Source organism: Candidatus Nitrosotenuis chungbukensis (assembly GCF_000685395.1).
GTDB classification, from domain to species: domain Archaea; phylum Thermoproteota; class Nitrososphaeria; order Nitrososphaerales; family Nitrosopumilaceae; genus Nitrosotenuis; species Nitrosotenuis chungbukensis.
On record NZ_AVSQ01000015.1, the window covers coordinates 56439 to 113147 of the forward strand.

Below are 56709 nucleotides of genomic sequence, written 5' to 3' on the forward strand. Positions count from 1 at the left end.
TTCAAAGCTACAGTAATGATGATTTGATGAGAATATTTCATGTAAAACGTGGTTTGCATTTTGATTGTGATACCTTATATGTAATCGTCCCGTACAAGTATTGAACTTGGCACTTAATACTAAGGTAATTGAAATCATAAAACACAAAAAATTAGAGCCTAATTTTGATCCAAGCATGAAAACTCTGTCACGCATCATGAAAACCATGATAGAAAAAGGCGCTGAAGGCAAGACCCAGTTATCACTTGATGCCAATCTAAATTATGCAAGACTTGCAAAGCATATTGTTTGGCTAGAGAAAAAAGGCCTTGCCGAATCAACAATTGAAAATAACAAAATTAATGTTGCCTTGACTGCAGATGGCAAGAAATTTGCGTCAACAATTTCAAAAATTATCTGATGCGGCCCATAACACTGACAAACTTGTCAGTGATACTAACACATTTGTCAATGAAAATAACTCAAACGTAAGCGCGGCTTAATAGTCTTGCCGGCAATACACTATCGAATGGTGATTATATGCAAACCTTCGTCAGTAACACATCTGAAAATCCGGAACCCTCGGTAATTATTTGGAATACGACTCGACTCTTAAAATGGAGTGATTTCAAAAAAAAACCTGATCTGGAAGATGCGGCATCAGCTAGCTTGGCAATAGGATTTGAATCAAAGCCACTTATTGAGCATGTTGTGACTGGAAACAAATTCAAATTTAAGATTAGAGATATGAAGCTTCGTGCAATTTTTATCCCTGAATTCTCCTGGGTAATGAAAAACATTAGTGATAAAAACCGCATATTGCTTTTAAAACACGAACAAGGACATTTTGATCTGGCAGAAGAAATTACTAGAAAAGCTAGGATCAAAATAATCAAACGTTTTCAGAATAAAGTCTTTACCGTAAAAGGAAAAAATGAAAACGAGGCAAAAAACGATGCAATATTGCAGGTAACTAAAATAAGAAAAGAAATCGAAAGTGAATTACAAAAAGAATTCAAATATCAAGAAGCAAAATACGACGACAAAACCAATCATGGATTAATCCTGAAGTATCAAGAAGAATACAACAAAAGATTCGAAAAGTTAAGGAAATGAATATGTCTTTTAAAGGCCAAACAAATCACCACTAAAATTTCTCAAGGCTATGGTTTGCCGGCTTCTTATGTTGAGATGAGTAACTAGTTCAATTCAAATGGATTCAAATAATGTTGATTTCAAGTTGAACAAGCAAGTCTTTACTTGGCAAAAATCATATCTGTGACTGTGGAAATACAAACAAAATTTCCAAAATTCAAATGGGGCATGTTATCTGAGCAAAATTCTGGGCATACTCCCTCTGAATGGGGCTCAACCGAATAAAGATTAGTTTCTTAAGAAAATAATCTGTTTTTATTATTGAAACAAAGTCTAGCTAAAAAATTCTGTAGCAAGCCTGATTTGCCCCTGGAAATTCTTTAATTCTATGCTTGATGTTCCGTTGTCAGATGTTGTCGAAAATCAGACATTGTTTAATTCTTCAAATATCAAGGGCACCCTTGTCGGTTTTTACTTTCCTGATTATGTGAGAGTGATCAACGTGACAAAATATCGCTTTCACTTTATTGCCGATGACCTGGATTTTGGAGTACACCTAATCGGTATGAGAATTACAAATGGAACTGTCCAAACCTCCAAAATCAACGAAATTCAAATCGTTCAGTGAAACTTGTTTGCTGCCAAATGCGGCCGCTTTAGGCTGAAAAACCCATCTTTCATTCTAATTGGATTGCTGTGTATTGGCATTTTGCAAAACCATTAGGATTGGATTTGATATGTATACGGGAAAATACTGTGCCTTGAAATCATTTTGGATGGCATTGATGTGAAACTTGGATTTGATGAATCTATATACGTGAGATTGAAATCTACGAACAAAAAGCCCAAAACCACTTCGATGTTTTGAGTTCCTTTGATCCTGCCAAGTTACATAATCTGGACAACATTTATTTCAACGATAAAGTCGGATCCAATACATGGCTTTAGTTACGACATCAAAATCTAACGGAATCTGTACTGTAAAGATCAACAGGCCAGACAAGCTAAACGCAATGAACATGGATGTTGCAAAAGAACTAGTCCAAGTCTTTACGCAATTGGACACCGACTCAGAAGTCAAGGTGATAATACTGACCGGTGAAGGTGAAAAAGCATTCTCCGCAGGTGCAGACATTGAATACATGTCAAAGATTACTGCAGACGAGTCAGTCGAATATGCAAAGCTTGGGCAGCTGGTAACTGCAACGGTTGAAAACGTGAGCAAGCCTACGATTGCAGCCGTAAATGGATTTGCGCTTGGAGGTGGATGCGAGCTTGCGATGTCATGCGACATCCGAATTGCTGCAGACACTGCAAAGCTTGGGCAGCCAGAAGTTACTATTGGCATTCCACCTGGATGGGGGGGAACCCAGCGACTGATGAGAATCGTCGGGATTGCAAAAGCAAAGGAGCTTGTGTATACTGGAAAAATGATCAAGGCAGACGAGGCAAAAGAAATCGGACTTGTAAATCACGTAGTTCCGCTTGCATCTCTGATGGAAGAAACAACAAAGATGGCACAGCAAATTGCGGCAAACTCTGTTTCCGGCGTAAGAATGTCAAAAATAGCAATCAACAAAGGACGGAATGCAGACTTGGATACTGGTCTTGGCATCGAGCTTTTGGCTTGGAGAAACTGCTTTACAGATCCTGACAGGGCAGAGCGAATGACTGCTTTTGTAAACAAGTCAAAAAAATAAGCTAAACCTAATTTCTTTTTATTCCTACTTGGTATGGTGTCAAAAGCTTATTATAATTTGGAGCAACACTAGCATCATGGCAACTGAACAAACACAAAAGCTTGTAACTGTCACGCCAAAAGCCGCAGAAAAAATCTTAGAATTCATGAAAGAAGAGGCAGAAAAGCCACAATTCCTAAGAGTCTATGTTCAAGGCGGAGGATGCTCAGGACTCTCGTATGGCATGGGATTTGAAGCCAAGCCAGAAGAGGACGACACCATAATTGAGGAGTCTGGTGTAAAACTTCTAGTAGACAGCTACAGTCAAGAACATCTGCAAGGAGCAAATATTGACTATATTGAAAGCCTGATGGGATCTGGATTTAAAATAAACAATCCAAATGTCACAAAATCATGCTCATGTGGTCACTCTTTTAACACAGAATAAATCTTCAATTTTTATCATTTTTCAATTTTGTTTCTAGCGCACGCTATGGACAACTGATCTGTTGCTACAATGAAAAACTGTCTTAAAAAGTAAATTTTCTTTTACTCTGTGAAAAGTAATGTAGCACCTTTTACTGTCGCGGTTTTCATCACTGGAGTTCTAGCCCTGGCATCGTTCCAAGGCGTAGGTTCTGTGGAGATGGTTGGAAAAGAAAAGCAACCCTCTTGGAATTTCGGCGAAGGCCTCAAACCTGGTGATTATTTTGAATACAAAATATGTGACTCTCTCCTGAGAATTCCCGAATCTCCAGATGTCTGCTATGTGATGGCGCTTGATGTTGTCGCTCTCTTGCCTGGCCCGCAGGGAAACACCTGGATCATGTCTGCACATGCTGATCACCGTACTAGGAGCGTGGATTTTATTTTACAAGTCTCAGATTCATCGTTTGAAATGATCACTGACGGCTCAAGCATTCCATATGCCGATTCTCTTGAGCGAACATTGGAGTGGGCGATGAAATTTGCGCCAAATCACAAGCCCCAGCCACTTGTGATAGGCAAGTCATGGGGCGTGATTGCATCCGATACTGTTCCTGAAACAAAACTAACCGTCATGCAAGCAGATTCTGTGCAAATAGGACAAGAAGTCTTGCCCACATACAAAATTGGATACTCGCTTATCAAAGACAGCTTCTTGCAAATCAAAGATGGCTTCCCAATGCCAATTAAAGCCGTGATCTACAAGCCAGTCTCAGCCTTCAAAGACGTGCCCCTGGCAATGACGTTTGAGCTGATAAGATATGCTAATGGTGTTGAAAATTGCACCCCTCAAATACCGATCACATATGCGTATTCAATCCCTATGTCTCCTGGCAAGTCGCCGGCACCAAACTTGCCGCCAGAAACGGATCTTCTCGTAAATCTTACTGGACTGGATAACGCTGCAAGTAAAGACACCGATCCCTCGGGCAATGAGAAATACCAACTGCTAGATGATCTCACTAATTCTTCCGGTAATTATTCTGGCATTGAAACCGAGTATTTTGACGAAACAAATTTTCGTGACGAATTAAAAAATTCTACGACTGACCAAGTCCTTAAGGATCTTTATGGCAAAGACTACGAGAAAATCATTACAAGTTTTGACAAATTCATAGAATTGCTGACAAACACAACGCACCGTGTAAAAAACCAACTTGACTCCGTGCTGCCTTGATGTGGGGCCCACATCATGAAAAGACGCACAATCAGCCCAGCAATTGCGTCCATAGTTTTGATAGGAGTTGCCATTACTGGGTCTGTCGCCGCCGGCTCTGCAATGCTCAAACAAAACGAAATTGCAAGTATCATAACAAAGGTGGATCTGATTGATGCCACACTTGTTAACATGAATGTTGCAAACAAGGCGTACTTTGCAACCGCCATAAAAAACTCAGGCACAACTAGTCTGAATTTTGTATCTGTTGGATTTCTTGACGATGATGGAAACTCTCAGAGCATGAGCAGCAACGAAGGCCTGAATCCAGGACAACAGTGGAGCAGCTATCTTGTGACTGGCGTTTCTGTCATCCCTGGCAAAAAATATGTTCTGCATGTGGACGCTACTACAAAATCCGGATCCCAGTTTCACTGGGCAGACACGGTTACTGCAAGAGGCTAGCATGGCAAAAAGACGAGCCGTAAGTGAGGTGATAGCGGCAACTCTTCTGATTGCAGTTGTTGCCACGGCATCTTTTTTGGCCATAAGCGGCGCATCAAAGAAAACCGCCGAGACTCAGCATTCGGTGGCAGATGCCTTGGAGTTAAAGGGAAGGCAAGTTCAGGAACTCTTGAGCATAATCTCAAAAAAATCAGCGGGGGACACAATCACAATTGAATTGCTAAACTATGGCCTCAAAGACATAATCATTACTGATGTTTTAGTGGATGGAACAGGCGCACCGTACACACTTGTAGATTCAAGCGGGGTAAATCAGGATGGCAAAATAATTAGAAACAAAATACTTGCGCTGCAACTCCAAAAAGGCGGGCAAACTGTCCAGATAATCACCGATACAAAAAACATACTCAAAATTACAATCTGACCTTTTTAACGAACCCAATTTTTAAGATATGGCAAAAATTCTTGCCTCGGTGTCCGTTTTGATTATGTTTGTAGGACTGGTGATTCCTTTTGAAAAATCAGACGCTGACTCTGACGTTCTTTTCAGCTCATATGCGTCTGCCGGAGGGTCAGGGTCAAGCACTTCGAAAAGCTTCATTGCGTCGTGCAAGGTTTGGATTCATACTGCCATAACTAAGGCATATGCTGCCGGCTCTCAGAGGGTCAATCCTGATAAGACATTTTATCCGGGTGATGGGTTTGGCTACTCGTTTACCTATGGGATAACTGGAAGCTCAGGGTGTCAGGGACCGCTTCCAAAATGCCCCGTCGTTTTTATTCAAATTGCCGGCGTCTCGTCCTGCGGCAAATCATCTGCTTCGGGTAACGCCGAGATCACTCCTGACTGGAACGCATCTGATCATTTGATCAAACTCCAAGTCGATGCCAAACGATGGGAATGCCATCTGGTAAAAGTGAAAAAAGGCACCAAATGGGTATGCGGCTGGCGCACGATTTCTACCGTTGGACAGTTTGCCCCGAGTGTAATAAAACCAAAAATCGACGTAAACATCGCACAAGAATACCTAAATGACGCAGACGGCTACAAGTCTGGCAATTTGGACCGTACCTACTATGTGTGGGACGCAATCAACATAGTTCACAACCCCGTCTATCCTTGGAAAAATGACAGGGTTGGGACACTGTCTGTCAAAGTGACCAAAACACATGATTTGACTTTGGAAAAAGAATACCAGTGTGAATCAAAGTCCTGCGAGAACACTCTGTTCCATAAGGGCTTTGAGCCTTGGTTTCGAGTGTACGAATATGGCAGCGGATCAACAATTTACAATTCTACACAAGATGACATTAGGAGGCATCTGCTGACGTACCAAGTTGAGCTCTTCAATTTAGGCAGGCTAGTGCACAAAGACGAAAACAAAACTCAACTGCTCGTCGTAACATATGATCCCGTTTATGAAAAATATCCGTACCTTGTACTGAAAGACGAATACTGGTGGAGCTGGGGAAACCGGCAGGGCGTTGCCCTGGAATACAAGGGATCAAATGGAGGCGGGCAAGATGATCCTCCAGGCCTGTATGAGACTAGGCGAAGTAAGATTAACCGGTACGACGCGTCTGGCTTTGCACTAAATCCTATTGAAACAAGAAAACTGGACCGGGTCTTTTCTTGGGACTCTGCAAGTCCGATTCGCATTGAACAAGCAAAACAATGCCAAGACGTAACGATAGATCCAAGCTCATTTGAGGCCAAAAAGAACACTGCCATGTTTACCAAGTCCGGATATGGAAAAATTTCATTTGACTGGCCAATCACGGGAACGATGCTGCAAAAAAGATACGTCAATGCAACAATTGATAATGTTTTGCAGTCTGCAAGTTTTGCAGGATTTGTAATCAAAAACCTTACAGAATATCGCTACGTTTACCCAGATGTGAAATTCAACAATCCTGTAAAAATCCTAACATATCATTCCGATGGCTCTGTGACTGACTATCCTGTTTCTGTCAAAATGGCTCCGGATATTTCGCGTGGAGCGGGATATCTGCAGGACTATGTGTGCGAGAAAATAGTTCACGATGGCTACAAAAAAGAGATAGCAAATATTGTCGTAGATGATATGTATGGTAGGAAAAACGAAGGAAATGGAACCGGATTACTCAATTTGAGAACACTGCTCACGTCTGTCTGGTTCCCGCCGTTTTACAGGATGCTAGTTAACGACACGTTGGACCTGCACCTTAACGAAATCTATGCGGCTCTGTCGCCATTTGAAATAACCATGTCTGTCGGGGAAAAAAACAGGACCATAAACAGGCTTGTGAACTTTTTGTTTCCATTCGTACACACCGTAAACCTTGATTCAGATAATGTGTTAAACGTGACTGAATCGCTTGGATTTGTAAGAATTATCCCTGATCCTAAATTTGGAGACATTGTAAAAATTACAGTCAACGGGAATGAACTAAAGCAAGACTGTACTGGTGGCTGCACCACCGCTGTTTTTGCAAACCAAAATCTGCAAATCGAGGCTTGGAATGTCTGGGGCGGTCGTGCCTCAAACCAACTGGAGAAATTCCAAGTAATCCAAAGTGAAGAGATTCACTGGCCAATAATCTACATTGGCATGTTTGTTGCGGCAACTGGCTTTGTGGCTTGGAAATTTAGTGAACAAATCCTAGGCTATGTGGGACTTGGGAACAAAAATCAAATTTCCTAATTGTGTCACTGATTTTCTTGCTTGGAATCTTGCCGTGTTTTACTCTATGCTTTCTCTGCTTTTTTTGAACTGCCTGCCGGTATGGAGATGATGTTTTCCACAACTGCCTTTGTCAGATCATCAATGATTTTGATTTTCTTCTCATCTGTTTCGCCTAGCATTTGCAGTGCCTTTTCTAGCTCTTTTTTCCTTAGCGAGTCAACGCTGGCAAATATGTCTTTGACTAGGGGTTCTGGATCAAGTCGTCTCATTGTTGCCTCGATGATTGGGATTTCTTTGCTGATTAGTTTTTCCACTGCGATAATTTTGTCATCTCTTGCCTTGAGATTTCTTTCATCCATCTCTGTGATTTGATCCCTGAACATCAATTTGATCCCAGGAAGCGTAGATACCGTCTCGTCTACAGTTCTGGGGTCTGATATGTCAAGTATCATGGTTCCCTTCTTTTTGTTTTCCATGACTATTCTTATTTTGTCGTGATTTATTACAAAGTAATCTGCAGTGGTTGCAACAAATATGATGTCGAATTTATCAAATCCTTTTAGAACATCTTCGAATTTTACTGGCTTACCGCCAAGTATTTTTGAAAAACCATTGGCACGCTCAATTATCATGCTGGAAATGTCAAACGCGTAGCCTTTTTTATTGAGAGATTTTGCAACCATGGCTGCTGTTTCACCAGTGCCTATGAGTAGGACGTGCTGCTTTCCGTCCAAACCCGCGTTTTCCTGCGCAATTTTGACGGCAATATCACCAATCGATGTCACCCCTTTGCTGATTTCAGTAGCATTTCTAATGCGAGTTGCAATTCGTATAATACTATCAAATAATTGGTTCAAAATTCTACCTGATGCTTTTGAGGATTTTGCGTTTGCAATTGCAGCTTTTATGTCGTCCATGACGCTTTCATTTCCTACAACTATTGATTCCAGGCCTGACGCCAGTCGTAGCAAATGGAGATAGACATCCTTGCCGTCGTACACTTCGAGAATTTGATCAAAGTGGCCCCTGTCATATTCGTCTAGTTCTGTAAGTGATGCCCAAGTTTCTTTGATTTTGTTAATGGTGAGATTTTTTCCCTCGTCTCTTCTTGCATCTGGAGCTTCTTCTTTCTTTGCGTTGCTCACTGTGAATATCTCAACCCTGCTGGCAGTCTGAACTATTACGCACTCTGAAATGCCGGGGATCTTCTTAAAAGACTCGCTTGCAGCTGCAACATCCTTGAATGAAAATCTTTCCAGCTTGTGAATTGGGATATTTCTGAAAGTGACCCTGATATTGACAATGTTAAAATTATTCTCGCTCATCTGATGTCACCATTTATTCTCGAAGTTTATCTCTTCCACCCTTTGCTGTGCGAAAAACATTCATGCCAAAGTAAAAGTTTTGATACAGTGAATCCAAATACTTGAGATCTTGCTCGGCCTGGACAACGTCCTCTGCATTTGCGTGGGGATCGTTTTTTAATCGGTCTAGTCTTTGTGTGGTCTCTGCTACTAGTTCTGTTATGCCTGACTCATAATTGGACGTCCCGCCAAATTCCGGACTGAGTATGTGTTTTGGCCTGTATGGTGGTACCTGATCTGTTGGGATCTCTACCTTTCTTGAAATTTCTTCTTGCTCCTCCTCTGTTAGTACTGGCCTTGTTGGGACTAGGTCTTTTTTGGTGTGGAAAAACTCCGGCTCGCCCATCTCGCGTCTAAATATTCGCTCTTGTTTGCGGTTGTCTGTAAACGAAGCGCCTGCCTCTGCAGCTATTTTTGCCGCCGCCTTTGCCGCTTCTGCCTCGTACTCTTTTTCTGCCTCTGCCGCCGCCTTTGCCGCCGCCTCTGCAGCCTTTTCATACTCTTTTTCTGCCGCCTCTGCAGCTGCTTTTGATGCAGCTAATCTTGCCGCCGCAGTTCTTGCCGCCGCCTCTGCTAGTTCCGCCGCTTCTGATGCTGTCCATCCTTGTTTGGTTTTGGGCGGATCCTGAGGCTTTTCGTCAGACAACGCAATTACATCATTTAGGGTTAAATTTTAAGTTTTTATGATGTGTTTTGGGATCTAAATCGGATCCCGGGGTTTCACACCGTTCCAACCTCCCGTTTGTCGTTTGTGGTATCCTGACCAAAGTCATCAGAATAAAAAATTTGCAGGCAATCTCAAGACCTTCTGCCGTTGGCGGCGCCCTTTGTTTTCACGATCGGGCGCGCCAAGTTAACAGTGCCAAAATTAATAGCACTTATATCTATGATGTGAAAAAATAAAGCATTGATTATTAGGAGGTCTATTTTCGTTTGCCACCATCAGGAATTGTCAAGTATCACGTTAAGCTATCCTTTGATGTTGATGGACTCGTTGAACGCGCAGACATAATCGGCGCAATTTTCGGGCAGACAGAAGGACTGCTTGGCCCGGAGATGAACCTGAATGAGCTGCAACGAGTATCCAAAGTAGGAAGAATAGAAGTTACTACCAATGCTACGACAAATACCACTTCTGGAGAGGCACTCATACCTATGAGTACTGACATCGATACTGCCTCACTCATATCTGCAGCCATTGAAAGCATTGACAAGGTTGGCCCATTTGACTGTAAATTCAAACTTAATGCAATTGACGACGTACGTGCGACAAAAAAAGACGATATCATAAAGAGAGCCAAAGAAATCAAGCAAAAATGGGCTACTAAGACAATCAGCGAAGGGGAAACAATGCTAAAGGACATCCATGAGGGAACGTCTACTGCAAGCAAACTTACCACCTTTGGGAAGGGAAAGCTCCCTTGCGGCGTTGGAATATTTGACTCGCCTTGGATAATTCTAGTTGAGGGCCGTGCAGATGTGATTAACCTCCTGCGGGCAGGAATTGACAACGCATTATCCATTGACGGTGCAAGAATTGACGAATCAATCAAGGAGTTGTGCGATGCAAAAGACAAGGTGGTTGCATTCTTGGATGGCGACAGGGCAGGCGGATTCATACTAAAAGAACTCAAAAGCTTAGTTGACATCGACGTTGTTCATCGTGCACCAGAGGGAGTAGAAGTAGAAGAATGTACCCCACAACAAATTGCGGACATACTAAAAGACACCATAGAGGAAATGAACAATCCAAAACCAAAGCCTGTGCTTTCGGACCAAAATGACAAACCAATGGCCGAACTTGCAGAAAAAACATTTGCAAACATAAACGAGACACTTGAGGCAATAGGCCTTGATGCGAACAAAAACGAGGTCTTCAAAGTACCGATAAGCGAACTCGTATCAAAACTCTCAACCCAGTCTGGAATCAAATACCTGATACTTGATGGAATAGTGACGCAGAGACTAGTTGACGGAGCAAAGCAGGCAGGAATTGAGTGTGTGATAGGACACCGAATAGCAAACCTGACAAAACGTGACGGTATTACGCTCAAAACATTTACTGATCTTGGCGTAGCATAAACTGCTCAATGTCTGAGCTAAAAATTCAGCACCTCATAACACTAACTGAGCTTCTGTCAAAAGGAGCGAAAAATAATTTTATTTCAATCACTACGTCGTCGCTTGGCAAAAACATCAAGCGCTCACAACAGGCAGCGTCAATGCATCTTTTGGAATTAGAACAGAGCGGATTCATTGAGCGAATAATGAGCGGAAGAAAGATCTCAATCAAGCTCACCCCAAAAGGTTATGATCAAATAGTGAACCTGTTTAACCTGCTAAAGACAAGTCTTGAATCCGTCCCGTCGTTTATTGAATTGAGGGGCACGCTTGTTTCTGGGATGGGCGAGGGGGCATACTATATGTCGCTTAAAGGATACACAAAGCAATTCAAATCAAAGATTGGCTACGTTCCGTTTCCTGGAACAATGAATGTCAAATTGGAAAAAAAAGAGTATGTCGAAGCATTAAAGCAGATTGCCGCAAGTGATGGCGTAAAAATAGATGGGTTTTCAGACGGCAAGAGGACATATGGTTGGGTCAAGTGCTTCAAGTGCAATCTAAACGGCAAAATTCCATGCGAGCTAATACTGCTTGAAAGGACGCATCATGACTATTCCATAATTGAACTGATATCTGAAACTGAAATGCGCAAAAAGGCAAATCTGGAAAACGGCTCTGAAGTCTCTATAAAAATTCCGCTTTAGGGATCAAACCTGCTGCGCAAGGCTTGCTGCAAGCTGTTGCAGTGTCCGTGAAAATTCGGCATCATTTTGTTTTCCAGTTGATGACAAAATTTTTGCAATGAGTTGTTTGTCCGTATCTGTCAATTTTGGCTGCGGGGACTGCGTTTTTTTTATCTTGTTGTCGACCTCATCAATTAAGATCTGGTACTGATCAACTTGTTTTTTCGTTATCATGATGTGGTTACTCAGTCGTTCAAGGTTTGCCTCTTCGAATCTTTTCTTCTCAACTAGTTCGCCGCGAATTTTCTTCATCTCGTCGACGTGCGAATCTGCCTTGGGCGTCTGGTTTCCAAACTGCAATAATTCCAACTCTCTGTCAAACTCTTCCTTTTGCGCTTTGATTTTGTTGATTGTTGACATTTGCTTGCCCATGTGGGTCTTGACCTCCTCAATGTACTGGCCTGTATCTTGTACCGTGCTTGTTAGTTCTTTTGCCATTACCTGTGTGGCCTCAGTCGGGGTGCGCGGCCTTTGATACTTTGCAAATGTTATGCTGCGGCTTTGAACATCGGTTGCATCCTGTACGTCGATTTTTTCTCCAGCAGAACGTTTTGACTGATCAACGCTATCCTGCAGACGGTCGTTACGCTCAATGTACTTGCGAGCCACAAGTTATCAAGAATCTGAGAATACATAGAGTTGTGTCTGTTTGTTTGAGACGTAAAAGATTCTGAGCGTATTGCATGATGGTCCTACAGGCATTACAAGCCGTGAATCGCTTCCCCGTATTCTTTTTCTATTTTGGAGCTTGAGATCTCTGGAATTGGGGACTGTAGTCTTGCCACCTTGACATCTAGTTTTAGGCTTTTACACCCATCAACTATGAATTTTTCTTGGTGAACCTGGTCATATCCTAAGGCAATGATATCTGGCCTTACTGTGTCTACCGTCTTGAAAATGTCTCCCTCGCTTCCGACAAGGCACAAGTCGACCATTACAAGTGAGCTTATCAACTCCTGTCGCTGACCCTCTGGGTGCAGCGGTTTTCTTTTTTTCATTTTAACTGCAGTGTTATCTGTTGCCACTACGACCACAAGAACATCGCCGAGCGCCTTTCCCGCATTTAGTGTGTGGATGTGGCCTGGGTGAATGATGTCAAAGACTCCGCCTGCAAGAACAACCCGTATTGCAGTTCTGCCAAACTCTGTAAGCGATGTTTTGTCATCAGATATGGTTCCGTTTTTTACCATCTTTGAAATCCTTTCATTGATGTATTCTTCTGACAATGCGGTTTTTTTGACGCACAGCTCAAGCGGTGGCTCTTTGGTGATCGATGAAACGTAAAACGCGCCTAGTATTTTTTTATCTATTATGTCCAACTCCATACCTATGCACCTGCCGTTTTTAATTTGATCTATGGGTTAGGCTCAGGCTCTAGCCCCTTTGCTATTCGCAAGGCATCCACCAGTCCGTCGGCATATCCTATGCTAAGTATTGCCAATTCGTCTTTGCCCTGCTCGAAAAACAGCTCTGCGTCCCTGATGTACAGTTCTGCATTCTCAAGTACACTGTGAAACTCTTTTGCATCCTTGTAGTACGGTATGACCTGCTCCAGCGCACGTCGAACCATCGGGATGTATTTTCTCATCATCTGCGATGCGATCCTTTCTATCTTTGACGAATTGTCGTCTGGCTTGTCAACGCACTCTGCCAGGGCACTTAGCGCGTCTGATTCTGTAAAGTGGAGCGTTCCTGGAATCACTATTGTGTGTGGGGGATTTCCAAAATCCATGTTTTTCAAGGAAGCAAAACTCCCAGATGTGATCTTCTGGTCCTGCTGGCCAATTCTTGATGCAATTATTCCGTATGTAGAGTCAGAAATCACTTTCCGTACCTGTTCTTTTTCTGAGTCAAGCAGGCTTTGTATTGCATCCTTTGGATTCAAAAAGAAATTCTCGTTTTGATTGTACTCCAAGAGAACGACAGTGTGGTTTCCCACCCTTAGGTTCTCATAAATTGTATAGTATGCAGTGCTTGATGGAATTCCACTCATGATTGTAACCGTCCTTCCGACTTTGTAGTAGTGGAGGCCGCATTCGCCAACAAGTGATGTTATGGCAGACGACGCATGAACCGTATCTGTCTGAATTTTTTCTTGAACTGCCCTGGTTCTTAGCTCGATATGGGTTGTAGCAATGTACGGATCGCCGTATGACACCATGACGACGTTTTTTATCTTGGAATTGTCCAGTATCTCTTTTCCGTCTTCTACGAGCCAACGTGGGGCAAACTTGAACTCCCCTCTTGTAATTTCTTTGATTTTTTGAGATTCATCGTTTTTCATCGGGCTTGTAAACTGTTCAAAATACACGACGTCTGCGTCTGAAATTATTTTTTTTGTCTTGTCTGACAATGAGTCTGGTCCGCTTATGCCAAGACCTACAAACCAGAGCATTATGGCGCTTTTTTGTTATCGTGAAGTCTTTTTAGGTGTTGAAGTGTATTTCTCAAGACCTCGATTCCGCGCAAATACTCGTTCATTGATACTCTCTCGTCTATGGTATGGGACGCATGAGGATCGCCTGGGCCATACGTCACAACAGGAATGTTCCACAACGTTCCAATTATGTTCATGTCCCCCGTTCCAGTCTTTCTGATCAGTGCCGGTCTTTTGCGCTCTACGTCCATTACTCCTAGCGTAAATGCCCTGACAAGTGGTGAGTCCATAGGGGCCTCAAACGGTTCTGTCTCATCTAATACCGAATAAAACGCGTCGACTCCGAGTCTCTTTGAAATTTCGCTTACCTTTGCTGAGATTTTTTCCCCAACCATTTTACAGTTCATTGTAACTGGAATTCGAATGTCCATTATTGTGTCGCATTCCTTTGGGGTTACGTTGTGCGAGTCTCCTCCCTTGATTTCAGTCATCGTTGCGGTGAGAATCATTCCCTTTGACTTTCCCTCCTGGTTTTCCTCTAGCGACTGTTTTAACTCGTACGTGAATTTCATGGACTCTTCAATTGCGTTTTTTGCAAGCCATGGCGCGCTTGCATGTGCGCTGTCTCCCACGTTTACCTTGAGGTTTATCGCGATTCTTCCCTTGTATGCTATTGTGACCTGTGTTATTCCGCTCGGCTCTCCAAATATGGCGTAATCGATATCTAGTTTTTGCTTTGCCAAGTTCTTGATTCCAGTTGCATTTCCTTCTTCGTCTACTGCTCCGACAAAAATTATTGTCCCGTTGTTTCTATGAACTGTTGACGCTGCAAGTAGCATTGCCATGAGTGGCGCCTTTGCATCCGACGCCCCTCTGCCGTACAGGTAGTCTCCCTCCTTTCTTACCTTGACTTTGCCTGGCACCGTATCCATATGTCCGCACAAGAGTACTCTTGGGGAGCCGGAGCCGATTGTAGCAATCAAATTCCCTACCTCGTCTATGCGCACGTTCTCAAATCCGAGATCGTCGCACTTGTCTGCAAGAAATTCTGCCATCGGCCTCTCCGAAAGCGATGGCGTGTAAAGCCTGAGTGCCTTCTCTAACAGCTTAATTGAAAATCGCGGCGTTATGGTAAAAGAAGAATCCATTTTTTACTTTCCTGCATTTACTGCGTATTCTAGAATCAGCCCTGCAATGTCCTTGCCTGTAACCCGCGCGACATTTCTGTATTCAGTGGTGTTGTTAATTTCGTGAACTACTAGCCCCTTTTCTTTGCTTTCCATTAGGTCGACTCCTACTATTTCGCCCATTACTGCCCTTGTCGCATCGACGCAAATGTCTTCCAGTTCTTTTGTAACCTCGCAAACTTCTGCCGTTCCGCCAAGGTGCGTGTTCGTCTTCCAGTTTCCCTCAGATGAGTTTCTGTATATGGCACCCACTACCTTGTCGCCGATTACTATTGCCCGTATGTCGCGTGGAGGCCTTTCCACAAATTCTTCTAAATAATGAATCTGGTATATTGGATACATTTTCTCCCGTTCTTCTATTATTCCCTCTGCTGATTCTTTGTTGTTTAGCTTTGAGACCATCCTGCCCCAGCTCCCTACTGTCGGTTTGATTACCTTGGGATACCCAAGTTTGTCTAGTGCCCCAAGTGCCGCATCTTTTGAAAATGCAACTGTTGCAAACGGCGTTGGAATTCCATGCTCTTGCAAAATCATGTGTGTGAACAGCTTGTTTCCGGCGTATATTCCGGTGTGCAACGAGTTTATCACGTTTGCACCCATCCCCTCAAGTGCTGCCGTCGCATGCAAGTTCCTGTAATAGCTAACGCATCGTTGCAGAACTGTTTTAAATTGTGTTTTTTTGTCTAGTTCTAAAACAAGGTTTTTACAATCTACCATGTCTACTGTGATGCCTTTTTTCTTTGCAGCTTCTGAGAGGGCTTTTTCTTCAAGACGGATAGTATCGTAAAGGACCGTTATTCCGGGGCTCACTGCCCCCAATCCTCTCCAACGCTTTGGGCCGGCTTTAGCCCAAATCCACTTGAAGATTTGGTTATCTCATAACTTGCACCGCAATCTGGGCAAGTAACGAGCTCGCCTTCTAGGGCATCATTTGGAACTGTGATATTGGAATCGCATTCAGCGCATTTTGCCATGTTCTACTCCTTGATACTTTTAGAGTCATTAATTATCTTTCTTTCAAGCTTGCTATCTAGGGGTATTTCCAAGAGGTCTCCCATTCTGAGGTTTTTAAGGCCTGCAGCAACGGCCTTTGCCTGCTCGTCATTCATCTCCAGCCCTAATAATGACATTAGATAAGCAGAGCCTGTCTTTCCTGCCAGCTCGCCAAATACTATTCTCCTTCTGTTTCCAACCACTCTTGGAGGGATCGGCTCGTATGCCGCCGGATTCCTAAGTATTGCCGCCAAATGGGTTCCTGCCTTGTGCTTGTATGCCGAAGCACCCACGAGCGGCTTTGAATCATACGGATGGATTCCGGTGTAATCTGCAATCAGTTTTGAAAGATCACTTAGCATGTCTAGCCTAAAGTCGTTTGGAGATCTGTACAGGTATGTCATGGCGACTCCGACTTCGGCAAGTGACGGAATCCCCGTTCTCTCGCCAATTCCATCAATTGTTGTGTGAATCTGGTCTGCTCCTGCATCTATTCCAGCAAACGCGTTTGCCACTGCAAAACCCATATCATTATGACAGTGAACGTCAAGTGGAACTTTGATCTTTTCTTTTACCATTTTTACAAAATTGAACATGCCTTTTGGCCTCATCACGCCAACCGTGTCTGGCAGGCTAATCCTGTCCACTCCTGCCTCTTCAATTGCCTTGCAAATCTTTAACAAGAATTCCGGATCAGCTCTACTGCCATCTTCTACTGTGAATCTCATCTTGAGTCCGTGCGCCTTTGCATATTCTACAGTTTCTACTGCCCGCCTCATTGCCTCCTCTCGCGTGATTCGAAGCTTATCCTTCATGTGAATATCTGAAATTCCAAGATACGTTGCAGTCCATTTTGGGTCGCATTTTAGCGCAACATCTACGTCTGACTTGAGGGCTCTTACGTGCGCAACAATGTCTGCCTTTAGACCCTGCTTGATGATCGTCTTTGTTGCCACAAAGTGGTCTTCTGATACAACTGGTGAAATTTCAATTTGGTCAACTCCAAAATAATCAAGCATCCATGCAATCTGAATTCTCTGTTTGTTGGTAAACGTCACCCCTGGGTGCTGCTCTCCCTCCCTTAGGGTGCTGTCAAGTACGTGAATCTTCCTAGGCTTTTTGTCGTACTCGTTGTACAGGTGTGCGTAGTAATTCGGATCATTCATTGCAGAATCGGGTTAACCGTATGCCAGTTATAAACATAATCGTACTAAAAGCGGCTTAAATCGGAGAAAACTGGTGTGATTTTAGGCAAAAAGCAAATGCTTTGTCACGAAATTCGTCTACGTGACTTCGCGTAAAATGATCACAGTGTTGGTATCTGACACTCCTGGAATTTTTCTTAGCGCGTCAATTGAACCGTTGATCTCCATTATGTTTGGGGCCGAAATTATCACCGCGATGTCGTACTGCCCCGTGATTTCATAGACTGTCTTTACTCCTTCCAAGCTTGTGAGCTTTGCGGAGACCTTCGACGTGTCCATTGATGACTCTACTGATATCAGTACTATTGCCTTTGTCGAGTTTTGCTCGCCCATTTCAACTGTGAATTTTTTAATCACTTTGTTGTCGATTAGATTCTTTACTCTGCGCCTTACTGCAGATTCTGACAGCTTTAGCTTTTTTCCGATGTCTACAAAAGATTCCCTAGAGTCCTCCTTTAAGATCTTTAATATCTCATCATCAGTCTTGTCCTTGTACATTTTTTCTCCTCTCTGTCTCTCTTACCATTAGTCTGTCTAGTACTTCTAATACTTTTATGATATCCTGCTCTGATAATACCAGTGGCGGAAGCAATCTGATGATGTTTCTGCCAGAATACAGCAGTAGGACTCCTTCTGAGATTCCGTCCATCAGTATGTCCTTTACTTCGAATTTCATCTCTATTCCAATCATCAGTCCCATCCCTCTTATTTCGCGAATTATGCTGTGTTTGTTTTTGAGCTTTTCAAGTCCGTCTCGGAATATTTTGCCTACCTTGGCCGCATTGTCCACCAGTCCGTCTTCTGTCAGTGCCTTTAGCGTTGCAATTCCTGCGGCACAAGAGAGAGGATTACCGCCAAACGTGGAAGAATGCTCTCCCTTACTCATCGCAGCCAAAATGTCTGGCCTGACCAGCGTTGCACTCATTGGGACCCCGCCTGCGATTCCCTTTGCCAGACACATTATGTCTGGTGCCGTATTCCAGTGGTCGCACGCCCACATTTTACCAGTTCTTCCAAGGCCTGCTTGAATTTCGTCAAAAATTAGCAGAATTCCGTTCTCATCGCAAAGCTTTCGGACCTCTTGCAAAAATCCTTCTGGCGCTGGATGGATCCCGCCCTCCCCTTGGATTGGCTCCATGATTATGAATGAGGTGTCCTTGTCTATCTTGGCCCGAAGCGCCTCGATATCTCCAAATGGGGAAAACGTTGCCTTTTCTACAAGTGGCATGAATGCCTTTCTGTACTTTGGATTAAATGTAATTGATAATGCTCCCATTGATTTGCCGTGGTATGATCCGTTCATTGCAATCATCCCTGACTTGCCGGTGTACTTTCTTGCAAACTTTATTGCCGCCTCTACTGCCTCAGTGCCGCTGTTTCCAAGATGCACTTGGGACAGTTTCTTTGGAGCTAGTCTGATCAAGTTTTCTAAAAATTCTTCGCGAGTCTTGTTGTATAATGAGCTGTGAACCGTAATGATTTTGTCTATCTGAGCCTTGATTGCGTCTACTACTCGGGGGTTTCTGTGTCCGACTAGTGCAACCCCGTATCCTCCCATGCAGTCGATGTATTCCTTGCCGTTGATGTCCCAGACTCGCGTTCCTAGTCCTCTCTCCACTGTAACTGGGAATCTCTGATAAAGACTACCCAAAAAGTCGTCTTCAGTCATTTACTAATCACCGTGCACCTTTGGTGTGAAATTGCCGATGATATAGGATTTTCTCGCTGGCCGTTTGCAATTAGTGCCTCTCTTACGCCCATGTCAAGCGCCTCTGTCGCAGCAAGTATTTTCTTTTCCATTCCAAATCCGACTTTTGGCCTTATTTCCTTGGCTTCTGCATTTGAGAGTTTTTCCACCAGTTTCTCGTTCATGAGCAATCCGTCCACATTGGTCAAAAACAAAACCTTGTCGCTCTGTATGCTTCCTGCCACGTTTGCCGCCGCCCTGTCTCCGTCTATGTTCAAAAAGTCAAACTCCTTGGACATGGCAATTGGCGATATCACAGGCACGTAGCCCTGGTCTAGCAATAATTTGAGCAATCCTGCATTTACATGAGTCACCTTTCCGGTATATCCTCCATCAATTACCTGCTTTCTTCCCTTCTCGTTGACTATTACCAGCTTGTCTTTTCTTTCCGCTTCGAATATTTTTCCGTCAATTCCGCTTAGTCCTACTGCGTTTACTCCGTTTTTTTGCAGCATCTGGACTATCGCCTTGTTTATTTTGCCTGACATTACCATTGTAAAAATCTCCGCAGTCTCCTTGTCAGTATACCTGCTCTTTATTCCGCTTGGGGATACTACAAATTTTGGCTCCTTTCCTAACATTTCGCACGTCTTTGTGACTTCTTTTCCGCCACCATGAACCAGTATTACCCCTTCCTGCTCTGCTACTTTTTTGATGTCTGGAATTGTTGACGGGTGAAGGTTTTCTACTACGCTTCCGCCAATTTTGATTGTAATCATTTTTTTAAACTGGAGTTAGAGGTGAATATTTCAGACCTTCCATTTCGTCAAAGCCCGACATGACGTTCATGTTTTGGATGGCAGAGCCTGCTGCGCCCTTCATTAGGTTATCAGAAGCTGATAGTGCAACTAGTCTGTGGTTGTCTTCATCAATGTCAAAACCAATGTCGCAGAAGTTGGAACCAACTACGAACTTTGGATCTGGGAACTTGTACAGCCCTTTTTTGTCGCGAATTAATCTGATGAACCTCTCGTCTTTGTATTGCTCGCGGTACAGCTTCCACAGTTCCAATTCGTTCATGTCTTTTATCATAAATGTGTGATTTGTGCAAAGAATTCCTCTGACTATGTCTACTGCATGGGGACTCATTGATATGCTGATATGCTTTCCTGCAATCTCGCTTAGCTCTTGTTCTATTTCGCCGGTGTGCCTGTGCTTTGCAGGCTTGTATGGCCTGATGACTCCTGATCTCATTGCGTGGTGCGTTCCGGCAACACTTCCTGCGCCTGCACCTGATGAGCCGATTTTGGAATCAACTACAATGTGCTCTGTATCGATTACGTTGTTTTTGATCAGTGGAACTAGGGCAAGCATTGAGGTTACTGCCATGCATCCTGGGCATGATACCAGCTGCGCGTTTCTGATTTTATCCCTGTGCAGTTCTGGAACGCCAAACACTGATTTTGCCAAATACTCTGGGTGCGGGTGTTCCCATCCATACCATTTTCCATATGCCTCCGGCTTGTGTAGTCTGTAATCTGCAGAAAGGTCTACTACTTTGAGGCCTCTGTCGTAGAGCGCTTTTACTATTTCAGTTGCAGTTCCGTGTGGGACTGCGGTAAATACGAGATCGCACTTGTCTGACATTTTATCATAATCTAGCTCAGAAAACGTCATTTCTGTAAATCCTTTAAGCGATGGCTGAATCCTGTGTAGGTATTCTCCTACGTGCTGCCTTGACGTGACCATCGTGATCTCGACTTTGGGGTGAGATACCAAAAGGCGTAGCATTTCTCCGCCTACAAACCCTGACGCTCCAACTACTCCTACTCTTAACATATTGTTCTCCGTGACATGGTAGTATAATTTATTTCCTAACGTGGTTTAGGGCAAAATTAATCATTTCTTGAGGGATGTTTTTTTTGGCAACCCTTGCAAGTCCCTTGAACTCGACGGTATTATTCACTTCGTGTATTACGAGCCCGCGTTTTTCGTCTTCCATTAGATCGATTCCTAAAATTCCTCCGCCGACTGCCCCTGACGCCTTGATGCAGATGTCTTCCATCTCCTTTGTGATCTCACATATTTCTGGATCGCCTCCAAGTGCGATATTTGTCTTAAAGTCGCCTTGCGACTTTCTGTACATTGCCGCAATTACTTGGTTCCCTACCGTTATTGCCCGGATGTCGCGGGGTGGGCGGTTTATCACTTCCTGTAAATAATAAATTCTGTCGTGCGAGCCGTCTGCAATGTCGCGCATTTCTATTATTGCCTCCGTCGTGTCTTTGTCTCGTAACGGCAAGATTCCCCTTCCCCAGCTTCCTATGACTGGCTTTATCACGATCGGGAAGCCGACTTTGTTGATTAGGTTGGCCGCCTCTTCTGACGAGAATGCAAAATAGGTCTTTGGTGTTGGGACTCCGTGTTTTTTTAATAATAGCGAGGTCACCAGCTTATTTCCGCACTTGTCTGCCACGTCGTATTTGTTGATTACTGGAACGTCTAGGAACTCTAGACATGCAGTAAAGTGCAAGCCTCTAAAATAGCTCACACACCTTTCTAGGACGACGTCGCCAAAATCAATATCTCCTTTTTTGCTCTCTGTACTGATTTGGCTAGTCTTTGCATCCACTACTATTGTATCGTGACCCATCTTTGATGCCTGCTCTTGAAGCATCTTCTCCTCCAGTCTGAGTCTATCAAATACGATACAAATCTTGGACAACTACTCTCCCCAGTCTTCTCCGACGCTTTCTGCTGGTTTTAGTTCCACGTTTGAGCCGTCTTTCTTTGCAATTTCAAAGTCGGCTCCGCATTCTGGACATGAGACTAACTCCCCTACAGCTGCATCGTCTGGGATGTTTATTTTTGCGTCACATTCTGAACAATTCATTATGATTTTTTTCACCTCTTGTTTAGTAATTTATTAGCTTCTGTTGTCTGCAATCCCCAGAGTTCAACAAAGCCTGTCGCCTTTCTTTGATCAAATGCCGATCCTTTTCCGTAGGTGGCGATGTCGTGACTGTATAGCGAATGCTTTGACTTTCGTCCAACTACGCGAAACGCGCCCTTGTACAGTTTGAGTCGAACCGTACCAGTTACGGTTTTCTGCGACTCGTCGATGAACTTGTCCAAGTCTCGCTTTAGCGGATCTTGCCAAAGCCCAGAGTATGCCAAAAATGCCCACTCTGAGTCAACCATCTCCTTGAACTTGGTCTCATGCTTTGTATGCACCATTTTTTCAAGGTCTGCATGTGCCTCTATGATGCACAACGCCGCTGGGGTCTCGTACACTTCGCGGGATTTTATTCCCACCACTCTGTCTTCTATGTGATCTATTATTCCAACTCCGTAATCTCCTGCAACTTTGTTTGTGTATTCGATTAGTTTGATCGGGTTCATTCTTTTTTTGTCAACTGCCACCGGGACTCCATTTTCAAATTCTATTTCCAAATATCTGGGCTTGTCAGGAAGATTCTTTGTCTTTACCCAGATGAATGCGTCATCTGGTGGCTCACTGTACGGGTCCTCAAGATGCCCTCCCTCGATTGCCCTGCCCCACAAGTTCTGATCAATGCTGAATTTCTTTGATACTGAGTCAATTGATATCCCATGCCTTTCTGCAAATGCAAGTTCTGTAGTTCTATCCAAATTTAGGTCGCGAATCGGCGCAATTATGGGCAAGTTGGAGCCTGAGCGCAGCGTTATGTCGAATCTGACTTGGTCGTTTCCTTTTCCAGTACACCCATGTGCTAATGCGTCGACTTTTTCCTTTTTTGCAATGTCTACTACTTTCTGCGCTATTAGCGGTCTTGCCAAGGCTGTTGCCAGGCAGTATTTTTTTTGATATAGCGCATTTGCTTTGATTGCCGGATGGATAAATTTTTGTACAAACTCTAATTTTGCATCTATGTTGTAATGTCGAAGAACGCCGAGCTTTTTTGCCTTTGCCGCAATTTTCTTTTGGTCGCTTCCCTCCCCAACGTCAACTGTGACTGTAATTACATCCATGTTGTGTTTTTCTTGTAAATATTTTATGACAACTGAAGTATCTAATCCGCCAGAAAAAGCAAGTACTGCTTTTTGTTTCATCGAGCTTTTTCGTGAAAATGCTTTGCATTTATCTTTTATGCTGATCCCGAAAAATTTTTCATTTTATGTTTTTGGAAAAAATCATCATGGCGAAAAATTGCAACTAGCTTCAGCTAAAATCCGATCACTATTTAACCAAAGTTTCATAACGCTGTTTTATGAAAATTCTCATCTATTTTGGCGTGGCAGCCGCGATAATTGCAATTACTGCAGTATCAATGAGTCTGGGGCAGCATGAATCAGAAGAGGACCAGGTCAGACTGGTATTTCTGGCAAATGTGAATCACGCAGTGCCCGTTGTGGGGCTGGAAAATGGCGAATTTGCAGAGAAATTGGGCAGTACTGCAATCAAAACGAGAATTGTAGACAGTGGCCCTGAGGTAATTGAGGCGCTTTTCACAAAGTCTGCTGATCTGGCATATTTGGGGCCCGCTCCATTTGTAATTGGATACGTAAAATCAAAGACTGATGATATCAAAATTCTAGCCGGCGCCACCAGTGGCGGGGCAAGCTTTGTCATACAAAAAGACTCTGCAATATCTGCTGCCGCTGACTTGGATGGGAAAAAGATTGCAGCGCCATTTATTGGAAATACTCAGGATGTCTCTCTTCGATACTACCTTGCAGAAAACAATCTGAAACCCAAGGAGAAGGGCGGCACAGTTACCGTGTACAACATTGCAAATCCTGAAATCTATACTTTGTTTGCAAAGGGCGATATAGATGCCGCATGGGCGCCTGAGCCAACTGCCACAATGCTAGTTGAGCAGCTTGGCGGAAAACGACTGTTCAAAGAAGAAGACACGTGGCCTGACAAGAAATTTGCCTCCGTGCTGCTAGTTGCAAGAACCGAGTTTTTGGAGAAGCATCCTGACTTGGTGGCAAAATGGATTGATGCTCACACAAATACCGTAAACTGGATTAACGAAAATCCTGGTGAGACTGAGTCTATATTTATCGACTTTTACAAAAAGCACACTGGAAAAAAACTATCTAAAGATATTGTCCATGGCGCATTTTCAAACATTGTGATTACATCGGATCCGATCCCGAACTCGATTAGCATATTTGCAGAACGGGCTAACGACCTTGGCTATCTTGGCCGTTCCGGATATGATCTGGATCATATTTACTATACTGATAACAAAACAAGGGTGGCATCATGGCAAAACTAGAAGCAAAAAACATTGTCAAGTACTTTGATCATGACGGGCAGCCGCTAAAGGCACTTGGCGGCATAAATCTCACCGTGGATGAGGGAGATTTCATTTGTTTGGTTGGGCCGTCTGGATGTGGCAAGTCCACATTTCTTAGGATAGTGGCAGGACTACAAAAGCCAGAAGAAGGGCAAATCCTACTTGATGGTCGCCCGATTATCAATACTGGGCCTGATAGAATTCTGGTGTTCCAAGAAGGTGCGTTATTTCCGTGGCTCAAGGTGCAAGACAACGTGGAATTCGGATTAAAAATTGCAGGCATTCCAGACTCTGAGCGGCATGAAATCTCCAAGCGCTACTTGGAGATGATGGATTTGACAAAATTTGCAAATTCGTATACGTATCAACTGTCTACTGGGATGAGGCAAAGGGTGGCAATTGCCAGGGCGCTAGTCATGGATCCGGAAGTATTGTTAATGGATGAGCCGTTTGCAGCGCTGGACGCACAGACTCGTGATACCCTTCTAGTTGAAATGCAGATGATCTGGCAAAAAACAAAAAAGACGATAATATTTGTGACTCATTCTGTCTCGGAAGCGACTGTTCTTGGAAACAAAATTGCAGTGTTTACTCACCGACCGTCAACGATTAAAAAAATTTTTAGCATAGAAAACAAAAGACCGCGCCTTTCAGAAGATGAAACCCTGATGAAATACCAGCAGGAAATACTTGCCGAACTGCGACCCGAAGTAAAATCAAAAGGAGACGGGGAATGAAGGCAAATATCCTGGCAAAGAAAATTGCGTTTTTTGTCGGAATTGTTCTTGTATGGCAGGCACTTGATTCTGCAAACGTGTGGTCAGACAAGGTCTTTCCATCACCACTTGAGGTTGGCGAGAGTCTGTGGTATGGCGCATCTGATGGGACTCTGTTCTTTGGAATAGGAACTAGCCTCTGGAGGTTGGCAATTGGCCTTGTACTTGCAATAGTGGGCGGAATCACACTTGGCGTGTTTATGGCAAGAGTGGAAACTGTAAACCAAACAATCGGCTCTATAATTTTGGGGCTGCAGTCGATTCCGTCAGTTGCGTGGAGCCCCCTGGCAATAGTTTGGTTTGGACTGACAGATGCTGGGATAATTTTTGTTACGGTGGCAGGTGCAATATTTGCAGTCACCATAAACACGTACACTGGTGTGAAAAACATCAATCCTGACTATATCGCAGCGGCACAAAACATGGGTGCAAAGGGTGGCCAACTAATAACAAAGGTGCTGATTCCTGCTGCATTTCCGTACATGATTTCTGGATTCAAGCAGGGTTGGGCATTTGCATGGAGGGGCGTGATCGGCGCAGAACTGCTGTTCTCGTTTTTAGGACTCGGATTTTTGCTAAATGTTGGCCGACAGCTCAGTGATGTCTCGCAGGTAATAGCGATGATGCTAGTCATAATGATTATTGGCATTGTAATTGATGGGCTTATCTTCAAAAAACTAGAAGACAAAGTCATGTCACGATGGGGCTTGCGTTAGTCGCTTCTGGGCCTCTTCAAAGGTGCAAGGCTTCCAATCCCTGCATAAGGAAGCATTGTTTTCAATGAGCTCCTCGATGCTGATGTATCCCCACTCTGCAAACAGATCATCGTTTAGATTGGCATAGCCGTAGGCAATGTTTTCACTCCTGTCTAGTTCTGCTATTAGCCAGTAGAATCCTATTTGTGGTATTTCCCACTTTTGATAGATTATTTTCTTTTCAGCTGGAATGTCTTCTGTTTCGTATATCTTGGGAATGTCTTCTTTCTTTTCACATTCTGTTTTTTTGTCAACTCTCTCCATGTATCTACATTGAAAAGAAGCAATTCGTCTTAAGGGGCCAAAGACGTAGCGGCAAAGCATGTAGTAGAATTAATTTTTAATCTTTAAAGAAATCAAAAACGCAACAATACAAATTCCGACTGCAAAATACATCACAGAGACATTGTTATAGTAAAACGCGAGTGCGCCTGCAATGACTGGTCCGATCACATTTGCTATGGCTATTGTGGAATTGAAAATTCCAGTGGATGTGGATTTTGGGTTGTTTTCCATTAGGTGAATGCTCCCACCAATGTACAAAAATGCCCATGTGACGCCTACTAATGCCATGGATGGAATTGCCATCCACCAGCTAGTCATTAATGCCATCCCTAAAAATACGAACACTGTAAGGCCTACTCCTATTTTGAATTTGGTTGTGTTTTTTGTTTTTATTTTTGAGGCCATCAAATTCATTAAAACGAACGCTGTTGCAGTATTTGCTACGTACACCAATGATACCTCATATAGCTTGGCGTGAAAAGTTTCAGTCAAAACAAGCGGCAGGATGGTCCAAACTGATGTTGCACCGATGTGTCTGAGAAGTAAAGACAAAAACAGGTGCTTGTTTTTTGCAATGACTGCCATCGTCGTTCCTTTCCCCGTTTCTCTTGGCATGGTGTAGTTTGGAAGTCTTGATGACAGCGCAAGTCCTACCAAAAAGAAACCGGCACTTATGAGAAATATTGTCTTCTCATTGTTTGCAATTCCAGCAGCAACTATTCCTGCAAGCCACCCAAGTGCATGAAACGATATGATTGATGCAACCTTTGCCTTGTCTTTGCCTGACTCGTATGTGTATGCAAGCATTGCTGGAACGATCATTCCGCTTGCTATTCCTGCTCCCAGTCGCGCTAAAAGTAAGTAAAACGAATTGTCTGCAAAATAATGTAGCCCAAAGGCAATGGCCGAGCCGATAAATCCGATCTGGATGAAAATCAGTCTTTTTCCACGTTTGTCTGAAATTCTTCCAAAATACAAACTGGACATGATCTGTGCAAAGAAAAACGTGGCAACTGTAATTCCTACCTCAAAGACGGAACTTGTGAGGTTCTTTGCTAGAATTGGCATGAAAACATAAACGATGGATATTCCGGCATGCTCGAAAAACGTGGCCCCTCGGACTAGGTTGCTGATTCCAATTTTTTGCATCATGAAAGTTGTCTCACACGTGCTAAAATGTGGAATAATTTATGTCAAGATTTTGTATGCTTAGGTAGTTATTGTCAAGTTGGGGGCAACTGTTGCCAAAACTCGACTTCCCCTGAGAGCTTCTTTGGAAAAGAAAATGGCAATCTCCAGTTTAGTGCCTGCCAGGCTCACTTTGATCTCCTTGATAGTCGACTTGAATCTTGCTTTTTCGCTTTTTTCTGAACTGTCGCTGATCTCTGTGATCAAACCCTCTTTTAGCAAGCTGTTGAAAACTCTGTACCCGCTGCTTGTTGGCAGGCTTGATTTTCTTAATATCTCCGGGAGAGTCAGCGCAGTCTCAGTAGCTACTGAGAGAATTGCTTTTTTATCATTATCTCCATATGTGCTTAGGATAAAGTTTGCAAGCGTTTCGTCTCTGACCTCAATAAAACTTGATTTTTGTTTTTTGTTTGATTTTTGTTTTTTAACAGTGCACACACTTTCAAATAGGTTTTTCAGAACTCCTTTCGAGGCGTTTCCAAAAAACTCGCTTAATACTTTTTCAAAGATGTCGAATTGTTGCAATGATTGTTGCAATGAGAGCCCGTATCTTTCAAACAACCTGTCTTTAATTTTCCTACGTACCGCCGTTCCAAAATGATCGTCTAGGTGGTTTTCAAAATATTGCGCTAAAAGTACATCAATTCCTAACATGTATTGGACACCAATAGGTATAATGGCTTGCATTTCTGCAATGCATGTTTTTCAATAGTGATCTCAGTTGTATGCGTATCCGATTTTAAATTAAAGCTAATTGAATGGATTGTTTTTTCATACACAGCGCCTTTGTGGTTTCCCTTTCCATTCTTTACGTCCCTGTCAAAACCTGAAAACAAAATTAGCCCTTGTTCAACAAGTGCATCTACCTTCCTATATACTGACGACTGGGGAAGTTTTGATCTTTTTACAATTTCCGTTATTGTCATGGGCGTTCTCAGGTTGTAAAGAATAACTCGGTTGTCTTTGTCTAGGTACGCGTCAATAATTTTATTTGTTAATTCAGCGTCATTAATCCTAATTGTAATCGAGTTGTCCTCTTTTTTTATGACGGAAAGTACTTTTTCTGTGCGTGATTTCTCGCCTAGTTCTGCGAATAATAGAAAAGCCCGTTTTTGTATTTCGCGCATTCCTTGGGATTGCACAGTTTCTATTGTGCATCGTAATTATTTAATAATTTCTCAAATTTAGGAAATTTATAAGATCAGAAAAGTCTTTTATGTGAGTGATTGGCAAATGACAATGTTTGTCGCGATTTGCTATCTGAAGATAAATTTAATGATGATGACGAAGTTCATGTCATTTACAAGTTTAAGGGCACTCATAAGGCCCATAAGATCAGATGCACCTACCTTCAATACAAAAATCTAAAGAGCATTCCGTCTGTGGAGTGTTGCAGGATTCTTAAAAAATAATCTCTACGTCAAATAGGTGCTGAACTGGGTCAAACTTTCTGGCACTTGTGATCTGGTGACTGTTTTCTTATGTTATAGCACCAAGGCCGCCGTGATGGCGCAACCCAGCCCAGCAAGTATGTATGGCATCATGGGTGTAGTGGTACAAACATAGGTTTCTTTTGCGTCTGAGGAAAATTCCTGTGTGTCTGGATCATGCCTGAACTGAAACTTTCGTTTTCCATTGACTGTGATCTCTGCAGGAAATGTAAAGTTTTCATTTTCCATTTTTTTGTGTATTGTGAAATAAGCTAAAATTTTCTTGTACGCCGGTTCGTCAAACTCTGAAAAAAAATTCTTTGATTTTATGTTGATTTTCAGATTAAGAATAACTGTGATCATGACGCAAAGTACGGATGCAAACATGATGGTCAATATTGGAATTACAACGCCGTCAAATTTTGGCAAAATGACCGAAAGGGACAACAAGCCAAAAAAATCACCTGTGGCATATCCAATTCCGTTAAATTTCATAATCCATCCTGCAAACGCAATTCCGATGCCTGACATCATGCCAATTATGTTTAGAGGACCGATTAATTCCTGAATGCTTGTTTCAAACACGAAAATGAAAACTGCCGATATTGCTATAAAAGAGCCAAGGCCAAAGACCCATACTCTGTCATCAACATACCTCGTTTTTACATCCCAGTATGTGGCAACCGACATCATTCCAATTGTAATTGCCACTCTAATGATTTCGAATTCATTCATTGCATTACCTTGCTTGTGTGAAGTCTGGCGTAGCACTCCAAATCTTTGATAAAGTTCTCTCTTGCGATTGAGTCACTGTCCTCGATGTCTGTTATTTTGGATTTTATCTCTACAACCCACTTGTTCAGCGATGTCAGTTCGGCATCGTAATTTTCCAACATTTTCATTTTTTCAGGAAAAATCCTAATTGTGTTCTTGTGATGACGATAGGTTAGCCCCATTTCGCGTAAATTACGGATTAATTTGGACGTAGAGTGCGAATATTTTACAATATCTGCAAAGTACGCCACCGCAAAATATCCTACAAATCCGTTATTCTCTAGATTTTTTTGAATGACATATGCTTGTGATAAAAGGCATAACGATGATACTGATATGCCGATCTTTGCCGCAACATAATGCCAACGTCCAACATCTGTCAACTTCAAAAGGCCGTCAGTAAATTGGATTAAATTTTTAGCTTGCAGATCGCAGATTGTGACCCTTATGACATTGAGACTCTTGTTCATCTGTAAGATTTTTTCGACTAGTTGTTTTTGTTCGCATGGAGCAGAATAAAGCGCCTTACAAATCAAGTGGGCGGTACTATTTGTTTCCAAACAACGGTTTTTGAAAAAAAGAGAAGAGATTTCTTTTTTTGATTTTTCAGAAAGATCCATCTCAAATGCGGTTCGAACTAAGAACTAGTATTCTCAGGCTTTCTTTTACTTCTAATTCTTTGGCAAGTTTTGCAAGTTTTGTAATCTGTGCTGACTTTGTTATCATTTTGGCACGAATCTCTGCTCCGTTTTGCATATCGAGAAATTCCGTATGTTCGGGTAGCATAAAGCAGGATTTTTTCCCGGACTCTCCTTGGATTACGATAACTCCGTTTTTTTCATCTATGGGTGAGACTGTATTTTTCTTCATGTCTAGCCTAAATCTTTTTCTTGCTGATTTCTTTTTTATTTCCTCAAGTTTTTCGTTGAAAATATTTCTCTGCTCTCTTGGTAGTTTTGCTACAATGTTTTTTAATGATTCTAATTCTTTTACTATTTCATCTCCTACTGCTATGTCAAGTATTGTTTGGTGAGGCACATTTCCAAGAATTTTTTTGATATTTTCTTTTTCATTAGTTGAATATTTTGTTACAACTGAATATGGCCTGTTTTCCTGTTTTTTCGATGATTTAGTTTCTTCTTCAATGTTGTCTATTTCTTCAATAAAACTCACCGGTTCCCTCTGAGGTTTGTCATATAGTGGCTCAAAGAGTCCTTCCAAATACTTGTGGGTTGGAAATGAGAATTTCTTACCTGATAACTGCTTGAGGGATACCTCTAGCATGTCGACTGCTTTCACATGCTTGCTTTTTGATTGGATTTTACATATGGTTTCTAAGACATATGGAGGCATTGTGACCTCTGTCAGTGTTTTGGCCAGTTCGTTTTGAATGGATTGAAGCCTTTCATGTGCATCGTTTGCCAGGTTTCTGCAATTTTCTAACATTCTCACATACGATTCTGACAGCCAACACATTTTCGAAATCTCACTAATGCTCATGCCGTCAAAAAATCTTGCAAGTTCAATGATTTTGAGCGGATTCAGTGGGCTAGTCTGATTTAATCTGACATGAAGTGCAACCACTTCTTCAAGTGAATCTGCCTGATAGAAGTTTGCCTTGAATTCTTTCACGGCTGCATTCTTTAGGCCTAATACTCGTGCTCCTCCATCTGCTACGTATTTTTTATTGTTAAAAAGAGCCACACTAAGTGCAGGTATTGCCTCTGGATTGAATTTTGCAGTTTTAGTAATGGAGTCGATCTTTTTTGCAGTGTGAATAGTTATTTGAACTGGGCATGGGTGTAACTCTGATATCTGCACAATTTGCTGAGGTATTGACAGATTTGACATCAATTTATCCGCATCCCCCAGTCTCTTCTTTTTTTATTTTTTTGATGCCGATATTGTTTTCATTAGAAAGAACAAGTTTTCTGATTTTTACGAATTCTTTACTTTCACGAGACGCCATGTTGTAGACAAATCTTGAAACAGTGTGACAATTTTCTAACGGCGTCTTGTTTTTTAATGTGCTTAATCCCATGATCATATTTCTAACTTCCTCGCGTTTTTGTTGAGGGACTTTATTGGAGTATATGTTGAGATAATAATTCAGATAGTTGTCTCCGTCACATTTTATTTTCAATTTTTCTTTGGCAGTAATTTTTACTAATGAAAAAACCTTGAACATTGTTGGTGTTCGACTAAGAGAAAACGCAAATTTTATTGATTTTTGAATCTCTGTATCGCTTTTTGGAATTGAATGCCTCCTACACGCAACAAACAACGCAAAGGACGCCTTTTCTGCCGTGGAGAAATTTGTATTTTTATCGAGTTTTGAATACATATTCCAAGCATCGAGGGAAACATGACGTGGCAGTTTGAGTTTACTGCATGCATTTGAGAAGCTGGACAAGGCTACTTTTTGCTCGTGAATTCTCATTGTGGCCTCAATTTTTACAGGCTTGCAACCCGGCTGAATCTCTTGAAATAGATTGGCGGTACTATCAACACTTGTCTCTGGAACGTCATCCATTCCTAAAACCACCCCACATGCCTTGCAAACAATTTCTTCTGACTCTGTAACTATCTGATCTTCGGATCTGTGCTTACATGTGATTCTTGGAATTTTTTTTGTTTCGTCTAATGCTGATTTGGGGATTTTTTGAAATGATGAGCATACATTTGATGTGGATTCATAGAATGCAAAACTCATGATCTTCCTCTGCACTTAAGACCGATTTTTTGACATCTATGATCACTTGAAAATTTAGTTGATGGTAATCTCTTTGTCATGTCTTTGCATATTTCAGCTTTAAACTATATAATAATTGATAAATTTCTTCGTTTTGAGAAATTAATGATCTACTGAGAACTTGAATTTGATTCAAGTTGTTTTTGGAATTTCGATTAATTTAGTTGGCGTCTTTTTTTGGCCCATTAATTTAATTTTTATCGAAATCAAATTCGTAATCGGAGGTTAAACTATTATTGGTTGTCTTTTTCATATGTGATCTTCTAAAAACTAGTCTGTCAAAATTATTAATTTTTAAAATACTGAAAAATCTCTGCATGTACCACCGCAAACTGATTCCTTTTTTCCAAATTAATTTAAAATACATCATACTTGATACCCCAAATCCGAATACTGTCATCAAAAACAAATAGTCGTCATGTAGGATAGCTCTTGCCCTTACATCGTCATATGCAATAAAAGAAACATTCTCAGTGTGGTATGGAATGCCTTCCCAATGATCAAAGACCTCTCTGACCAGAAATGAAAGTTTGTCCTTTGGGGGAACTGATAGGTTCACCACCTGCCCATACGTGTAAAATCCGCCCCCGAGTGCATTTTCTACGTCAATTTTTATCATTCTATCATATTTTGCAATTATCTGGGCGTCCCTGTTGAGGTATATGTTGCTGATTCTGCCGTCTGGAAATTCTTGATCCTCAAAGACTACGTTATTCAGTTTGTATCCGTGATTGCCGATGACTACATTGGGTGGGAATTGGGATCTTAGAAACTGTGATTTGAATTCTCCTTGATATGGCGTAACAATGTTTTTTGAGACATTACCAATCTCGATATGCTTTTCAATGTTTAGCTCTTTTCCATCACTCCCAATTGCTTTAAATCCAATATTGACAATTTTTTCGGCGTGTACTGAAAAGATACTCTTTGATGGCGTGTAGCCTTTTTTAAACGCAGTAAATGTGATGCCCAAATGCCCTTCTTCGTCTGGAGTTATGGCATAAGTGAGTTCATCAATTTTTTTATATGGAAACGGGGATTCAATTTGAACATCAATGTCTTTCACATCACTTGTAATACGAAGCTCAAACTCCTTACCAATCCTGTTGGTAACCCCAGAAGGAATGATTGAAAAATCAAGATTATTTGCAAAAGCTTCGATATTGATATTTGATGCTCCGATCTTTGAGATTGCAGCTATTTTTTCAGTTCCAGCATTATTGATTTCCAAATATTTGCCATTTATTGTAATACCTGGCGTTGCAGAAATGTTGGTGAAGTTTATTTTTCTAAGGGGGACACCAAATGAGTCTATTTCGTGAACTGTGAAAGGAATTTTTTCAGTGATGTGTGCCTTGGTTGGTGCGTCAATTGATACGGATGCTGCAATTCCATTGGGAGTGATAACATGTTCTACTGGTGAAAGCGTTGCAGAAGAAAAAATAGTCGGTGATGCCTCAACGATGTTTCCAGAATAAATTGCCGAATTCTGAGACGTGATAGTTATTTTTTCATTGTGTGATCTACTGGATACTGAAATTTCAACTGGCCCTGCAAACGTTTTTTGAGCATCAATCAAGGCGCCGAAATTATCTATGATTGATACCATGGCCAACGCTTGAGTGCTCCCTGGCAATGTGGGGATGGGTGTTGTTTTTAGTTGGTAAAGATCATGATAGGATGACATGATGTTGATTCTTGATTGATATCTCTCTAAACCTGGGCCTGATGCAGAGACTGTGTACTCTCCCTGACTTTTTCCAACTACATCAAACAACAATGCGTGATTGTGACCAACTCCCCTCTGTAGCAAAACTTCTTTTGATTCTGATAGTTTCAACATATTTGGATGCTGCAGATCGCCCGACGAAGTAAGAGATATGGTTCTTCCGTCCAAAGGAACTGGTACAATTCTATTCACAGTGCTTGAGATTGAAACACTCGTACTGTTTGTATCTGCATGGGTGCTGGTGTTTTTAGTGGAATTCATATTGTATAGCGCAATAACGCCATATCCGTCAGAATCAGTTATTGTGGGATAGAGCCAGATGAAAGCAACATTTGGCGTACGTTTTTCAATCTCCTTTAATTTCTCCTCTTTGTCTGATTCTATTGGCTGAAAATTTTTGTCAATTGTGACAGGTCCGACAACTACGCTAGTTTGCGTGGATCCAAACGCATCAACGTTTGCAGTAATGACTGCGCTCCCACTATTCCCTGAAATCACATGACCGCTGCCGACTCCATCAGTCAAGGAAATTTGTAAAATAGAGTCTGAATATTGTTTTACATCAGAACGTGCTGTAAATCTGATGGAATCCAAGTTGTTTGATGAAAGAAAGGCATGAACCACGTATGGGGGTTTGTACGGTTTTCCATCCTTTTCAAGCCAGACAAAAAAGTAGGCTTTGGAATCTTCCAAAATTATGTTTGGAGCAACCGCGATTCTAACTGTGACAACATCTTGTGTTTTTACTATTTCATGTTCGCCAATTTTTAGGCCTTCTGCATTTGCAAATATTTTTCCAGAGCCTTTGATTTTTGCAGAAAATTTTGACAAATGGCTTCCAGATTTGATCAGTAGGCTGTCTTCATTTACTTGAATTAATGGGGTTGAGTTTAGGTTAACTTTGGTATCTTTGGAAACAGGCGCAGGCGAACCTTTACTGTCTGTTGCTATGACATAACCTAGCATGTTTTCGGCCTTTGTTGTGTTTACAGGAAGAATTATTCTTAGACCTTCAGGTACTCTACTAGATGAATAAACGTTAATGGATTTTTGAATGATCTGCCCGTTTGTAGCTGCAAAAATTGTGACTGCTCCCTCCTTTATTGCCTTGATTGGAAATATTCCATGATTAGAGTAAGGCAAAATGGTTATACTTTCAGGAATTTTTATTATGGTTGGGTCATTTGTTGAGAGCATCATCGTTTGACCGTATTTTGCACCTGCGTCAAGAATCACCACGCCCTCATAATTTTCTCCCGCAACAATGTTTGATGGTGCCCAGAGATTCACACTATCCATTTCTGCAAAAGCATATCCAAAACAAGATGTAGCTAATCCTGTCAAACTCAGTCTGACTAGCAGTTGTATTGTTTGCGATTCTATCACAAATTGAAAAACTAGTTAAAATTTAAGGAGCGAGTTTTTTTATCTAATCGCTAATTGATGTGTAATTATCTGATGTTTATCAATCGAAGGCGCTAGCGCCGATAAATATCATATTTATCAAATAGTCAGATCCAGCGATTCTCTTAATCCTTTGTATCTGTTTCGTATTGTTACTTCAGTTACGCCGGAAGCTATTGAAATTTCTCTTTGTGACACTTTGACATCGTATTTCAAACATGCTATGTATAGCGCAGCAGCTGCAAGTCCCATTGGATCCTTTCCAGCTGTTATTTCCATATTGTTTGCATTCGTTAAAATTTCAAGAGCACGCCGTCGTGTTTTTTCGTCCAATCCAACTTTGCTTGCTATTTTAGACACACAGTTTATCGAGTCCACTACTGGCATCTTCAAATCCAATTCGTTGACAAGCATGCGGTATCCTTTCGAAATGTCTTTTCTTTTTATATTAAGTGCGTCTGATACATCGTTTAACGTCCTTGGAGTTCCCGTGTCTCTACATGCTGCATATGCTGCAGCTCCAAGAACTCCTTGAATGGATCTGCCCCTGACTAATCCTTTTCCAACTGCCTTTCGATAAATATGGGCCGTTTTCTCAATTACTGTATCTGATAATGTGAGTTTGTCCTTTAATTTGTCTAGTTCAAGAAATGCCAATCTGAGATTTCTATCTATGTGCTCACGCGTCTGACTTCTACTGTCCCAAATTCGAAGTCTTCTTATGTTGTTTTTCATGGATACTGAAAGCGATTTACCCGATGCGTCTTTGCCCATCTTGCCAATTATTGTGGCCAGCCCTCTGTCGTGTATTGCAAGTGAATTCGGTGCACCTGTTCTGTTTCTGTCATCTTGACTGTCTACAAACAAACTACGCGCGGATCTAGATTCCTCAATGCGTTCAACAATGACGTTACCGCAGCTTTGGCAACATCTCTCGCCTGTGGCAACATCTGTTAACACTAGTCCTTTACACCGTTTACAACTATCATCAATGTTCAAAGCTTGCATAATCATAATTTTGAATATCTAATTTTATTTATTTGAATTATTTTTCCTTCTCAGTTCCCATCAAAGTCAGAGTAGAGCGAATTCTGTCAATTACCCTAATTTTTGATGTTATGATGTCTTTTATCATATCTGTAGTTGGTGCCTCAATTTTTGTTATTATGTCGTATGCGCCGAATACTCCCCGAGTCTCTATTCTGTTAATGGCTTTTAGCTGTGAAAACACTTTATCTTGTGAACCCAGATCGCAATTTATCAAAACATATGCTGTTGTCATTACTTGACCAACTGTAAGTATTTGATAGTTAGTTTTTCCCCAATCTTTTCTTTACAAACACAATATTTCATGCTCTCATATGCTTGTTTACATATATATAGTGATGCTTTAAAAAAATGCTAATTTATTAGATTTTTCAATAAATAAGCTCACATTTGTATAATTGAATGCGTTTTTAGCTAAAATATACAAAACACCCGTTCTTCAATTTGCTAAACTATGAAATCTTGACGATATCTCACATTTCTGGAATTGTATTGAATTCTATTGCGAATTAGTAACTTGTGCTTACTGCAAAATTAAACATTATCTGACCTTTGGGTTGGACAATAAAAGAAAGATGAATTTTCAAAATTAAGTTCAGTTGTCTTTTCTCTCTTTTATGTGGCTTTTTTCATGATTGCTTAGTTCGCTGTATGTTTGCATGTCTCCTTCCCAATGAAAATCACATTTTGGGCAATTCCACTTCATTTAGTGTCTGCCTGTTTGAATTCTTCCTTTACTGATTCTTTGAATGAGTCTACGTTGGCAGACACCTTTTTCTGTTCACGTTTCAGTTTTGCTAGTATTTTTCTTAACATGCATAGTTAGACTGTAGCTGACATATAAAGGGAAGAATTCTCAAGATTACACAAAATCTCAGTCAAAATCAAGATATCTTGTTGACATACAAAATTTACATCGCATGTCTACCTGCTGTCTTGTAATGCGTTATCACATGGCAATGACAAATTACGCATGTTCTCATAGTGCACCCTCAAAAAATCCATGATCTTTCTGTCTTCGCTCTTGTCAATTGGCGCTCCGTTTGCAATGATGCTGAGATACTTTAGATCAGATTCGATTCTGGAAAGACATTTTTTCACTAAATCATACTGACCTTGGCGCATACACTCAATAATTTTACTCTCATCATTGATTATCTCGACTTGAAGTGTTTTGATATCTTGACGTACATCTCGCCTCATCTAGTGATATTTGGGCAAATTACAACATAACCTTGATCTAATTGTTGTTGTATGATTGTCTAAAAACTATGGTAAAAAACAAACATTTGTTCGATCTCGTTCTGCTAATCTCTACCAATCACTCCTATCAATTCTTAAGAAAATCACCCTTGGAAGTAGTGCATTTTGGTCCTATTGTAACCTGAAATTGAATTTAGCTCTAAATTTCGTATAAACATAGAATAATTATAGCGCGTAAAAAACTACAAAAATTATGGGAGATGGAATAGGAGGTCCAGTAATTGGGTGCCTTTCTGGAGATACTTTTGAAATGTCCGTGACTCATTATAGAAAAGACAACAAGGCACAATATGGAAAAACTGAACGCATTACGATTGCAAAAGTGGACAATCCTGATAATCCGGAGTATGAAGAAAGATCAATTGATGATTTGAATCGTACACTGAAAGGTAAATTTGTAACATGCAATGTGCAGTATAGGGACCAAAAAACAGACCGGTTAGTATGTAATGTATTTGTCCAAAAACCCCCTGAAGGGTTCTAGTGGAATTAAATCTCTACGCGTAAATTTGCAGATTTGTGAAACTAGTAGTCGATTTTCTTAATTCTTACATTGCTTCCATGCGATTCAAGAAAGTGTCCAAGAAAATTCTTTAACTGTTCTTCTATTCTGTATCCGATTGCGCCTTCCATCATGCCTGATTTTTCGATCACATCTAGCATTTCGGGGCTTATCTGAATATTGAAAAAAGTCCAACCTGCAGATCTGGATGGTGCGCCTATCTCGTATCCGTTTCTTACATTACATTTGCTTTCCAAATCGATCATGGCTTTCTTAATTAATTCAATTTCCTCATCATATCTTCTAGTGCTTAGCTGAAATAACGGCCTCATCTTTATTGTGTGGCAATAACTTACATTATAATCAGAGGATCAAATTCTGCGCCTGACAGGATGAAACAATCTTAAGGTTTTTGTATGTAGTTGTTGCTGGAGGATTGAACAAGCATTTGTCCTTTGTAAATAACGTTGTAAAAAAAGATAAAACAATCATAATGTTTATCTTCTCTGTATTTCTGACTGGTTTTTTCGTACCTATGTCTAGTTTTGCGTCCGAACTAGAAACAAACTCGTATGGACTGTTTAATGACACTGATACTACGACGCCTAGCGATTCTGACAGCGACGGGATTGCTGATGTATCTGATAGTTGCCCTACACAGCCTGAGACAATGAATGGGTTTGAGGACACTGATGGCTGCCCCGACACTGTCCCACCAGTGGATTCTGACAGCGACGGGATTGTTAATAGCGCCGACAACTGCCCCACACAGCCTGAAACCATGAATGGGTTTGAGGACACTGATGGCTGCCCCGACGTCCCACCAATCAAAGATACTGACAACGACGGAATCGTGGACTTTATGGACAACTGCCCTACGCAGCCTGAAACCATGAATGGGTTTGAGGACACTGATGGCTGCCCCGACGTCCCACCAATCAAAGATACTGACAACGACGGAATCGTGGACTTTATGGACAACTGCCCCACACAACGTGAAACCATGAATGGGTTTGAGGACACTGATGGCTGCCCCGATGTACCTACTGTAAAAGATACTGACGAGGATGGAATACTAAATAGTGATGACTTGTGCCCGCGGGAATCTGAGACTATCAATAATTATCAGGATTTAGACGGCTGCCCGGATACTGTAGCTACTGCTGATTATGATGATGACGGTATTATCAATACTATGGACAAATGTCAATTTGAAGCAGAAACCCTAAATGGATATAAAGACACTGATGGCTGCCCCGACATTCCTCAAACAAATTCCAACGATGATGAGATTCCAGCGCCTGATAAATGCCCTGTAGGTCAAACAAACATTGATGGTAAATGCGTAATTGCCTCTTCAGAAGACCCTGTATCTAATGTTGTCCCGTGGACGGCAGTGATTGCTGCTGCGATTACCGCTGCCGGAGGTATTGCCGCTGCAAAATTTAGAAAGCACACCTAGTGACAAACCATACCAATTGTTTAAAAACACAATATCGGTAAACAATCTAAGATGAGTAATTCTGAACATGATTCTAAAATAGAGCAAGTTGCCAAATTGATCGTTCAAGATAACTTTCCTCTAGATGAACAAGACCCACAAAAACTTCAAAAATATCATGATTTTGTAAAGACAAAGTTTCACATGGAAGGCGACTCTGCAATAGAACTGGTTAATGAAGCATTCTTGTATCTAAAATTAATAAATGCAAAAGATGTGGATCCGCTACAAGACGGTGATAAATTTGGGGCCGGTTTCAGCTAAGTGCTGATTTCCCAAGTTTCACTAATACAAAAAATACATAATATAAGAAAAGAAAATTAAAAAGGGCAAAATGGTTTATGGTTGAAAATAATTATGATATTTTAGGCGTAAAATACGGTGCGTCTGAGGGGGAAATCAGGGCGGCATTTAGAAAACTGGTCCTGGATCATCACTCTGACAGGGGAGGCGATGAAGAAAAAGTCAAAAAAATAATTCAGGCCTATGAGGACCTCAAAATGGGAAAAACACACCCTGATACACAAGATGAGCGACTAAAGAAATCACGCGTTTATTCTGGCGATTCTGATGAGGAAAGAAGAAAACGAAACTTGGTTCTTTCAGGAGATGTTGCACGTGAAATGAAAATTGCAGAGCAATGGGCAGCGTTACTGAACCGCTCCGACCAAACGGGCTCTAAGCTCTTTGGCTCAAAAGAATTAGGGGAAATCGAATTTGAACGAAAAAAGACAGGCGAGCTTTTCATAAAAGGCAGATTCTGGGCAGGACACTTTACTTATGATGGGTCAATTGTGATGGCCGGCAGTATAACCAATCCTTATTTTTCTCAAGATGCTGACAACAAGACACACATTACAGTAAAAAATGGAAATTTCACGTTACTTGATCCGTTGCAAAACAATTTCCAAATCGAACATGGGGCAAAAATTGTGGCGGAAAATGGCGACATTATTGTTGGAAACATAATTGGGATAAAAGAAACACTTCAGGATCCTGAAGGTAGGGTTGGTCTCTATGTTACAAAAGAGCATTTCACAGAACTTAGCGCACCAAAAGGCAAAATCATTGCAGGTACTGCAAGGGAGACCGTGTTCTTAGACGGGGACACTGTAGTAGTACATAATCTTATAAACAATGTAAAGGTGAGGGGAAGAATCATCTCTATTTTTGGCAGTACGGTGAACTATAATGTGGAAATCGAAGTTAGAGATGGCGGCGCAATAACCTTTCATGACGAGGGATCAGGTTTTGCATTAAGTGATGACGCAATAATTAAACTCGAAAATGGAAAACGCTTCAAGCTGCATGACCTAAAAACATCAAACATGGTGGGTCATGGACGGGAAATAACATATGATTATCTTGACGGCATCGGAAAAAAACCCGAAAAGAGAAGCAGATACAATTTTGGCTTTTTCAAAAAATAGAGAACCACTTGAAAATTAACATTGGCTGTACTGGTTGGGGTTATGGTGGCTGGATTGGCTCTTTTTATCCAAAAAACATGCCTGCATCTTGCTTTCTTAGGCATTATTCGTCAATTTTTGATATTACTGAGATAAATTCCACATTTTATAGAATTCCTGACAAATCCATAACAAGAAAATGGTATTCTGAAACACCGCCGCACTTTAGATTTACAGCCAAGTTGCCAAAAATCATAACACATGAAAATAAACTTCAAAATGCATCCGTGCATCTGGAGCAGTTTTTAGAATCGATGAAACCGCTAGGCTCTAAGATGTCCTTTGCTGTAATGCAACTGCCACCATCATTGTCATTTGATGACGCAAAACCAAGACTTGAAGTATTAAAGTCGTTTCCCTCAAATTACATAATTGAAGGAAGACATGAAAGCTGGTTCTCAGACGCTGCTACGAAATATCTTTCTGATAATAAAACCTGTCTTGTGTGGAATGACGTGCCTGGAGTAAAAAATCCGTTTCCAATAACATCTGACTTTGTATATGTGAGAATAATTGGCGATAGATCAATTCCTGAAAAAGATTTTGGCAAAATAATGCGAGATAGGACAAATGATCTAAGAGTTTGGGCAGACCGATTGAATAATGTCATAAACCAAATTTCGTTTGGAATGGTAATGGCAAACAATCACTATGAGGGATTTGGACCATCTACTGCAAACAAACTACGGGTATTGCTTGGGTTGGAAGAACTTGTGTGGTCTGATAAGAAGCAAAAGACCATTGCTGATTTTTAGTTGTGTTACGAACAAAAATTAACGAATGTATGATTTTAATTTTAAATTCTAACAAACGTTCATGTTGCACGTGATCACCTTTATTCACTAGATTGACTTTCTACGTTCTAGGGTAGTATCAAGTAAGAAAGCACTGATGCGCTCTAACCGGATCGGTGAGCAACGAACAACAGTTCGACAGCGTTTACTTGCAATACTATCCTTGTTAATTGTTGTTGATCCTCAATTTTACAACTGTATGGTGCTGTCTGTTACTTTGAATGATTTCTATACGTTTGTTTATTTATTTAGATTTTAACTAAACAGTTTTAAGTATTAAAAACAAAATACATTATATTTATTTGCTACGTACTGTAATGGTTGAAAAGTGCAATCATTTCTGCAGAATTAGATCCTTTCGGTGATGCAAAATGATTACTAAATACGAAGTCTATCGCATGGCAAAAATTGGTTGTGTTGCTGGACTGGTAGGTGGATTTGCACTTTTCAGCTCGTTTTTCTGGATAGATAGCGAAGTTGGTGTCCCGTTTGGCACCTTCTACAAGATGGTTGGAATGGCAGTGGGACTGCATGGCTTGTACGCCATTGCATTTGGGTTCATTGCGCACATGCTTGTTGCATCTCTGATAGGTGCGACATTTTGCATTTGTTCTATCATGCATAAAATGTTGCACATATCTAGCGTGCCAAAGGGAATAGTTGCCGGCGCAGTAACTGGAATCGAAGTATATGCGATATTCTTCATGCCAATTACCATCTATGTCATGATGCCGATGATCGCAGATCATGCGTCAGGACTTTATGCGGTAACAGAAGGTGATATGCAAATCGCAAGGACTCTTGTTCAGGCCTCTGACAAAATACTTTGGGGTTCGCTGGTATTGCATGTGTTGTTTGGTGCCGTAATGGGTCTGTTCAGCTCAATGATGCTATATGAGGATTACAACATGAAACAAAAAGAAAAAAAAGAGAAAAAGCCAAACTGGCAAAAGTTTGAGAGTGAGAACTGGCCATCCACATGACCAAATTCTACTCCGACCTTCCTTTTTCAATGGTGGTCAAAATTGGTACTGTTTCAGGACTGGTAGGTGGATTTGCAATTTTCCTTAGCATCTTTATGATAGATCTTGGCCTTAATGCTGGTCAAGGTGCCTTCTACAAGGTGGTTGGTCTACCTTTAGGGATAACTGGGATATCTGCAACCCTGGTAGGAATGATTTCTCATATGCTGACTGCCGCACTAGTGGGGGCAGTTTTTGGCATGTGCTCTGGGCTGCATCAAAAACTACGCATAATCTCACTTGGGCGTGGCATGATTGCAGGAATAACGACTGGGGTTGTAGTATTTTTCGCATTTTTTATACCTATTAGCAGCATTCTAATGATTCCGACAATTCAATCAAGTAATGCCATGCTTATCGGTGACGTGGGTAATCTATTGTCAAATACTAATTTCATAATGCTTGGTGCACTTGAACTTCACGTGGTGTATGGAATTGCCATGGGTGGATTTTTTGCAATTGCGATACAGTACGAATCCAAAAAACAAAAAATACTAAAGGCAAGTGTGTGATGTGCTAAAAACCATTACTATTTCAATAATGATTGGGACTTTTCTTATTGGCACCTATTATGTTCTTGCAGCGTCATATTTGCCTCCAGTTAAGGAAGATAAGCTAGTATCTGCATTAGACAAAATGAAAACCGATCTTACGTATGAGAAATTCGTTTCAATGAGCAAAGATGAAAGAACCTCTCTGGTTGATCAGATGCCGTCTGGCACAGTTCGAATGTTACTGACAGAAGCACAGAATCATCCAAGTTATGTCTCTGAGAATACTGACGAGATAAAACTGAAATCCGGCTCAAATGATATTAGATTTACAAAACTAACACAGCTGACTGGTGTCAAGGGGTATGATGCAGGTGGAACTGCATCTATTGTTTATGCTGGAGATATGGTGTTTTTAAGGCTTGAAGATTTTTCTGTCACAAGTGGAATTGACCAACACCTGTATCTGACAAAAGATGGAACAATTGCAAGTGGGATTGATTTGGGGCCAATCAAGGCATCGATAGGAAATCAAAACTACGACGTAACTGGAATAGATGTCGATGCATACAATGTACTGATAATTTACAGCGATACGTTTGATACCTATTATGCTTACACAAAGTTTTTGAAAGCAGAGTGATCGCTCGTCAGATGTGATTCAGTGATGATTCTCACGCTTAATTTTCTGATTATTTTTTAGTTATTCCATAAAACCGTCTGATTCTTATCACGCTGTGAGGAAAAAAAGACTGTCAGGCGATGAAGAAGAGTTAGAGACATGACAAAATATGATTGTAATTCAGTGACTCTGAGTCCTGACGTTTGTTTAGGGTCAATTGGAACCAATTTGGACATGATTTGGTAAAATGGTTTTAATTAATTGATCTAAATTCAGTTCATGAACAAAAAATTAGTCATTGGGGCTGTCTTGGCATTTTTGATTCCGGCAATTGTTTATGCCTCGTCGCCGCTTTTTTTCGACACAACCATTGATGAGGAAATACCGTCGGCCAAAATCAACGCGTTACAAACACAAGATGCAGAAACAGTACAACCAGTCGAACTGGCATTGGGAATCTTCGTAGGCGTAGGTGATGGGATCCACAATGCTGAGGGAACTGCCAAAGTACTGTCAATAGACGACGCTCAATTCCTGAGACTGGAGGATTTCAAGGCAACAAATGGACCTGACCTACACGTGTATCTGGCAACCGATGACAAAGCAACTAACTATGTAGACCTGGGCTCACTAAAGGCAAACGTTGGAAACCAAAACTACCGCATTCCTGAGGGAACCGATCTGTCAAAATATGATACTGCCTTGGTGTGGTGCAAGCAGTTTTCCGTGTTGTTTGGCCATGCGAATCTTTCTTAATTTTTTCATGTATGATCAAAGAATCATAAGAGAATCGTCTACACGTAGATCTGCTTGTTAGATTGGCTTTCAATGGATGGAAAACTACTCTTATCTGCTAGGGTGGTTAGGGCGTTTTCATATGGATTTCTTAGTATCGTTTTAGCAATTTATCTAAAGTCAATTGGTTTTAACGAAATACTAATTGGCGCAATTCTCTCTGCAACTCTTGTAAACAGCGTCATCTTTACAATGTTTGCAAGCTTTTACGCAGACAGATTTGGCAGAAGGAAAATTCTGACTCTTTATGCGCTACTGATGGCGTTTTCGGGAGTCATATTTCTCCTAACTGATAACTACATTGCACTGATAATCGCGGCATTCATTGGAACCGTAAATGTGACTGGTGCAGAAACTAGCGCATTTTTGTCAATTGAACAGGCAACACTGCCAAAGACCGTAAAAGACATCAAAAAGAGAAACACCGTATTTGGATTTTATAACATGGTTGGCATGCTTGCAATGTCTGCAGGCGTTTTATTATCTGGGTTTCCGCAAATACTGCAAACCCATCTTGGGCTTTCTCAAATAGACTCATTCAAACCCCTCTTTGCCATATATGGGATTGCAGGAATCGTATCTGCCGTAATCTATTATTTCCTGTCAAAGGAAATTGAATTGCAATCAAAGCCAAACCCGTTGGCCCGTAATAGATTGTCTCCGAAATCAAAGAGGATAATCTGGCGGCTTTCGGCACTTTTCTCCGTGGACTCTTTTGCAGGAGGGTTTGTCATACAAAGCATAGTGTCGTTCTGGTTTTTTACAAAATTCGGCGTGGCGTTAACTGATCTTGCGTTTATTTTCTCAATAGCGGGGATGCTTACTGCATTTTCATATGTTCTGGCTACGCGGCTTGCAGATAAAATAGGACTCATAAATACAATGGTCTTTACTCATATCCCTGCAAATGTTCTGACCGTTTTGATTGCCTTTGCGCCGACACTTCCTTTGGCAATGGGATTTTACCTTGGACGGATGGCTCTCTCGCAGATGGATGTCCCGACTCGCCAGTCGTATATTGCATCAGTTGTAAATGAGGAAGAACGAATTGCGGCAGCTGGAATAACAAACACTTCACGAAATGTAACCCAGGCTGTCAGCCCCTCCATAGCTGGCGCAATAATGCAATCCCTTTGGATTTCTGCACCGTTTGTGGTAGGCGGACTCCTAAAGATAGCATACGATATCGGACTGTATGTGAATTTTCGAAAAATTAAACCTGATCAAGAACAAGAAAAATGATTTAGTTCGTCTGGTGATACTCAAGATTAACACTCCGTGATAATATTTTAGAATTCCTTTCTGGTATTCAAACTAGCCAAATACTATGCAGTGTTCGCATTCGCAGCTAGGTATTTCTTTTGACTTTGCAAGGCATTTTGCATGTTGACCTGCTTGACATTGTACACAAATCTGCTCTAGGTTGTCTACACTGGTATATTTTTTCGATTGATCAAAACCAAATCCTCCATCTCTTGGACCTACCATGATAACTATTATTTTTGGTTGTATTTTTAGATGATGTTATTGCTTTTTATCGTCATCTGTTTTTTTCTGTCTGTCCCATAGGTGCATCGTTCCTCGAATCATAAATGATCCGACAACTATGGCCACAATCCCGACTACCACAAAAACAACGAATCTGGCAGCAGATCTTATTGATGACACGCCTATCTTGTGGCTCCTCTAGAAATCGTATTTTCATAGGCGATGCCGTCATTGGCACAGAATGCATGTGGCAAAATTAGGATGGGAAAAAGCAATTTGACAAAAACAAGACTCAATACATCAGATTATTTTATTTGCAGAATAAAAACACCTTTCGCCTCAAAATCGTCTAAAATTACTCAAATTTCGCAGAAGATGAGCTACTCCTTTTTAATAATTGGCGGCTAGTCATGCTGAAATTGAGCCTATCGACAAAGACTAAAGCCAATTCATGTTTGTTCTGTGGCGACATTCTAAGATCTCCCTCAAAATGTCAGTATTGCGGCTTCAAATTCTGCGAAGATCACATGTCGACTGACAATCATCAGTGTGGCAAGACAAGATATGCTGAATATGTCAGAAAAACAAGTGTTGGCGACGTCCCAAATCTCGCATCTGGCATGTTTGCAGTGGTTTGTGATACATGCGGCTACAGGTCTGCAAAAGGCTTGCTGATTGAATTTGCAGGCGAGGAACTAATCCAGCACATGCAAATTATTGGATGTGCAACTAATGTCTTCTTAGAAGAAGTGGGCGGTTCTCCACAATTCAATTCCCAGACAATTGAAACAAAATCAAACGAGCAAAAAATTGCTCAGTCGATAGCACCGCTTGGCGATTCTGAGGAAAACGGGAGCATCATTGATCAATTAACTAAGCTCGCCTCTCTAAAAGAAAAAGGTGTCTTATCAAATGAGGAATTTTTGTTTATCAAAAAGGAAATTATCAAAAAACTGCAATAGGTTATTCAGCATGATCTTTTTTTTGTGATTCTAAGGCTGCAAGAATTTTTTTTGTTTCTTGGTGTTCTGCGCGCTCCCTTTGAAGTGCAACCTTGAGCACTTCTAACTCCTTTTGCGTTGCAAGAATTTTGGCATTAAGTGATGATACGACAGAGCTTGCTGCTGCAACGATGTTCTTTGGCGCGGTCCTGTCTCCTACATTTACCATTTGGCTTTCAATGAACTTGAGTTCCTTTTTTGCAAATTCAATTTCCTTTTTCTTTGTAGCGTGCTCTTTTCTTATGTCTGAAATTTCCTTTCTTGCAGATTCCAGCTCGGAGTTCGCCTTGATCAATTCTTGGCTTATGCTGTCGTAATCCTTCTTGCCCTCTTCCTGCGATTTCTGAATTATCTTATTTTGCAACCTCAATTCCTCTGACTCTGTCTTGTACTTGACATACTCTGCACGCGCTGCATCCAAGTCTGACTTTGCTTTTTTCAGTTCGTCAAGAACTGCTCTTTTTTCATCGTGCTCCTTTTTGATTGATTCTAGTTCTGATTTTGAGGAATTGATTTTTTGCAAAATCTGGTCGTGCTGAGATCTGGCCGACTCGAACTCTGCTCTTTTTTCATTCATTTCTTTTTTTGAGGACATTAGCAAGCCAATTGTCTGCTCATACTCTCCCTTCACCGTAGCGAGTTTTTGAGAAATTGAGTCGAGGTGGTCTGCCTTTGATTTGATCTCTGCCTCAAGATACGAGACTTCGTTTGCCAGCTGCTCTTTTTGAATTTCTTCGGGACTCTTTATGCGTATTTGCTCTGCTGGTGCCTCAGATGTCTCTGCGACCTGCTCTGTTTCCTCTTTTTTTGTACGTCTGAAGAGTCCCATGGTATAATCACTCTATCTTAGATGTGGAGATGAATATTTCTATTCACTTTCGTATGAATCGGAGGTAAAATCCTAGTCCGCCAATTGCAAAGCCAAGGGCTATCATGGAAAAACCAATCTCTGGTCTGTCTGCAAACCATGTTGGGGAAACTATGAAAAGAACTGCGCCCAAAATGATGAGTAAAAACGCTCCGCTCTTTTTTGGCTTGTTGTGTTCGGAGTGTGCCATTTTAGGTGTACTTCCCTATTGTTTGCGCCACTTTGTTTCTGCCAATGTCCATGATGAATGGTCCTATTTTCGGCCCGCGGCTTGCTCCAAGAATTATCTGGTACAGTGTCATGAAAAAGTCCTTTGGCAAGACATTGTTCTCTTTGGCAATGTTGTAAATTGCATTTTGTAGATCTTCGGGATCTTTTTCTGCCACAAGAACATCCACAAGTTTTCTTAACGCGTTTTTTGTTGCATCGTTTATCTGAATCTGCATGATCTCTTGCTCTTCAAAGTCATCAGCATAGTTTCCGGCAAGTTGGATTATCTGGTCTATGTATGGATCTGGGTTTTTTATGACACCGTAATCGATGAGTTTTTTCGTAATTCTGTTCACCCTGTCTTCTTTGAATATGCGCCCAAGCTCGATTAGCAATCTGTAGTTTACGTGAATTGATGGCGTTTTTGGGACGTTTAGCAAATTTGTGTACTCGTACAACCCTTTTGTTCTTGCAGTCTTTGCCTCGTTGTCAAGCTTGACTTTTCCAAAGTATACGTCCTCGATTTCATTATACTCGTCCATCAAAGTTGGAATGTCCTCAAAGCCTAGCTCTCTTGCACCTGTGATTCTCTTGTATAACAAAAGAAGCATTGATTTTGGAGTTCCGTATTTTAGCCATTTTTGCGAGGTCACTACATTTCCAAGCGATTTTGAAATCTTTTTTCCACCCTTGTCCAAAAACATCTCGTATTTTACGTGGTGTGGGTGTGGGTGATTCAGTATTTCGTCTGATACCCAATCGTTTACTCTGACAGAATCCATGATGTCTTTCCCGTATGCCTCAAATCTGATGTCAAATGCGTGCCATCTCGCAGCAAATTCTACCTTCCATGCAAGTTTTCCCAAGTCCTTTGTGATGTCTGCCTCCCCCTCATGACCACATCCTTTGAGCATTTTGGAGCCAATCTCTGCCTCATGGCATCTGTATTTTATCTTCATCTCATCTGGAATGTATTCGTAGGATTCTGCAGTGTACAGTCTATTGCAATTTGCGCAGACTGGGTAGTATGGCAAATATTTTTGGTATTTCTCTTGGCCTACAAGCTCTGCAATTTTGGTTCCGATCTTTTCGCTGTTTGTTAGAATTGTGTGGATTTGGTCCTTGAGCAATCCATTTTTGTAAGTATCTCGCGCGCGCCTAAAATCATATTTTATTCCGAGATTGTCTAATCCGTCAAGCAAAAGGCTGCTCATGTGCATGCCGTACGAGTCGTGACATCCAAACGGGTCTGGAATTAGTGACACGGGTTTTGCGATGTGTTCGCCAAGCCAGTCTGGCAGCCCTTCTGGTATTTTTCTTAGTCCGTCTAAATCGTCTGAATAAGCAACAAGTTCTGACTTGTATCCAAAGTTTTCAAGTGCAAGCTTTACGCCATATGCCCGTACTGCATCTCCGAGGCTGCCGATGTGCGGAATTCCAGATGCGCCAAGGCCGCTTTCGACTCTCAACATGCTGGTGCTCCGTCCAAGCTGCTGCTCTCGCTCTATCATTTCGTGGGCAAGCTTGTCAATCCAGGTGCCCCTGCCGATAATTTTCTGGTCGTCTTCTGACATTCTATCACACCAATGATTTTGCCATATATGGACCATCCATAAAATAGCCCAGTTTTCTGTAGTACTCCCGTGTACCTACTGCACTGATCACCAAAAGCTTTTTCGCGTCAAATTCTTCACTTGATATTCTTTCTGCCTCACTCATCAGTTTTTTGCCAAAGCCGGAATGCTGGATTTCGCCTTCCTCGCGTTCGCCAATCTTTAATGACTTTCCATATACGTGAAGCTCGCGAACAATACACGTATTGCCTGCTATCTCTTTTCTGTGTGCTTTCTCGCTTGGTTTTCTTAGCCTCAAAAATCCATAAATCTTGTCATCAGCGTCATCATACGACAAGAAAACCTCGCTTCCTCCAGACGACGCATAGTTTTCCCTGTGTAATGAAATCTCGCTTGAATCGTGGTTGTCTCGCAGTCCCACCTCCCTGCATCTGATGCACCTACAAGAAATGTTTTGCCTTTTTAGATTCTCGTGTACTATTTGTCTAAAGTTTCCTGATTTTGGGCCCGCGATAATTTCTCCAGGTGATATTTCTCTTTGGACCCTCATTATTCTGACCCATCTTGGGATGTTTCTCTTGACTTCGGTCAAAACCCTGATCATGTCGTCATCAGAATACGGCATGTATTTTCCATCAAGATATTCTTTGTACAGTGGAGTTTTCTGAAGCACTAGCGACGGATAGATCTTTAACATGTCTGGTCTTAGCTCTTCGTCTTCGAAGAGTTTTCTAAAATCTGCAATGTCTCCCTCCGGACTCATGGTAGGGAGGCCTGGCATCATATGTGCAACAAGTTTGTATCCTGCATCTTTTGACATCTGAAACGATTCCACGACATCCGCATACGTGTGGCCCCTGTTTACTATCTTGTATACTCGTTCTTGAAGACTTTGAACGCCAATCTCTACTCTTGTCACCCCGTACTCTAGCATCATGTCGATGTGTTCTTTTTTGCAATAGTCTGGTTTCGTCTCAATTGTAAATCCGACGCTCCTGATCTCCGCGTTTTCGTTGTTTGTCTTTGCTTGCTCAAGATCATGCGAGTCAAATCCGTTTAGTGCATCATAACACGATTTTATGAAATCTCGTTGGTAGTCTTTTGGCATGAACAAGAACGTGCCACCTACTATGACTAGCTCCATCTTTGTCGGATCGTGCCCGTATGCAACCAGCTTTTCAATTTTTGATATGATTTGTTTTTTTGGATCGTACTGGCTCTCAATTGCATTAATCGTTGATGGCTCGTTACCAGTGTAGCTGTTTGGCGAGTTGGATTCTATTCCTCCGGGGCAGTATGTGCATCTTCCATGCGGGCACGCATACGGCTTTGGCATTAATGCAATCACCGCTACGCCTGATGCCGTCTTGACTGGTTTTTTCAATAACACTCTTGACAGTTTGGCATAATCGTTCCCGGACACTGTTGCCAAAATTTCGTGATTTCTTGGAATGCGCTCAAGTGAGTATTTTGTGCATATTTTTTTGATTTGTGATTTTACCTCGTTTTTGTTAGGCGAGCTTATCAAAAGCAGATTTTGTGAAATTTCAGAGCATGCCTTGGAAAACACCATACTTTGTTGCAATGATTTTTGGTATACTCATGGCCTTAAATTTGTTAAATGAGGCACTAGCGTCTCTTTGATACTGTTCGTCTCTTTGTTTTGACTTTCTTTGCTTTTTTTGGCCTTGATTTTTTTACCTTTTTCTTTGTCGGTTTTTTTACCTTGCCTTTTTTCTTTGCGGCATTCCTTTTTCCTTTTATGGGATTTGATTTTTTTGCAGTGCCTGGGAGTGGTTCCTCAAGATCCTTTTTCATTTTGAGGTTCTTTAGCTGTACGAGTTCAATTCTGGTCCTTGCGCTAAGGTGAGCAAGCTCCGGATCGATCATTGATACTGTGTTTCCATGTTCAGTAAAGCATTGGGCGTGAAAGACTTTGCCCTTTTGATAATCCATGTCTTCTCTTGAAACACCTTGCTTGCAGATTACACACATGTCTACAAAGTCTTTACCGGCAGCCATTGTTACTCGAATTTTTTGGTCTAATTTTAATATTTTTTAAATCAACTTTTAAAAATCAAGATGTCTTTGCACCGATTTCTTTTCTATATTCTAATTTTAACCAAATTGGAGTTATCAGTGTGGTGACTGCCACCATTATAATGATTGTAGAGTACACGTCTGAAGTCAGAACGCCGCTGGTAAGGCCGACTCCTGCAACTATGAGGCCAACTTCCCCTCTTGATATCATGCCGATCCCAACCCGCTTTGCCTGCTGTTTGTTTCTGAGAAATATCCATGCTGGTAATCCACATCCTGCCAATTTTGTAATAATTGCAACTGCTATTACTATTGCAGCAAGAATCAGTATCTCCGGGCTCAGTCCCCTAAAGTCTACTTGTGCGCCTATTATTGCAAAAAACAAAGGTGCAAAGATCAGGCCTAGTTTGCTAATGTAGTGCTCGACTCTCTCAAAGACTTTTGATGACGCAAGCGCCATTCCTACAACAAACGAACCTAGTATCGGGGATAGGCCGATTGACGCTGCCAATCCTGCGGTTCCAAAAAACACGGCAGTTACCACCCCCTCAACGCTTCCTCCTGCCTTCCACATGCCTGAAGATGCAATTTTTGGGACAACAAAAATGGCGACAATTGCCATTGCTGCAAAGAATCCAAGTACCTTCAAAATGGTAAATGAAATTTCAGCTACATCAACAGTGTCCGTTCCGCCTCCGATCGATGTTACAATTGAGAGGACTGCAATTGCTAAAATGTCGTCAACTACTGCCGCTCCGATTATCAGCCTCGCTTCTGCGCTTTTCAGTTTACCGAACTCACTTAGCACTTGAACTGAAATTGCAATGCTGGTAGCTGTTAGTGCCGTGGCCACAAGCATTGCCTGATACGCATGAAATCCAAATAATTGAAACACGAAAAATCCCACAAAAAATGGCACGATTACTCCCAAGGTGCCTACTGTAAATGATGCCTTGCCGCCCCTGAGGAACTCGCGCGGAGTCATTTCAAGTCCTGCCATGAACAAAATCACGATGGCCCCTATCTCGCCTAGAATCTTTATTTCTCCGCTTAGTTGCAGTATCGTCTCTCCGCCTATTGTGAAGAACGAGCCAAATGCAAAGGGGCCTACAATCATTCCAGCTATGAGCTCGCCTAAAACGATTGGAAGCTTGAGCCTTACAAATAATTCTGCCATCAGCTTTGCGGCAAACAGCAATATGCAAACGCCGATGACTACCTGAATGAACTGATCTTCCATGACGAATCACAGGATTCTGTCTTTGGTAATATAAGAAATCATTGATTAAAAATGATGAAATTTTAGTCTAATTATGCGAGTTTTTTTGAGTTCACAAAGACGCCTTTTTTGTTTGTGATGTGGCCAACCTCTTGGCTTTTGAGATTGTGCTTTTTACAAATAGCAATCACTTGATCTGAATATCTTTTTGGCACGATGACACAAAATCCCACCCCCATGTTGAAAGTCTTGTACATCTCGTCCTGCTTTACCCCCATGTTCTCGATTAGCTGCATTATTTTTGGGGGTTCTGGCATGGAATCAAGCCAAAATCCTGCCGTCTTTAGTCTGAGCAGTTTGGTAAATGCTCCGCCTGTTATGTTTGCAAGTCCGTGAACTTGGCACTTTGAAATGATTTCGAGAACCGGCCTTACGTAAATCTCAGTTGGGGTTAGGAGGGCGTCGCCAATTCTGCCTATGCCTTTTACCGTATCTTTTATGGAGTATTTTTTGAGCAGGGCCTTTCTTGCCAGTGAATACCCGTTGGAATGGATTCCTGTGCTCTGAATGCCGACTATCCTATCGCCGTCTGTTATCTTGTTTCCAAGTATGGTCTTGTTTTTTTCAACAAGTCCTGCCACCATTCCTGCAAGATCAAACGCAAATTTCTTTTCTAAAAACAGGTCCGGCATTATCGCCGTTTCCCCGCCCACTATTGGCACGTCTGCCTTTTTTGCACCAGCTGCCAGGCCCTTTGCAATTTCGACAAAAATGGGCTCGTTGTTCTGATTTGCCGCAATATAGTCGACAAACGAAACCGGCTTTGCGCCAATACATATTATGTCATTTACGTTCATCGCAACGCAGTCTATTCCTATGGTGTCGTATTTTTTTAGCAAATTTGCAATTATGACCTTGGTGCCGACCCCATCTGTATGTGTCGCCAAAAGCTTTCCGCCGTGAATCTCAACTAGTCCTGCATAGTGACCAAAGCCTGACTTGACCTTTTGTCCCATGTGCGTTGACGCGATTATTTTGCCAATTGATGACTGGCTTTTCTTTATCTTTTCTACGTCGACTCCTGCGTCCTTGTAGGTGAGGCCCATGTTATTTTGCATTCTCAATGTGGATAAAAGTACTTTGTCACATGTAGATTACGCATAATCTCACATGTACATTCCAGAATCTGCCTGTCGGTGTTCTTTGTATTTTTCTGAGAGCTCCTTGAATTCTATTCCTATCTTTTCACTTTCGCTTCTCAAATCGGACGCATCGATTCCAGTGCCGTAGACTTTGTTTACTGCGTCAATGAGCGTGGCAGCTGCAAGCGGATCTGGACTGATGTGGCTTGCCTTCACAAGCAGAGTTATTGCGCGAATCTTTCGCATTATGCACTCGTTTAGAATGCTTCCGGGGATCCCAGTGATGAATCCCTGCGAGATCATGCTTATTCCTTTTTCTGACATTATTCTGCACAGGTCTTCTTCTGCTGCACAAAAAATCTTCTCATCGTGCTCGTCACTTGCCACCCCGTCTAGGATTACGACTTCTTTTGTTCCCTTGCTTTGGGCCCAGTCTAGGATGGTGGACGCAATGTTGTAGAGTCCCTCCATTCTGAGGGGGACCTCGCAAATTATTGCGCAGACCGTTCCATTTTTGTTAGAGTAGAACCGAAATGGGTGCCTTAGCCTGCCCTGAATGAACACTGTTGATGGCGGGAGAAACTTTGAGCGCAAATATCCGACCTCGTTCATCTTTAACTTCTCAATCATGTATCCGACAGAGAGCGGTCCTGCTAGGCCTGGGCCGACAAACCCTGCAAAAATTATCGGGCTTTTGTAGTTGATTTTTTTTATCTCAAGTACGTGATCCTCTGGGACGTTTTGCCGCATTATGCCTTTCGGGTTTTTCTCTGTCTAATTACTTTTTTGCATAAAGAGATCAAGCATCCTTCTGCCCCTGTCTGTAAGTGAATACACTACATTTGGGCCGATGATCTCCTTGCTTACAAAATTATATTCTACGCAGAGGTGGAGATAGTTCAGAAATGATCGTTTCATGCGAATTTTTGAATTTGTGTAAAGATTAGAAAATGTCATTGGATTGCATCTTAGCTGATACAAAAGCTTCAGAAGCGAAAGCGTACTGAAATCACGAGTGCGGGCCTTTACTGCATCTAGGATCTGCTCCTCACGCGTTATGATGAAATCTTCAAAATGATCTGCAATCTCGACTGGGATGTATGTCATTCTTGCCTTCATGTTACCGTATGGTACGGTATATTACCATATTAAGGTTAGCTTAAAATTTTATTGATCTTGTGATAGTTTTTTTAAACAAACGTCTACGCTGGGAAAAACTTGAAAGTTTACGCTGCTATATCAAGCGGCTTTGCCTGTCTTCGCATTTTTGCTATTACTGCTGCAAGCTGTGCTGCGTGAATCTCGTCTAGCGTCTCACACATGAATCCGCTGTGGCTCTGCGGTACTTAATCTTATGCGGCAAAATCCGCATCACTTTAAAATCTGAATAAGAAAAAGAAAAAAAAAGAAAAATCTTAATGATTTAGTTTTTATGTTTATACCATTTCTGCAATTGCGAAACGTCTGCCAACTTGTGTGATCTTGATTTTTGCATCTTGACCAGGTTGTCCACCTTTCACAAATATGACGAATCCGTCTACCTTTGCTATTCCGTCGCCCTGTCTGCTGGTTTCGGTGATGGATACATCGTATTCTTTACCAGTTTCTACTGGTTTTGGAGTGTCGTCAAATTGTCTATCGTTGTTAAAACGTCTGCCGCCACCGCCACCTCCTCTGTATCCTCCGCCAAACCTTCGATTATTTTGTCGATCGGAATTATCGTTAAAGCTCATTCTTGCACCTCCTTCACTTCTCTAGCTGATTAACTAACGTCTCTGTCATAATTATACCTTCTCAGATGGGGCTAATCGTGACTCCTTCGCACCTGATGGTCGGAGCCGTGACTGGTATTGACGCCCACGGCAAAACCGCCCGCCCGTTGTCTGCAACAGCCGATACCTGCTGCAAAAGCCTTGGCAAATTGTGTATTATTCGGACTGATTTTGCAGGCTCCTTGATCTGACCGTCTGAAATGATCCAAATCCCGCTTCTTGCGGTGCAAGAAAAGTCCCCCCTGATTGGGTTTACGGGATACGTGTACCATAATCTGCTTACCAAGACTCCGTTTTTTGTGTCTTTGATGATGTCGTCTCGCTTTGTACTGCCTCTGACTGTCAGGTTATGTGGCGCAGGC

General features: G+C 41.7%; 66 protein-coding genes (1 of these 66 cut by a window edge). 25 read left to right on the top strand and 41 right to left on the bottom strand.

Annotated features, from left to right (window positions below; translation table 11 throughout):
* The first annotated feature begins 106 nt into the window (after positions 1–106).
* The 9 genes from NKMY2_RS05190 (at position 107) to NKMY2_RS05230 (ending at position 7544) form a co-directional block, all read left to right on the top strand.
* On the top strand, positions 107–400 hold the full coding sequence (locus NKMY2_RS05190; protein WP_238549775.1) for a winged helix-turn-helix domain-containing protein: 294 nt from the start codon (positions 107–109) through the stop codon (positions 398–400).
* Between the two features lie 248 nt (positions 401–648).
* Positions 649–1095, top strand: a complete 447-nt coding sequence (locus tag NKMY2_RS05195; RefSeq protein WP_238549776.1) for a hypothetical protein — start codon at positions 649–651, stop codon at positions 1093–1095.
* 367 nt (positions 1096–1462) lie between these two features.
* Positions 1463–1702, top strand: a complete 240-nt coding sequence (locus NKMY2_RS05200) for an acetolactate decarboxylase (protein ID WP_042685511.1) — start codon at positions 1463–1465, stop codon at positions 1700–1702.
* Between the two features lie 310 nt (positions 1703–2012).
* On the top strand, positions 2013–2774 hold the full coding sequence (locus tag NKMY2_RS05205; protein WP_042685516.1) for an enoyl-CoA hydratase/isomerase family protein: 762 nt from the start codon (positions 2013–2015) through the stop codon (positions 2772–2774).
* A 76-nt stretch (positions 2775–2850) separates the two neighbouring features.
* Positions 2851–3201 carry an iron-sulfur cluster insertion protein ErpA gene (gene erpA / locus NKMY2_RS05210; RefSeq protein ID WP_042685519.1) on the top strand — a complete coding sequence of 117 codons (351 nt, stop codon included), beginning with the start codon at positions 2851–2853 and terminating at the stop codon, positions 3199–3201.
* A 108-nt stretch (positions 3202–3309) separates the two neighbouring features.
* The gene (locus NKMY2_RS05215; protein WP_042685522.1) at positions 3310–4416 is read left to right on the top strand and encodes a hypothetical protein; all 1107 of its coding nucleotides are present in this window, start codon (positions 3310–3312) and stop codon (positions 4414–4416) included.
* Positions 4417–4431: 15 nt separating this feature from the next.
* The gene (locus tag NKMY2_RS05220; protein WP_042685525.1) at positions 4432–4860 is read left to right on the top strand and encodes a hypothetical protein; all 429 of its coding nucleotides are present in this window, start codon (positions 4432–4434) and stop codon (positions 4858–4860) included.
* Position 4861: 1 nt separating this feature from the next.
* Positions 4862–5284: a hypothetical protein gene (locus tag NKMY2_RS05225; RefSeq protein WP_042685528.1), complete on the top strand. Its 423-nt coding sequence runs from the start codon at positions 4862–4864 to the stop codon at positions 5282–5284.
* A 28-nt stretch (positions 5285–5312) separates the two neighbouring features.
* Positions 5313–7544: a hypothetical protein gene (locus NKMY2_RS05230; RefSeq protein WP_042685531.1), complete on the top strand. Its 2232-nt coding sequence runs from the start codon at positions 5313–5315 to the stop codon at positions 7542–7544.
* Positions 7545–7588: 44 nt separating this feature from the next.
* Here NKMY2_RS05230 and hemA read toward each other — a convergent pair whose 3' ends face one another.
* Together hemA and NKMY2_RS05240 are read right to left on the bottom strand one after the other, a co-directional pair.
* Positions 7589–8851, bottom strand: a complete 1263-nt coding sequence (gene hemA / locus NKMY2_RS05235; RefSeq protein ID WP_076613392.1) for a glutamyl-tRNA reductase — start codon at positions 8849–8851, stop codon at positions 7589–7591.
* 13 nt (positions 8852–8864) lie between these two features.
* Positions 8865–9536 carry a hypothetical protein gene (locus NKMY2_RS05240; protein ID WP_052347530.1) on the bottom strand — a complete coding sequence of 224 codons (672 nt, stop codon included), beginning with the start codon at positions 9534–9536 and terminating at the stop codon, positions 8865–8867.
* 287 nt (positions 9537–9823) lie between these two features.
* Between NKMY2_RS05240 and dnaG the strand changes: the two genes are divergently transcribed.
* Together dnaG and NKMY2_RS05250 are read left to right on the top strand one after the other, a co-directional pair.
* Positions 9824–10972: a DNA primase DnaG gene (gene dnaG, locus NKMY2_RS05245; protein WP_042685534.1), complete on the top strand. Its 1149-nt coding sequence runs from the start codon at positions 9824–9826 to the stop codon at positions 10970–10972.
* 8 nt (positions 10973–10980) lie between these two features.
* Positions 10981–11658, top strand: coding sequence for a DUF120 domain-containing protein (locus NKMY2_RS05250; protein ID WP_042685536.1), 678 nt, complete (start codon positions 10981–10983; stop codon positions 11656–11658).
* Between the two features lie 3 nt (positions 11659–11661).
* On the opposite strand, the gene NKMY2_RS05255 is transcribed toward NKMY2_RS05250, so the two are convergent.
* The 14 genes from NKMY2_RS05255 to NKMY2_RS05320 all read right to left on the bottom strand — a co-directional run bounded on the left by NKMY2_RS05255 (position 11662) and on the right by NKMY2_RS05320 (position 23238).
* On the bottom strand, positions 11662–12306 hold the full coding sequence (locus tag NKMY2_RS05255) for a hypothetical protein (RefSeq protein WP_042685538.1): 645 nt from the start codon (positions 12304–12306) through the stop codon (positions 11662–11664).
* Between the two features lie 92 nt (positions 12307–12398).
* Positions 12399–13022: an FAD synthase family protein gene (locus NKMY2_RS05260; RefSeq protein ID WP_042685540.1), complete on the bottom strand. Its 624-nt coding sequence runs from the start codon at positions 13020–13022 to the stop codon at positions 12399–12401.
* A gap of 29 nt (positions 13023–13051) precedes the next feature.
* Positions 13052–14092: a diphthine synthase gene (gene dph5, locus NKMY2_RS05265; protein ID WP_042685543.1), complete on the bottom strand. Its 1041-nt coding sequence runs from the start codon at positions 14090–14092 to the stop codon at positions 13052–13054.
* Positions 14092–15222, bottom strand: a complete 1131-nt coding sequence (locus NKMY2_RS05270) for a M20/M25/M40 family metallo-hydrolase (RefSeq protein WP_042685546.1) — start codon at positions 15220–15222, stop codon at positions 14092–14094. Before NKMY2_RS05270 ends, dph5 begins: the two co-directional genes overlap by 1 nt.
* 3 nt (positions 15223–15225) lie before the next feature.
* Positions 15226–16071 carry a lysine biosynthesis protein LysX gene (gene lysX / locus NKMY2_RS05275; RefSeq protein WP_042685904.1) on the bottom strand — a complete coding sequence of 282 codons (846 nt, stop codon included), beginning with the start codon at positions 16069–16071 and terminating at the stop codon, positions 15226–15228.
* Positions 16068–16235 (bottom strand): alpha-aminoadipate/glutamate carrier protein LysW, encoded by a 168-nt coding sequence (gene lysW/argW / locus NKMY2_RS05280; RefSeq protein WP_042685549.1) that lies wholly within the window; start codon positions 16233–16235, stop codon positions 16068–16070. Before lysW/argW (NKMY2_RS05280) ends, lysX (NKMY2_RS05275) begins: the two co-directional genes overlap by 4 nt.
* Before the next feature lie 3 nt (positions 16236–16238).
* Positions 16239–17420: a LeuA family protein gene (locus tag NKMY2_RS05285; RefSeq protein ID WP_042685551.1), complete on the bottom strand. Its 1182-nt coding sequence runs from the start codon at positions 17418–17420 to the stop codon at positions 16239–16241.
* A 117-nt stretch (positions 17421–17537) separates the two neighbouring features.
* On the bottom strand, positions 17538–17957 hold the full coding sequence (gene lysM / locus NKMY2_RS05290; protein ID WP_042685554.1) for an HTH-type transcriptional regulator LysM: 420 nt from the start codon (positions 17955–17957) through the stop codon (positions 17538–17540).
* Positions 17938–19128, bottom strand: coding sequence for an aspartate aminotransferase family protein (locus tag NKMY2_RS05295; protein WP_042685555.1), 1191 nt, complete (start codon positions 19126–19128; stop codon positions 17938–17940). The genes lysM and NKMY2_RS05295 overlap by 20 nt, the downstream gene beginning before the upstream one ends.
* A complete protein-coding gene (locus NKMY2_RS05300) occupies positions 19125–19925 on the bottom strand; it encodes a [LysW]-aminoadipate/[LysW]-glutamate kinase (protein WP_042685559.1) in 801 nt (266 codons plus the stop codon). Before NKMY2_RS05300 ends, NKMY2_RS05295 begins: the two co-directional genes overlap by 4 nt.
* A gap of 4 nt (positions 19926–19929) precedes the next feature.
* Positions 19930–20985, bottom strand: coding sequence for an N-acetyl-gamma-glutamyl-phosphate reductase (argC, locus tag NKMY2_RS05305; protein WP_042685562.1), 1056 nt, complete (start codon positions 20983–20985; stop codon positions 19930–19932).
* Positions 20986–21013: 28 nt separating this feature from the next.
* Complete coding sequence (gene lysX, locus NKMY2_RS05310; RefSeq protein WP_042685566.1) at positions 21014–21871, bottom strand: lysine biosynthesis protein LysX; 858 nt, start codon at positions 21869–21871, stop codon at positions 21014–21016.
* Positions 21872–22039 (bottom strand): alpha-aminoadipate/glutamate carrier protein LysW, encoded by a 168-nt coding sequence (gene lysW/argW / locus NKMY2_RS05315; protein ID WP_042685907.1) that lies wholly within the window; start codon positions 22037–22039, stop codon positions 21872–21874.
* Positions 22040–22050: 11 nt separating this feature from the next.
* Positions 22051–23238 carry an argininosuccinate synthase gene (locus NKMY2_RS05320; protein ID WP_042685568.1) on the bottom strand — a complete coding sequence of 396 codons (1188 nt, stop codon included), beginning with the start codon at positions 23236–23238 and terminating at the stop codon, positions 22051–22053.
* Positions 23239–23396: 158 nt separating this feature from the next.
* Here NKMY2_RS05320 and NKMY2_RS05325 point away from each other — a divergent pair, with 158 nt between their 5' ends.
* From NKMY2_RS05325 to NKMY2_RS05335, 3 genes are read left to right on the top strand one after another with little or no spacing between them, the layout of a single operon-like run.
* Entirely contained in the window at positions 23397–24413 is a 1017-nt protein-coding gene (locus NKMY2_RS05325) for an ABC transporter substrate-binding protein (protein WP_042685570.1), read from the top strand.
* Positions 24401–25171: an ABC transporter ATP-binding protein gene (locus tag NKMY2_RS05330; RefSeq protein ID WP_042685572.1), complete on the top strand. Its 771-nt coding sequence runs from the start codon at positions 24401–24403 to the stop codon at positions 25169–25171. The genes NKMY2_RS05325 and NKMY2_RS05330 overlap by 13 nt, the downstream gene beginning before the upstream one ends.
* Positions 25168–25926: an ABC transporter permease gene (locus NKMY2_RS05335; protein WP_042685575.1), complete on the top strand. Its 759-nt coding sequence runs from the start codon at positions 25168–25170 to the stop codon at positions 25924–25926. Before NKMY2_RS05330 ends, NKMY2_RS05335 begins: the two co-directional genes overlap by 4 nt.
* Here the strand turns inward: NKMY2_RS05335 and NKMY2_RS10240 are convergent.
* The 12 genes from NKMY2_RS10240 to NKMY2_RS05395 form a co-directional block, all read right to left on the bottom strand.
* Positions 25906–26229, bottom strand: a complete 324-nt coding sequence (locus NKMY2_RS10240) for a hypothetical protein (RefSeq protein ID WP_052347531.1) — start codon at positions 26227–26229, stop codon at positions 25906–25908. The genes NKMY2_RS05335 and NKMY2_RS10240 overlap by 21 nt on opposite strands.
* Positions 26230–26298: 69 nt before the next feature.
* Positions 26299–27399, bottom strand: coding sequence for an MFS transporter (locus tag NKMY2_RS05345; protein WP_042685913.1), 1101 nt, complete (start codon positions 27397–27399; stop codon positions 26299–26301).
* Between the two features lie 60 nt (positions 27400–27459).
* Positions 27460–28092: a hypothetical protein gene (locus tag NKMY2_RS05350; protein ID WP_042685578.1), complete on the bottom strand. Its 633-nt coding sequence runs from the start codon at positions 28090–28092 to the stop codon at positions 27460–27462.
* On the bottom strand, positions 28086–28580 hold the full coding sequence (locus NKMY2_RS05355) for a helix-turn-helix domain-containing protein (RefSeq protein WP_042685585.1): 495 nt from the start codon (positions 28578–28580) through the stop codon (positions 28086–28088). Before NKMY2_RS05355 ends, NKMY2_RS05350 begins: the two co-directional genes overlap by 7 nt.
* 342 nt (positions 28581–28922) lie before the next feature.
* On the bottom strand, positions 28923–29603 hold the full coding sequence (locus tag NKMY2_RS05360) for a prepilin peptidase (protein WP_042685588.1): 681 nt from the start codon (positions 29601–29603) through the stop codon (positions 28923–28925).
* On the bottom strand, positions 29600–30031 hold the full coding sequence (locus tag NKMY2_RS05365) for a hypothetical protein (protein WP_157832456.1): 432 nt from the start codon (positions 30029–30031) through the stop codon (positions 29600–29602). Before NKMY2_RS05365 ends, NKMY2_RS05360 begins: the two co-directional genes overlap by 4 nt.
* Positions 30032–30263: 232 nt before the next feature.
* Positions 30264–31493, bottom strand: a complete 1230-nt coding sequence (locus tag NKMY2_RS05370) for a hypothetical protein (protein ID WP_157832457.1) — start codon at positions 31491–31493, stop codon at positions 30264–30266.
* A 4-nt stretch (positions 31494–31497) separates the two neighbouring features.
* Positions 31498–32355 (bottom strand): cyclin family protein, encoded by an 858-nt coding sequence (locus NKMY2_RS05375; protein WP_157832458.1) that lies wholly within the window; start codon positions 32353–32355, stop codon positions 31498–31500.
* Positions 32356–32584: 229 nt separating this feature from the next.
* On the bottom strand, positions 32585–35509 hold the full coding sequence (locus NKMY2_RS05380) for a hypothetical protein (protein ID WP_042685601.1): 2925 nt from the start codon (positions 35507–35509) through the stop codon (positions 32585–32587).
* A gap of 117 nt (positions 35510–35626) precedes the next feature.
* Positions 35627–36541, bottom strand: coding sequence for a transcription initiation factor IIB (locus tag NKMY2_RS05385; protein WP_042685604.1), 915 nt, complete (start codon positions 36539–36541; stop codon positions 35627–35629).
* Between the two features lie 31 nt (positions 36542–36572).
* Positions 36573–36809: an Lrp/AsnC ligand binding domain-containing protein gene (locus NKMY2_RS05390; protein WP_042685606.1), complete on the bottom strand. Its 237-nt coding sequence runs from the start codon at positions 36807–36809 to the stop codon at positions 36573–36575.
* Positions 36810–37498: 689 nt separating this feature from the next.
* A complete protein-coding gene (locus NKMY2_RS05395) occupies positions 37499–37777 on the bottom strand; it encodes a hypothetical protein (protein WP_042685608.1) in 279 nt (92 codons plus the stop codon).
* Positions 37778–38030: 253 nt separating this feature from the next.
* Between NKMY2_RS05395 and NKMY2_RS05400 the strand changes: the two genes are divergently transcribed.
* Positions 38031–38321 carry a hypothetical protein gene (locus tag NKMY2_RS05400; protein WP_042685610.1) on the top strand — a complete coding sequence of 97 codons (291 nt, stop codon included), beginning with the start codon at positions 38031–38033 and terminating at the stop codon, positions 38319–38321.
* Positions 38322–38362: 41 nt separating this feature from the next.
* Here NKMY2_RS05400 and NKMY2_RS05405 read toward each other — a convergent pair whose 3' ends face one another.
* On the bottom strand, positions 38363–38671 hold the full coding sequence (locus NKMY2_RS05405; RefSeq protein WP_042685612.1) for a hypothetical protein: 309 nt from the start codon (positions 38669–38671) through the stop codon (positions 38363–38365).
* Positions 38672–38787: 116 nt separating this feature from the next.
* On the opposite strand from NKMY2_RS05405, the gene NKMY2_RS10245 reads away from it, so the two are divergent.
* The 9 genes from NKMY2_RS10245 to NKMY2_RS05450 all read left to right on the top strand — a co-directional run bounded on the left by NKMY2_RS10245 (position 38788) and on the right by NKMY2_RS05450 (position 46275).
* Positions 38788–39801 (top strand): thrombospondin type 3 repeat-containing protein, encoded by a 1014-nt coding sequence (locus tag NKMY2_RS10245; protein WP_157832459.1) that lies wholly within the window; start codon positions 38788–38790, stop codon positions 39799–39801.
* A 51-nt stretch (positions 39802–39852) separates the two neighbouring features.
* Complete coding sequence (locus NKMY2_RS05415) at positions 39853–40104, top strand: hypothetical protein (protein WP_042685614.1); 252 nt, start codon at positions 39853–39855, stop codon at positions 40102–40104.
* A 77-nt stretch (positions 40105–40181) separates the two neighbouring features.
* On the top strand, positions 40182–41270 hold the full coding sequence (locus NKMY2_RS05420; protein WP_042685618.1) for a J domain-containing protein: 1089 nt from the start codon (positions 40182–40184) through the stop codon (positions 41268–41270).
* Positions 41271–41278: 8 nt separating this feature from the next.
* Complete coding sequence (locus tag NKMY2_RS05425; protein ID WP_042685619.1) at positions 41279–42064, top strand: DUF72 domain-containing protein; 786 nt, start codon at positions 41279–41281, stop codon at positions 42062–42064.
* A gap of 410 nt (positions 42065–42474) precedes the next feature.
* Positions 42475–43086: a hypothetical protein gene (locus tag NKMY2_RS05430; protein ID WP_042685622.1), complete on the top strand. Its 612-nt coding sequence runs from the start codon at positions 42475–42477 to the stop codon at positions 43084–43086.
* Positions 43083–43637 (top strand): hypothetical protein, encoded by a 555-nt coding sequence (locus NKMY2_RS05435; RefSeq protein ID WP_042685624.1) that lies wholly within the window; start codon positions 43083–43085, stop codon positions 43635–43637. The genes NKMY2_RS05430 and NKMY2_RS05435 overlap by 4 nt, the downstream gene beginning before the upstream one ends.
* 1 nt (position 43638) lies before the next feature.
* Positions 43639–44259, top strand: coding sequence for a DM13 domain-containing protein (locus NKMY2_RS10250; protein WP_052347533.1), 621 nt, complete (start codon positions 43639–43641; stop codon positions 44257–44259).
* 258 nt (positions 44260–44517) lie between these two features.
* The gene (locus NKMY2_RS05445; protein WP_042685629.1) at positions 44518–44994 is read left to right on the top strand and encodes a DM13 domain-containing protein; all 477 of its coding nucleotides are present in this window, start codon (positions 44518–44520) and stop codon (positions 44992–44994) included.
* A 54-nt stretch (positions 44995–45048) separates the two neighbouring features.
* Entirely contained in the window at positions 45049–46275 is a 1227-nt protein-coding gene (locus tag NKMY2_RS05450) for an MFS transporter (RefSeq protein WP_238549777.1), read from the top strand.
* Positions 46276–46557: 282 nt separating this feature from the next.
* Here NKMY2_RS05450 and NKMY2_RS10885 read toward each other — a convergent pair whose 3' ends face one another.
* Positions 46558–46701, bottom strand: a complete 144-nt coding sequence (locus NKMY2_RS10885; protein WP_177316518.1) for a hypothetical protein — start codon at positions 46699–46701, stop codon at positions 46558–46560.
* A gap of 347 nt (positions 46702–47048) precedes the next feature.
* On the opposite strand from NKMY2_RS10885, the gene NKMY2_RS05460 reads away from it, so the two are divergent.
* A complete protein-coding gene (locus tag NKMY2_RS05460; RefSeq protein WP_042685637.1) occupies positions 47049–47483 on the top strand; it encodes an SHOCT domain-containing protein in 435 nt (144 codons plus the stop codon).
* A 1-nt stretch (position 47484) separates the two neighbouring features.
* Here the strand turns inward: NKMY2_RS05460 and NKMY2_RS05465 are convergent, their stop codons facing one another.
* The 11 genes from NKMY2_RS05465 to NKMY2_RS05515 form a co-directional block, all read right to left on the bottom strand.
* On the bottom strand, positions 47485–48351 hold the full coding sequence (locus NKMY2_RS05465; protein ID WP_042685641.1) for a hypothetical protein: 867 nt from the start codon (positions 48349–48351) through the stop codon (positions 47485–47487).
* Positions 48352–48394: 43 nt separating this feature from the next.
* Complete coding sequence (locus NKMY2_RS05470; RefSeq protein ID WP_042685644.1) at positions 48395–48580, bottom strand: hypothetical protein; 186 nt, start codon at positions 48578–48580, stop codon at positions 48395–48397.
* A 1-nt stretch (position 48581) separates the two neighbouring features.
* Positions 48582–50174, bottom strand: a complete 1593-nt coding sequence (gene lysS / locus NKMY2_RS05475; protein WP_042685647.1) for a lysine--tRNA ligase — start codon at positions 50172–50174, stop codon at positions 48582–48584.
* 4 nt (positions 50175–50178) lie between these two features.
* Complete coding sequence (locus tag NKMY2_RS05480; protein ID WP_042685649.1) at positions 50179–51747, bottom strand: elongator complex protein 3; 1569 nt, start codon at positions 51745–51747, stop codon at positions 50179–50181.
* Positions 51748–51803: 56 nt separating this feature from the next.
* Positions 51804–52196, bottom strand: coding sequence for an LIM domain-containing protein (locus NKMY2_RS05485; protein WP_042685651.1), 393 nt, complete (start codon positions 52194–52196; stop codon positions 51804–51806).
* A 55-nt stretch (positions 52197–52251) separates the two neighbouring features.
* A complete protein-coding gene (locus NKMY2_RS05490; protein WP_042685653.1) occupies positions 52252–53454 on the bottom strand; it encodes a cation:proton antiporter in 1203 nt (400 codons plus the stop codon).
* 71 nt (positions 53455–53525) lie between these two features.
* Positions 53526–54539: a phosphoribosylformylglycinamidine cyclo-ligase gene (purM, locus tag NKMY2_RS05495; protein WP_042685657.1), complete on the bottom strand. Its 1014-nt coding sequence runs from the start codon at positions 54537–54539 to the stop codon at positions 53526–53528.
* A gap of 60 nt (positions 54540–54599) precedes the next feature.
* Positions 54600–55325: a proteasome assembly chaperone family protein gene (locus tag NKMY2_RS05500; protein WP_042685660.1), complete on the bottom strand. Its 726-nt coding sequence runs from the start codon at positions 55323–55325 to the stop codon at positions 54600–54602.
* 24 nt (positions 55326–55349) lie between these two features.
* Complete coding sequence (locus NKMY2_RS05505) at positions 55350–55694, bottom strand: hypothetical protein (protein ID WP_042685662.1); 345 nt, start codon at positions 55692–55694, stop codon at positions 55350–55352.
* Positions 55695–56011: 317 nt separating this feature from the next.
* On the bottom strand, positions 56012–56308 hold the full coding sequence (locus NKMY2_RS11065; protein ID WP_052347534.1) for a TRAM domain-containing RNA chaperone: 297 nt from the start codon (positions 56306–56308) through the stop codon (positions 56012–56014).
* Positions 56309–56369: 61 nt separating this feature from the next.
* Positions 56370–56709, bottom strand: partial view of a TldD/PmbA family protein gene (locus tag NKMY2_RS05515; protein ID WP_042685665.1) — the 3' end only. The gene runs 1013 nt beyond the window's last position; only the last 340 of its 1353 coding nucleotides appear in the window; its start codon lies off the right edge, out of view — the gene reads right to left on this strand; it ends in the stop codon at positions 56370–56372.

Bases quoted from the DNA above. Each gene is read 5' to 3' on its own strand.
- lysW/argW (WP_042685907.1), bottom strand. From the start codon at position 22,039: ATGAATTGTTCAGAATGTGACGCAAAAATAAACATCCCAGACGATGCA.
- NKMY2_RS05230 (WP_042685531.1), top strand. From the start codon at position 5,313: ATGGCAAAAATTCTTGCCTCGGTGTCCGTTTTGATTATGTTTGTAGGA.
- NKMY2_RS05200 (WP_042685511.1), top strand. From the start codon at position 1,463: ATGCTTGATGTTCCGTTGTCAGATGTTGTCGAAAATCAGACATTGTTT.
- NKMY2_RS05220 (WP_042685525.1), top strand. From the start codon at position 4,432: ATGAAAAGACGCACAATCAGCCCAGCAATTGCGTCCATAGTTTTGATA.
- NKMY2_RS05435 (WP_042685624.1), top strand. From the start codon at position 43,083: ATGACCAAATTCTACTCCGACCTTCCTTTTTCAATGGTGGTCAAAATT.
- NKMY2_RS05430 (WP_042685622.1), top strand. From the start codon at position 42,475: ATGATTACTAAATACGAAGTCTATCGCATGGCAAAAATTGGTTGTGTT.
- NKMY2_RS05335 (WP_042685575.1), top strand. From the start codon at position 25,168: ATGAAGGCAAATATCCTGGCAAAGAAAATTGCGTTTTTTGTCGGAATT.
- hemA (WP_076613392.1), bottom strand. From the start codon at position 8,851: ATGAGCGAGAATAATTTTAACATTGTCAATATCAGGGTCACTTTCAGA.
- NKMY2_RS05385 (WP_042685604.1), bottom strand. From the start codon at position 36,541: ATGATTATGCAAGCTTTGAACATTGATGATAGTTGTAAACGGTGTAAA.
- lysS (WP_042685647.1), bottom strand. From the start codon at position 50,174: ATGTCAGAAGACGACCAGAAAATTATCGGCAGGGGCACCTGGATTGAC.
- argC (WP_042685562.1), bottom strand. From the start codon at position 20,985: ATGTTAAGAGTAGGAGTAGTTGGAGCGTCAGGGTTTGTAGGCGGAGAA.
- NKMY2_RS05360 (WP_042685588.1), bottom strand. From the start codon at position 29,603: ATGAATGAATTCGAAATCATTAGAGTGGCAATTACAATTGGAATGATG.
- purM (WP_042685657.1), bottom strand. From the start codon at position 54,539: ATGGGCCTCACCTACAAGGACGCAGGAGTCGACGTAGAAAAGATAAAG.
- NKMY2_RS05300 (WP_042685559.1), bottom strand. From the start codon at position 19,925: ATGATTACAATCAAAATTGGCGGAAGCGTAGTAGAAAACCTTCACCCG.
- NKMY2_RS05415 (WP_042685614.1), top strand. From the start codon at position 39,853: ATGAGTAATTCTGAACATGATTCTAAAATAGAGCAAGTTGCCAAATTG.
- NKMY2_RS05505 (WP_042685662.1), bottom strand. From the start codon at position 55,694: ATGAAGGCAAGAATGACATACATCCCAGTCGAGATTGCAGATCATTTT.
- NKMY2_RS05375 (WP_157832458.1), bottom strand. From the start codon at position 32,355: ATGAGTTTTGCATTCTATGAATCCACATCAAATGTATGCTCATCATTT.
- NKMY2_RS05490 (WP_042685653.1), bottom strand. From the start codon at position 53,454: ATGGAAGATCAGTTCATTCAGGTAGTCATCGGCGTTTGCATATTGCTG.
- NKMY2_RS05325 (WP_042685570.1), top strand. From the start codon at position 23,397: ATGAAAATTCTCATCTATTTTGGCGTGGCAGCCGCGATAATTGCAATT.
- NKMY2_RS05250 (WP_042685536.1), top strand. From the start codon at position 10,981: ATGTCTGAGCTAAAAATTCAGCACCTCATAACACTAACTGAGCTTCTG.
- NKMY2_RS10240 (WP_052347531.1), bottom strand. From the start codon at position 26,229: ATGGAGAGAGTTGACAAAAAAACAGAATGTGAAAAGAAAGAAGACATT.
- NKMY2_RS05205 (WP_042685516.1), top strand. From the start codon at position 2,013: ATGGCTTTAGTTACGACATCAAAATCTAACGGAATCTGTACTGTAAAG.
- NKMY2_RS05225 (WP_042685528.1), top strand. From the start codon at position 4,862: ATGGCAAAAAGACGAGCCGTAAGTGAGGTGATAGCGGCAACTCTTCTG.
- NKMY2_RS05460 (WP_042685637.1), top strand. From the start codon at position 47,049: ATGTCGACTGACAATCATCAGTGTGGCAAGACAAGATATGCTGAATAT.
- NKMY2_RS05480 (WP_042685649.1), bottom strand. From the start codon at position 51,747: ATGGTGTTTTCCAAGGCATGCTCTGAAATTTCACAAAATCTGCTTTTG.
- NKMY2_RS05390 (WP_042685606.1), bottom strand. From the start codon at position 36,809: ATGACAACAGCATATGTTTTGATAAATTGCGATCTGGGTTCACAAGAT.
- NKMY2_RS05500 (WP_042685660.1), bottom strand. From the start codon at position 55,325: ATGCGGCAAAACGTCCCAGAGGATCACGTACTTGAGATAAAAAAAATC.
- NKMY2_RS05400 (WP_042685610.1), top strand. From the start codon at position 38,031: ATGGGAGATGGAATAGGAGGTCCAGTAATTGGGTGCCTTTCTGGAGAT.
- NKMY2_RS05465 (WP_042685641.1), bottom strand. From the start codon at position 48,351: ATGGGACTCTTCAGACGTACAAAAAAAGAGGAAACAGAGCAGGTCGCA.
- NKMY2_RS05345 (WP_042685913.1), bottom strand. From the start codon at position 27,399: ATGCAAAAAATTGGAATCAGCAACCTAGTCCGAGGGGCCACGTTTTTC.
- NKMY2_RS05405 (WP_042685612.1), bottom strand. From the start codon at position 38,671: ATGAGGCCGTTATTTCAGCTAAGCACTAGAAGATATGATGAGGAAATT.
- NKMY2_RS05260 (WP_042685540.1), bottom strand. From the start codon at position 13,022: ATGGAGTTGGACATAATAGATAAAAAAATACTAGGCGCGTTTTACGTT.
- NKMY2_RS05350 (WP_042685578.1), bottom strand. From the start codon at position 28,092: ATGTTAGGAATTGATGTACTTTTAGCGCAATATTTTGAAAACCACCTA.
- NKMY2_RS05295 (WP_042685555.1), bottom strand. From the start codon at position 19,128: ATGACTGAAGACGACTTTTTGGGTAGTCTTTATCAGAGATTCCCAGTT.
- NKMY2_RS05320 (WP_042685568.1), bottom strand. From the start codon at position 23,238: ATGAAACAAAAAGCAGTACTTGCTTTTTCTGGCGGATTAGATACTTCA.
- NKMY2_RS05270 (WP_042685546.1), bottom strand. From the start codon at position 15,222: ATGGATTCTTCTTTTACCATAACGCCGCGATTTTCAATTAAGCTGTTA.
- NKMY2_RS05445 (WP_042685629.1), top strand. From the start codon at position 44,518: ATGAACAAAAAATTAGTCATTGGGGCTGTCTTGGCATTTTTGATTCCG.
- erpA (WP_042685519.1), top strand. From the start codon at position 2,851: ATGGCAACTGAACAAACACAAAAGCTTGTAACTGTCACGCCAAAAGCC.
- NKMY2_RS05395 (WP_042685608.1), bottom strand. From the start codon at position 37,777: ATGAGGCGAGATGTACGTCAAGATATCAAAACACTTCAAGTCGAGATA.
- dph5 (WP_042685543.1), bottom strand. From the start codon at position 14,092: ATGCTCTGGTTTGTAGGTCTTGGCATAAGCGGACCAGACTCATTGTCA.
- NKMY2_RS05470 (WP_042685644.1), bottom strand. From the start codon at position 48,580: ATGGCACACTCCGAACACAACAAGCCAAAAAAGAGCGGAGCGTTTTTA.
- NKMY2_RS05370 (WP_157832457.1), bottom strand. From the start codon at position 31,493: ATGTCAAATCTGTCAATACCTCAGCAAATTGTGCAGATATCAGAGTTA.
- NKMY2_RS05285 (WP_042685551.1), bottom strand. From the start codon at position 17,420: ATGAATGATCCGAATTACTACGCACACCTGTACAACGAGTACGACAAA.
- lysW/argW (WP_042685549.1), bottom strand. From the start codon at position 16,235: ATGGCAAAATGCGCTGAATGCGATTCCAATATCACAGTTCCAAATGAT.
- NKMY2_RS05420 (WP_042685618.1), top strand. From the start codon at position 40,182: ATGGTTGAAAATAATTATGATATTTTAGGCGTAAAATACGGTGCGTCT.
- NKMY2_RS05485 (WP_042685651.1), bottom strand. From the start codon at position 52,196: ATGGCTGCCGGTAAAGACTTTGTAGACATGTGTGTAATCTGCAAGCAA.
- lysM (WP_042685554.1), bottom strand. From the start codon at position 17,957: ATGTACAAGGACAAGACTGATGATGAGATATTAAAGATCTTAAAGGAG.
- NKMY2_RS11065 (WP_052347534.1), bottom strand. From the start codon at position 56,308: ATGAGCTTTAACGATAATTCCGATCGACAAAATAATCGAAGGTTTGGC.
- NKMY2_RS05330 (WP_042685572.1), top strand. From the start codon at position 24,401: ATGGCAAAACTAGAAGCAAAAAACATTGTCAAGTACTTTGATCATGAC.